This window comes from Isoptericola sp. NPDC060185 (assembly GCF_042728595.1).
Taxonomy (GTDB): domain Bacteria; phylum Actinomycetota; class Actinomycetes; order Actinomycetales; family Cellulomonadaceae; genus Isoptericola.
The window spans coordinates 1-54106 of the sequence record NZ_JBHWYY010000008.1 but is presented as its reverse complement, the minus strand read 5'-3'; the positions used below and the strand labels follow the sequence as shown (position 1 = coordinate 54106).

The 54106-nt window shown below is 75.0% G+C and carries 45 protein-coding genes; 31 read left to right on the top strand and 14 right to left on the bottom strand.

Annotation, left to right across the window (positions count from 1 at the left end):
* On the bottom strand, nucleotides 1-294 hold a 294-nt coding region (locus ACFWDO_RS05125), incomplete at its 3' end, for a DJ-1/PfpI family protein (protein WP_380346824.1).
* A 125-nt stretch (nucleotides 295-419) separates the two neighbouring features.
* On the opposite strand from ACFWDO_RS05125, the gene ACFWDO_RS05120 reads away from it, so the two are divergent.
* Nucleotides 420-1034, top strand: coding sequence for an isochorismatase family protein (locus tag ACFWDO_RS05120; protein ID WP_380314734.1), 615 nt, complete (start codon nucleotides 420-422; stop codon nucleotides 1032-1034).
* Nucleotides 1035-1053: 19 nt separating this feature from the next.
* On the opposite strand, the gene ACFWDO_RS05115 is transcribed toward ACFWDO_RS05120, so the two are convergent.
* On the bottom strand, nucleotides 1054-2274 hold the full coding sequence (locus ACFWDO_RS05115; RefSeq protein WP_380346822.1) for an amidohydrolase: 1221 nt from the start codon (nucleotides 2272-2274) through the stop codon (nucleotides 1054-1056).
* Between the two features lie 83 nt (nucleotides 2275-2357).
* Between ACFWDO_RS05115 and ACFWDO_RS05110 the strand changes: the two genes are divergently transcribed.
* The 3 genes from ACFWDO_RS05110 (at nucleotide 2358) to ACFWDO_RS05100 (ending at nucleotide 4930) form a co-directional block, all read left to right on the top strand.
* Entirely contained in the window at nucleotides 2358-3002 is a 645-nt protein-coding gene (locus tag ACFWDO_RS05110; protein ID WP_380315884.1) for a GntR family transcriptional regulator, read from the top strand.
* Nucleotides 3003-3119: 117 nt separating this feature from the next.
* Nucleotides 3120-4304 (top strand): sensor histidine kinase, encoded by a 1185-nt coding sequence (locus ACFWDO_RS05105; protein ID WP_380315887.1) that lies wholly within the window; start codon nucleotides 3120-3122, stop codon nucleotides 4302-4304.
* Entirely contained in the window at nucleotides 4301-4930 is a 630-nt protein-coding gene (locus ACFWDO_RS05100) for a response regulator (RefSeq protein ID WP_380315890.1), read from the top strand. Before ACFWDO_RS05105 ends, ACFWDO_RS05100 begins: the two co-directional genes overlap by 4 nt.
* A gap of 16 nt (nucleotides 4931-4946) precedes the next feature.
* Here ACFWDO_RS05100 and ACFWDO_RS05095 read toward each other — a convergent pair whose 3' ends face one another.
* The 4 genes from ACFWDO_RS05095 to ACFWDO_RS05080 all read right to left on the bottom strand — a co-directional run bounded on the left by ACFWDO_RS05095 (nucleotide 4947) and on the right by ACFWDO_RS05080 (nucleotide 10104).
* Nucleotides 4947-7547, bottom strand: a complete 2601-nt coding sequence (locus tag ACFWDO_RS05095) for an ATP-dependent DNA ligase (protein ID WP_380315893.1) — start codon at nucleotides 7545-7547, stop codon at nucleotides 4947-4949.
* A gap of 60 nt (nucleotides 7548-7607) precedes the next feature.
* The gene (locus tag ACFWDO_RS05090) at nucleotides 7608-8981 is read right to left on the bottom strand and encodes a DUF1254 domain-containing protein (RefSeq protein WP_380315896.1); all 1374 of its coding nucleotides are present in this window, start codon (nucleotides 8979-8981) and stop codon (nucleotides 7608-7610) included.
* 84 nt (nucleotides 8982-9065) lie between these two features.
* Nucleotides 9066-9650 carry a DUF402 domain-containing protein gene (locus ACFWDO_RS05085; protein ID WP_380315899.1) on the bottom strand — a complete coding sequence of 195 codons (585 nt, stop codon included), beginning with the start codon at nucleotides 9648-9650 and terminating at the stop codon, nucleotides 9066-9068.
* Nucleotides 9651-9684: 34 nt separating this feature from the next.
* A complete protein-coding gene (locus ACFWDO_RS05080) occupies nucleotides 9685-10104 on the bottom strand; it encodes a VOC family protein (protein ID WP_380315902.1) in 420 nt (139 codons plus the stop codon).
* Nucleotides 10105-10219: 115 nt separating this feature from the next.
* Here ACFWDO_RS05080 and ACFWDO_RS05075 point away from each other — a divergent pair, with 115 nt between their 5' ends.
* From ACFWDO_RS05075 to ACFWDO_RS05050, 6 genes are read left to right on the top strand one after another with little or no spacing between them, the layout of a single operon-like run.
* The gene (locus ACFWDO_RS05075) at nucleotides 10220-11146 is read left to right on the top strand and encodes an ABC transporter ATP-binding protein (RefSeq protein WP_380315905.1); all 927 of its coding nucleotides are present in this window, start codon (nucleotides 10220-10222) and stop codon (nucleotides 11144-11146) included.
* Nucleotides 11146-11919, top strand: coding sequence for a hypothetical protein (locus tag ACFWDO_RS05070; protein WP_380315908.1), 774 nt, complete (start codon nucleotides 11146-11148; stop codon nucleotides 11917-11919). The genes ACFWDO_RS05075 and ACFWDO_RS05070 overlap by 1 nt, the downstream gene beginning before the upstream one ends.
* Nucleotides 11920-11929: 10 nt before the next feature.
* Nucleotides 11930-13129 (top strand): sensor histidine kinase, encoded by a 1200-nt coding sequence (locus tag ACFWDO_RS05065; protein WP_380315911.1) that lies wholly within the window; start codon nucleotides 11930-11932, stop codon nucleotides 13127-13129.
* Between the two features lie 14 nt (nucleotides 13130-13143).
* Nucleotides 13144-13830, top strand: a complete 687-nt coding sequence (locus tag ACFWDO_RS05060) for a response regulator (protein ID WP_380315915.1) — start codon at nucleotides 13144-13146, stop codon at nucleotides 13828-13830.
* Nucleotides 13831-13877: 47 nt separating this feature from the next.
* Entirely contained in the window at nucleotides 13878-14654 is a 777-nt protein-coding gene (locus ACFWDO_RS05055; protein ID WP_380315918.1) for an SDR family NAD(P)-dependent oxidoreductase, read from the top strand.
* Between the two features lie 38 nt (nucleotides 14655-14692).
* Entirely contained in the window at nucleotides 14693-14974 is a 282-nt protein-coding gene (locus ACFWDO_RS05050; protein WP_380315921.1) for a glutaredoxin family protein, read from the top strand.
* 37 nt (nucleotides 14975-15011) lie between these two features.
* Here ACFWDO_RS05050 and ACFWDO_RS05045 read toward each other — a convergent pair whose 3' ends face one another.
* Nucleotides 15012-15725: a hypothetical protein gene (locus ACFWDO_RS05045; protein ID WP_380315924.1), complete on the bottom strand. Its 714-nt coding sequence runs from the start codon at nucleotides 15723-15725 to the stop codon at nucleotides 15012-15014.
* Between the two features lie 144 nt (nucleotides 15726-15869).
* Here ACFWDO_RS05045 and ACFWDO_RS05040 point away from each other — a divergent pair, with 144 nt between their 5' ends.
* Nucleotides 15870-16091: an SCO4848 family membrane protein gene (locus ACFWDO_RS05040; protein WP_380315927.1), complete on the top strand. Its 222-nt coding sequence runs from the start codon at nucleotides 15870-15872 to the stop codon at nucleotides 16089-16091.
* Between the two features lie 120 nt (nucleotides 16092-16211).
* Complete coding sequence (locus ACFWDO_RS05035) at nucleotides 16212-17156, top strand: Ku protein (protein ID WP_380315930.1); 945 nt, start codon at nucleotides 16212-16214, stop codon at nucleotides 17154-17156.
* Nucleotides 17157-17163: 7 nt separating this feature from the next.
* Here ACFWDO_RS05035 and ACFWDO_RS05030 read toward each other — a convergent pair whose 3' ends face one another.
* Complete coding sequence (locus ACFWDO_RS05030) at nucleotides 17164-17715, bottom strand: TetR/AcrR family transcriptional regulator (RefSeq protein ID WP_380315933.1); 552 nt, start codon at nucleotides 17713-17715, stop codon at nucleotides 17164-17166.
* A 103-nt stretch (nucleotides 17716-17818) separates the two neighbouring features.
* Between ACFWDO_RS05030 and ACFWDO_RS05025 the strand changes: the two genes are divergently transcribed.
* The 10 genes from ACFWDO_RS05025 (at nucleotide 17819) to ACFWDO_RS04980 (ending at nucleotide 33361) form a co-directional block, all read left to right on the top strand.
* On the top strand, nucleotides 17819-19387 hold the full coding sequence (locus ACFWDO_RS05025) for an MFS transporter (protein ID WP_380315936.1): 1569 nt from the start codon (nucleotides 17819-17821) through the stop codon (nucleotides 19385-19387).
* 72 nt (nucleotides 19388-19459) lie between these two features.
* Nucleotides 19460-21211, top strand: a complete 1752-nt coding sequence (locus tag ACFWDO_RS05020; protein ID WP_380315939.1) for a metallophosphoesterase family protein — start codon at nucleotides 19460-19462, stop codon at nucleotides 21209-21211.
* Complete coding sequence (locus tag ACFWDO_RS05015) at nucleotides 21208-21819, top strand: tyrosine-protein phosphatase (RefSeq protein ID WP_380315942.1); 612 nt, start codon at nucleotides 21208-21210, stop codon at nucleotides 21817-21819. Before ACFWDO_RS05020 ends, ACFWDO_RS05015 begins: the two co-directional genes overlap by 4 nt.
* A 59-nt stretch (nucleotides 21820-21878) precedes the next feature.
* The gene (locus ACFWDO_RS05010) at nucleotides 21879-22598 is read left to right on the top strand and encodes a metal-dependent transcriptional regulator (RefSeq protein ID WP_380316009.1); all 720 of its coding nucleotides are present in this window, start codon (nucleotides 21879-21881) and stop codon (nucleotides 22596-22598) included.
* A 121-nt stretch (nucleotides 22599-22719) separates the two neighbouring features.
* Nucleotides 22720-23925, top strand: coding sequence for an MFS transporter (locus ACFWDO_RS05005; RefSeq protein ID WP_380315945.1), 1206 nt, complete (start codon nucleotides 22720-22722; stop codon nucleotides 23923-23925).
* A gap of 66 nt (nucleotides 23926-23991) precedes the next feature.
* A complete protein-coding gene (locus ACFWDO_RS05000; RefSeq protein ID WP_380315948.1) occupies nucleotides 23992-24669 on the top strand; it encodes a vitamin K epoxide reductase family protein in 678 nt (225 codons plus the stop codon).
* Nucleotides 24670-24712: 43 nt separating this feature from the next.
* Entirely contained in the window at nucleotides 24713-27649 is a 2937-nt protein-coding gene (gene leuS / locus ACFWDO_RS04995; RefSeq protein ID WP_380315951.1) for a leucine--tRNA ligase, read from the top strand.
* Nucleotides 27650-27651: 2 nt separating this feature from the next.
* A complete protein-coding gene (locus ACFWDO_RS04990; RefSeq protein WP_380315954.1) occupies nucleotides 27652-29223 on the top strand; it encodes a DUF3375 family protein in 1572 nt (523 codons plus the stop codon).
* Nucleotides 29220-29963 (top strand): DUF4194 domain-containing protein, encoded by a 744-nt coding sequence (locus ACFWDO_RS04985; protein ID WP_380315957.1) that lies wholly within the window; start codon nucleotides 29220-29222, stop codon nucleotides 29961-29963. The genes ACFWDO_RS04990 and ACFWDO_RS04985 overlap by 4 nt, the downstream gene beginning before the upstream one ends.
* Entirely contained in the window at nucleotides 29960-33361 is a 3402-nt protein-coding gene (locus tag ACFWDO_RS04980) for an ATP-binding protein (RefSeq protein WP_380315960.1), read from the top strand. Before ACFWDO_RS04985 ends, ACFWDO_RS04980 begins: the two co-directional genes overlap by 4 nt.
* An 18-nt stretch (nucleotides 33362-33379) precedes the next feature.
* On the opposite strand, the gene ACFWDO_RS04975 is transcribed toward ACFWDO_RS04980, so the two are convergent.
* Nucleotides 33380-34021: a TetR/AcrR family transcriptional regulator gene (locus tag ACFWDO_RS04975; protein ID WP_380315963.1), complete on the bottom strand. Its 642-nt coding sequence runs from the start codon at nucleotides 34019-34021 to the stop codon at nucleotides 33380-33382.
* 197 nt (nucleotides 34022-34218) lie between these two features.
* On the opposite strand from ACFWDO_RS04975, the gene ACFWDO_RS04970 reads away from it, so the two are divergent.
* Nucleotides 34219-35727: an MFS transporter gene (locus ACFWDO_RS04970; RefSeq protein WP_380315966.1), complete on the top strand. Its 1509-nt coding sequence runs from the start codon at nucleotides 34219-34221 to the stop codon at nucleotides 35725-35727.
* Between the two features lie 9 nt (nucleotides 35728-35736).
* Nucleotides 35737-38214: a glycogen/starch/alpha-glucan phosphorylase gene (locus ACFWDO_RS04965; protein ID WP_380315969.1), complete on the top strand. Its 2478-nt coding sequence runs from the start codon at nucleotides 35737-35739 to the stop codon at nucleotides 38212-38214.
* Nucleotides 38215-38238: 24 nt separating this feature from the next.
* Here ACFWDO_RS04965 and ACFWDO_RS04960 read toward each other — a convergent pair whose 3' ends face one another.
* Nucleotides 38239-40086, bottom strand: coding sequence for a helicase HerA-like domain-containing protein (locus ACFWDO_RS04960; RefSeq protein WP_380315972.1), 1848 nt, complete (start codon nucleotides 40084-40086; stop codon nucleotides 38239-38241).
* Nucleotides 40087-40276: 190 nt separating this feature from the next.
* Between ACFWDO_RS04960 and aztD the strand changes: the two genes are divergently transcribed.
* From aztD to holA, 5 genes are all read left to right on the top strand, one after another.
* The gene (aztD, locus tag ACFWDO_RS04955) at nucleotides 40277-41611 is read left to right on the top strand and encodes a zinc metallochaperone AztD (protein ID WP_380315975.1); all 1335 of its coding nucleotides are present in this window, start codon (nucleotides 40277-40279) and stop codon (nucleotides 41609-41611) included.
* Nucleotides 41612-41680: 69 nt separating this feature from the next.
* A complete protein-coding gene (locus ACFWDO_RS04950; RefSeq protein ID WP_380315978.1) occupies nucleotides 41681-42559 on the top strand; it encodes a DegV family protein in 879 nt (292 codons plus the stop codon).
* Nucleotides 42560-42641: 82 nt separating this feature from the next.
* Nucleotides 42642-43820, top strand: a complete 1179-nt coding sequence (locus ACFWDO_RS04945) for a ComEA family DNA-binding protein (protein WP_380315981.1) — start codon at nucleotides 42642-42644, stop codon at nucleotides 43818-43820.
* Nucleotides 43817-46585, top strand: a complete 2769-nt coding sequence (locus ACFWDO_RS04940; protein WP_380315984.1) for a ComEC/Rec2 family competence protein — start codon at nucleotides 43817-43819, stop codon at nucleotides 46583-46585. The genes ACFWDO_RS04945 and ACFWDO_RS04940 overlap by 4 nt, the downstream gene beginning before the upstream one ends.
* 96 nt (nucleotides 46586-46681) lie before the next feature.
* The gene (gene holA / locus ACFWDO_RS04935; RefSeq protein ID WP_380315987.1) at nucleotides 46682-47716 is read left to right on the top strand and encodes a DNA polymerase III subunit delta; all 1035 of its coding nucleotides are present in this window, start codon (nucleotides 46682-46684) and stop codon (nucleotides 47714-47716) included.
* Nucleotides 47717-47977: 261 nt separating this feature from the next.
* Here the strand turns inward: holA and rpsT are convergent, their stop codons facing one another.
* The 4 genes from rpsT to ACFWDO_RS04915 all read right to left on the bottom strand — a co-directional run bounded on the left by rpsT (nucleotide 47978) and on the right by ACFWDO_RS04915 (nucleotide 50788).
* Nucleotides 47978-48238: a 30S ribosomal protein S20 gene (gene rpsT, locus ACFWDO_RS04930; RefSeq protein ID WP_380315990.1), complete on the bottom strand. Its 261-nt coding sequence runs from the start codon at nucleotides 48236-48238 to the stop codon at nucleotides 47978-47980.
* 241 nt (nucleotides 48239-48479) lie between these two features.
* Nucleotides 48480-49043 carry a type II toxin-antitoxin system PemK/MazF family toxin gene (locus tag ACFWDO_RS04925; RefSeq protein WP_380315993.1) on the bottom strand — a complete coding sequence of 188 codons (564 nt, stop codon included), beginning with the start codon at nucleotides 49041-49043 and terminating at the stop codon, nucleotides 48480-48482.
* 21 nt (nucleotides 49044-49064) lie between these two features.
* On the bottom strand, nucleotides 49065-49907 hold the full coding sequence (locus ACFWDO_RS04920; protein ID WP_380315996.1) for an alpha/beta fold hydrolase: 843 nt from the start codon (nucleotides 49905-49907) through the stop codon (nucleotides 49065-49067).
* Nucleotides 49908-49969: 62 nt separating this feature from the next.
* Nucleotides 49970-50788, bottom strand: coding sequence for a maleylpyruvate isomerase family mycothiol-dependent enzyme (locus ACFWDO_RS04915; RefSeq protein ID WP_380315999.1), 819 nt, complete (start codon nucleotides 50786-50788; stop codon nucleotides 49970-49972).
* 125 nt (nucleotides 50789-50913) lie between these two features.
* Between ACFWDO_RS04915 and lepA the strand changes: the two genes are divergently transcribed.
* Nucleotides 50914-52788 (top strand): translation elongation factor 4, encoded by a 1875-nt coding sequence (gene lepA / locus ACFWDO_RS04910; protein ID WP_380316002.1) that lies wholly within the window; start codon nucleotides 50914-50916, stop codon nucleotides 52786-52788.
* The gene (gene hemW, locus ACFWDO_RS04905; protein ID WP_380316006.1) at nucleotides 52788-54059 is read left to right on the top strand and encodes a radical SAM family heme chaperone HemW; all 1272 of its coding nucleotides are present in this window, start codon (nucleotides 52788-52790) and stop codon (nucleotides 54057-54059) included. The genes lepA and hemW overlap by 1 nt, the downstream gene beginning before the upstream one ends.
* Nucleotides 54060-54106 lie beyond the last annotated feature (47 nt).

Genomic DNA, 54106 nt, shown 5'->3' with positions numbered 1-54106 from the left:
CCCGGGGGGGGGGCCGCGCCGCCCGCGGGGCGGGGCGCCCCCCCCCCGGGCGCCCCCCCCCCCCACGACGAGGGTGTCGACCCGCCGCCCGGCGAGGTCGTCGAAGGTGGCGTCGGGCAGCACGCGGACGCCCGCGGACGTGCGCACGGGGTCGACGGTCTCGGCGGCGAGCAGCACCTCGTACCCCGTCGGTCCGTCGAGCTCCCGCGCCAGGAGCGCGAAGACCTCGGCCGGCCCGGTGACGTCGAGCAGGTCCACGCCCTCGAACAGGGTGACCACGACGAGCCGCGCCATCACGACGACGCCCCCATCACGATGTCCGGATCTGCAGGTTGTACGACATTGCCGACACGATAGCGGCTTCGTAGCGTGGAGGGGCGGCGCCGCACGGCGCCCCGCCCGCTCGCGAAAGGACCCCCATGACCAGCACGAGCACGACGCTGCGCGACCTCTCCGGCCTGGACCAGACCCCCGCGTCGCTCGCCGGGTCGACCCTGATCCTGGTCGACTACCAGAACACCTACACGCGTGGCGTGCTGGAGCTCGACGGCTGGGAGCCGGCGCTCGACGCCGCCGCCGACCTGCTGGCCCGCGCCCGCGCGGCCGGCGCCACGGTGATCCACGTGCGCCACGACGGCGGCGCCGGGTCGCCCTACGACCTGGACGACGAGCTCGGGCAGATCCACCCGCGCGTCGCACCGGAGCCCGGCGAGGCCGTCGTGACCAAGACCGCGCCGGACTCGTTCGTCCGCACCGAGCTGGGCGACCTCGTCGCCGCGGCCGGCCACGACGACGTCGTGGTGGTCGGTTTCATGACCCACATGTGCGTGACGTTCACCGCCCAGGGCGCGTTCCTGCGCGGGCTGCGGCCCACCGTCGTGGCTGCGGCGTGCGCGACGCGTCCCCTGGCGAGCGCGGCCGGCGAGGCCCGCGCGGCGCAGCTGCACCGGGGGGCTCTCGCCACCGTCGCGGACCTCTACGGGGTGGTCGTGGCCACGGCCGACGACCTCACGGGCGAGGCCGCGGCCGCCTGAGGTCGACCGGCGCCGGGCGTCAGACCAGCACCTCGTCGTGGCGGGCCACCACCCGGCCGCCCGCGACGACGAGGGCGCGCCGCGGCGCGCGGACGACGGCGTCCGGCACGTTCTCGGCGTCGACGAGCACGACGTCGGCGGGCGCGCCCACGACGAGGTCGTGCACCTCGCGGCCCACGAACCGCGCCGCGTCGGCCGAGGCGACGCGCGCGGCGGTGACGAGGTCCTCGTCGTAGCGCAGCCCCGACAGGCGGGCGAGCTGCGTGGTGAGGGCCAGCAGGTCGCCGGTGCCGTACGGGGACCACAGGTCGCGGATGCCGTCGGTGCCGAGACCCACCGGCACGCCCGCGGCGCGCAGCGCCAGCAGCGGCAGGGGCGCGGCGCCGATCGGCGCGACCGTGGTCATGGTGATGCCCGCCTCGCCCATCGCGGCGATCAGGTCCGCCTGGCGCGACCCGGCGAGCTGGCCGACGGCGAAGCCGTGCGCCACGTTGACCCTGCCCTGCAGGCCCGCCCGCAGGGTGCGGTCGATCATCAGCTCGATCTGGAACGCGCCGAGGTCGCCGCCGTCGTGCAGGTGGACGTCGATGCCGACGCCGCGCTTCTCGGCGATCGCGAACAGGCCGTCGAGCTGGCCCACCGGGTCGCGGTCGATCGACGCGGGGTCCAGGCCGCCGATGTGCTCGGCGCCCGCGGCGGCCGCCTCGTCCAGCAGCTCCAGGACGCCCGGGCGGCGCAGCACGCCGTCCTGCGGGAAGGCCACGATCTCCGCGTGCACCGCGCCGCCCAGCGCGGCGACGGCCTCCCGCACCACCTCGATGCCGCGCAGCCCGACGCCGAGGTCGACGTCGACGTGCGTGCGCACCGCCGTCGTGCCCGTGCGCACGGACTCGCGCAGCACGGCCAGCGTGACGTCCACGCCGGGGATGCCGAGCTCGTCGCGGTGCGCCCGCTCGTGCGCGATGCGGCCCTGCGTGCCGCCCTCGCCGCCGTAGCTCACCCACGGCTTGCCCCACCACGACTTGTCGACGTGTGCGTGCGCGTTGACCAGGCCGGGCAGCGCGAGCAGCCCGCCCCCGTCGACCACCCCGTCGGAGCCGGCGGCGCCTGCGGCGGGCGCCGCCGCGTCGTGCGGCGCGACGGCGGTGATCACGCCGTCCGCCACGTGCAGGTCGGAGCGCTCGCCGCCCCAGGGCCGCACGTCGCGCAGCACGGAGACGGTGGTGGGGGAGCTGGTCATCGGGGTTCCTCCTCGGCGGGGCGGCAGGGTCGCCACGGAATGGTATGCCATTTGCCTCCGGGGCGGGCTGGCAGGATGAGCGCATGTCCTCCGAGCACGCCGCGGTCTTCGAGCCCGAGTCCGTCCGGGTGGCGCGGGCCGTCCGCGAGCAGATCGTCGACGGCACGCGGGAGCCGGGCAGCCGGCTCGTCGAGCGCGACCTGGCCGCCGAACTGGGCGTGAGCCGCATCCCGGTGCGCGACGCGCTCCGCACCCTCGTGTCCGAGGGGCTCGTGACCCCGCGGCCGCGGACGTGGGCCGTCGTGCGAGAGTTCACGGACGTCGACGTCGCCCAGCTGCAGGAGGTGCGGGAGGCGACCGAGCCGCTGCAGTTCCGGCTCGCCGCGCGGCGCCGCACCGAGGCGCAGCTCGCCGCGCTCGCCGAGGCGTGGGAGCGCGAGGACGCGGCCGCACGGGCCGGCGACGCGCCCGCCGCGCGGCGGGCGGCGGCCGACTTCCACGAGCGGGTCGTGGACGCCGCGGGCAACCCGGTCCTCGCCGAGCTGCACGTGGTGACGGCCAGCCGCGTGCGCTGGCTGCTCGGTCAGCACACCGACCTCGCGGCCATGGCCGACGAGCACCGCGCCCTCCTGGACGCCGTCCGCGCCGGAGACGAGGAGGCCGCGGCCCGGCTGGCGGCCGAGCACCTGGGCACCAGCCGCAGCGCGGCCACGGAGCGTCGCGCCTGAGGTCATGCGGCCACCCTCGCGGCGGTCGTGTCCGTGGCGCATCGGGCCTCCGGGGCGCGCGGGGTCGTCCGAACGGATGAGGTGCGGACCGCCGCCGCCGGGCTAGCGTGGCTGACCGTGCCCGGATCACTCACCCGCGGGGTGCACCTCGCCTTCGCCGCGCTCGTCGCGACGTCGGCGGCGCGCTACCTCACCAACCACGGCCTGGACGGCCGCTGGTGGCTGGTGGTCGCGCTCCTCCTGGCGGTGGCCGCCGCGTACGCGGCGCTGGTAGTGCTCGCGCGGCGGCCGGCCGCGTGGCGCCTCGTCGTCGACGCCGTGCTGGGCGTGCTGCTGGTGGCCTGGGCCGCGCTGGTGCTCGTCGCGCCGAGCTTTGCCTGGTCGGCGATCCCGCTGTTCTTCGTGTGCCGCAGCCTGGTGCGGGTGCCCGCCGCGCACGTGCTGGTCGGGGGTGTCGCGGTCGTCACCGGCGTCGCGCTCTTCGACCTGTCGGGCCGCAGCGACTGGGCCGCGGCCGTCGCGCCGCTCGTCGTGGCGGTGCTGCTGAGCCTCGCCTACGACGCCATCGTGCGGCAGGCGGGCGAGCGCGTGCGGCTGCAGCGGGAGGTCGCGGTGCTCGCGGAGCGGGAGCGCGTGGCGCGCGAGATCCACGACACGGTGGCGCAGTCGCTGTCCTCCGCGGTGCTGAGGCTGGAGGCCGCCGACCAGCGCTGGGACGTCGACCCCGACGCCGCCCGCGACGACGCGCGGCAGGCCGCCGTCGCCGTGCGGGCCTCCCTCGGCCAGACGCGCGACCTCGTGCACGACCTCGTCGACCCGTCCCCGGCGACCGGCGGGGTCGCGCCCGCGGACGTCGAGGCCGCCATCCGCACGGCCGCGCGGCGCCACGTGCCCGACGCCGAGCTCACCGTGGTGGGTGAGCCCGTGCCCGTCGGGCCGGAGGTGGCGCACGCGCTCGCGCGCATCGCCCAGAGCGCCGTGGCGAACGTGCACCGGCACGCGGGCCCGGCACGGCTCGGGCTGACCCTCACCTACCTGCCCGACGCCGTCGCGCTGGACGTGTTCGACGACGGGTGCGGCTTCGACGTCGACGCCGTGGCCTCGCGCGCGGCCGCCGCGGGATCGGGACGGCAGGGCGGGTTCGGCCTGCGGGCCATGCGCCAGCGGGTGGAGCAGCTCGGTGGCACGATCACCGTGGAGAGCGCGCCCGGCGACGGCACCGTCGTCGGGGTGCAGCTTCCCGCGCCGCGCACGACGTCGGCGGGCCCCCGGACCGGTCCGACGAGCCAGGAGGACGCATGAGCGACCCGATCACCGTGCTGCTCGTCGACGACCACCACGTGGTCCGCGCCGGGCTGCGCGCCCTGCTCGACTCGCAGCCCGACATCAGCGTGGTCGGGGAGGCCGGCACCGCCGATGAGGCGCTCGACGCCGTCGGCCGGCTGAGCCCCGCGGTCGTCGTCATGGACCTCGAGCTCGGCGCGGCCGAGGACGGCGTGGCCGCCACCCGTCGCATCCGCGCCGCCCACCCGGACGTGCCCGTGCTCGTGTTCAGCGCCTACGACACCGACGCGGACGTGGTGCGCGTCGTCGACGCCGGCGCCATCGGCTACGTGCTCAAGGACGCCCCGCCCGCCGAGATCTTCGCGGCCGTGCGCGGCGCCGTCGTCGGGCGCAGCGTGCTGTCCCCGCCCGTCGCGTCCCGCCTGCTGCAGCAGGCCCAGAACCCCGGCAGCGCGCTCACGCCGCGCGAGGCGGAGCTGCTCACGCTCCTGGCCCAGGGGCTGAGCAACCGGGAGCTCGGGCGGCGGCTGTTCATCTCCGAGGCGACCGTCAAGACGCACCTCGCCCACGTGTACGCCAAGCTCGGCGTCGAGTCGCGGGCGGCCGCCGTCGCGCACGCGCTGCGCGGGCAGACGGTGCGCTGAGGCGTCGCCGCCGGGCTCAGCCCTCGACGCGCACGTCCGCGGGCCGCTTGTCGTCGCGCCACCCGCGCCACACGGAGTGCCGCAGCCGCGGGCCTTCGTGGTCGGTCCCGTCGCCGGCCCCGTCGCCAGCCCTGTCGCCCGCCGCGCCCAGGTCCGCCGGGTCGCTCGTCCAGTCGCCGTAGGTCACCTCGGCCACCCGCTCGGGTGCCGCCCAGCGCGCGTGCACCGCCTCGGCGCGGGGCACGCCGTCGAGCGGCGCGTCGTCCACGGCCCGCAGGCGCCGCACGACCTCCCTCCGGTCGGCCTCCTTGAAGCCGGTGCCGACCTTGCCCACGTAGCGGAGCACGCCGTCGTCGCCCGGCACCGCCAGCAGCAGCGACCCTGCCACGCGCGCGTCCTCGCGGCCGGTGCCCGCGTGCAGGGGGCGCCAGCCGACCACGACCACCTCCTGGGTGCGGGCGTGCTTGATCTTGAGCCAGTCGCGCGAGCGGCGGCCCGGCGTGTACGGCGACCGGCGCCGCTTGGCGACCACGCCCTCGAGCCGCATGAGGCGGCTGGTCTCCAGCGCCTCGTCGAGCGTGCCGTCGAGGGCGTCCGGCATGTGCACCGGGCGGCGCGGCGTCACGACGCGCGCCAGCTCCGCGCGCCGCTCGGCGTACGGCCGGTCGGTCATCGCGCGCCCGCCGACGACGAGGACGTCGAACAGGACCAGGTCGACGCCGACCGCGCGGCGCGCCTTCTCGACGTCGCGCGGCCGGGTGAGGTTGGCGCGCTGCTGCAGGCGGCGGAACGACGGGCGCCCGTCCGCGTCGAGGGCGACGATCTCGCCGTCCAGCACCAGGGGCAGGTCGTCGTCGGAGACCATGTCGGCGACCGCCCGCAGCTCGGGGAACGTCACCGTGAGGTCCTGTCCCGAGCGCGACGTCAGCCGCACCGAGCGTCCTTCGTCGTCCGGGCCGGGGAGCACCTCCACGACCGCGCGGAAGCCGTCCCACTTCACCTCGAACGCCCAGTCGTCCGGGTCGAGCCGGGCCAGCTCGCCCGGCGGCGCCGTCGTCGCGAGCATCGGGCGCGGCGCCTCGGCCGGCGCGTCGTGCTCCGCCGGCGCGCCCCTCTCGGCCCGCTCGCTCCGCCCGGCCCGCGGCGCGGGGGCGGTCTCCTCGTTATCCTCGCCGCCCTCCTCGTCGCCCGGCTGGGCCTTGGTGCGGTGGATCAGCCAGGAGTTCTGGTCGTCGCCGCCGCGCCCCCCGGTGCGGATGAGGGCGAGGCGCCGCGAGCCGCGACGGTCGCTGTGCAGGGTGGCGATCACCTCGCCCTCGCGCCACTTCTCCAGGTCGTATGTGCCGGCGTCCCAGATCGTCACCTCGCCGCCGCCGTACTCGCCCGCGGGGATGGTGCCCTCGAACGACCCGTACTCCAGGGGGTGGTCCTCCGTCTGGACCGCGAGGTGGTTCTGCGCCGGGTCGGTGGGCTCACCCTTGGGCAGCGCCCAGCTCACCAGCACGCCCTCGTGCTCGAGGCGGAAGTCCCAGTGCAGGCGGCGCGCGTGGTGCTCCTGGATGACGAACGTCGGGGCGCCCTCGCGCTCGCCCGGCGCCTCGGGCCCGAACGGCTCCGGGGTCCTGTCCGGGTCGCGCTTGGCGCGGTAGGTCTCGAGCCTCTCGGCCGGGGTGCGCTCGAACGTCGCCATGCGCTCCGCCGTGGGCTCGAGCTGGGCGAGGTGCCCGGCGGCCAGTGGTTCCAGGAGGTCGCCGTCGCGCTCCAGCCGCTCCAGCACCTCCGTGAACGACAGCTGGCGCAGGCCCGGGTCGTCGAGCTCGTCCCAGGTGCGCGGAGCGGCGACCGTGGGCTCGTCGCGGCCGCGCAGCGAGTACGGCGCGATCGTCGTCTTGGCCCCGTTGTTCTGCGACCAGTCCACGAGCACCTTGCCCGCGCGCAGCGACTTCTTCATGTCGCTGACCACGAGGTCGGGGTGCTCCGACTCCAGGTGGCGCGCCAGCTCGTGCGCGACGGCGGACACCGCGTCCGTGGTCAGCGAGTCGTCCTGGCCGGTCAGGGCGGCGTACAGGTGGATGCCCTTGGAGCCGCTGGTCACCGGCAGCGGGTCGAGGTCCATGCCGCGCAGGATGTCGCGCGCCAGGCGCGCCACCTCCGCGCACTCGGCCAGGCCCGCGCCGGGCCCCGGGTCGAGGTCGAGCACCAGCCGGTCCGGGGGCATCGGCGCTCCCGTGCGCCCGAACCGCCACTGCGGCACATGGATCTCCAGCGTCGCCGTCTGCCCCAGCCAGGTGAGCGTGGCCAGGTCGTTGACCAGCACGTAGTCGTTGGTCGACGTGCGGTGCCGGATGGCGTGGCGCGGCACCCACGACGGCGTCGACGCGTCCAGGTTCTTCTGGAAGAACATCTGCCCCGCGACGCCGTCCGGCCACCGCTTGCGCGTCGCCGGCCGGTACGCCGCGTGCCGCAGCAGCGCCGGTGCCACCTGCGCCAGGTACGCCAGCACCTCGCCCTTCGTCGTCCCCGTGGCGGGGTAGTACACCTTCTCCAGGTTCGTCAGTTGCAGGCGGCGACCCTCGACGGTGACCGTCTGGGGCTTGCTCGACGACACGCGTGCCATGGCGCCATCGTCGCGCGAGGTCCCGGTGTGCGCGCCTCGGGCGTGGTGCTGCGGCGAACCTCAGGCTCGACGGATCGCCGGCGGGGTCCACGAGCCGTCGCGCACCGGCTCCTGACCGCCGTAGGCGCGGAGGTAGAGCGAGAACGGCCCGTCGGGCGCCGGCAGCCAGTTCGCCTCGTGGTCCCCGCCGGGGCTGGCGGCGCCCACGTACAGGGTGAGCGAGCCGTCGTCGCCGTGCACCAGGCTCTTGTTCTTGGTGCCGAGGGAATATCGGCGCAGGTCGTTGGGGAAGAAAAAGTGCGCGGCGTTGTACAGCGTGAGCGACCAGAATCCGTCCACGGGCGGCAGCTGCCCGGCGGCGAACGTGACCACGTAGGGCTGGGCGCCGTGCAGGTCGCCGCCGTCGGAGTCGGTGTCCGTGTAGAAGTACTGGGTCTCCGGGGGGCGGTTCTCGAACATGTTCGACCGGGCGGTCGCGGCGCGGTTGTAGTAGTCGAGGCCCCACTGCGAGTTGTGCTGCGAACGGTTCCAGCCGTGCGCCTCGGGGGTTCCGTTGTACTCCCAGCGCATGAACCCCTTGATGAGGGTGTCGTCCGCGTCCCGGACCGCGGCGTCGGAGGCCGCGCGCACGTCCTCGTACCGGCCGCGCGCCTCCAGCAGGGCGGTGAACTGTCCGTACAGGGCCTCCTCGCCCGGCAGGGGCGGGATGGTGCTCAGCACCTTCGGCAGCTCGTCGAAGAACGTCTCCGGCCGGACCCACTTGGTCTCCTCGCCGCCGTTGCCCGCGCCGGCGGGGAAGGTCGGGACGTCGGACCAGTCCTTGGTGCGCCACCCGCCCGTGAACTCGGACAGCGGGTAGACCGTCACCTGGTCGACCAGGGGCTGGAGCGCGGCACGGTCCTCGGCGGTGTCGTCCATGAAGATCCGCGGGATGGCGTTCGCGAGGGTGGTGGGGCAGCGGATCACCTCGACGATCCCGTCCGGCACCGACCCGTCCCAGGAGGGCCCGACCAGGAGGTAGTGGCCCGGCGCGCTGCCGTACATCGAGCCGACCTGGCCGAACTGGTCCGTGCGGGCGTCGTAGAACGCGTACACGAAGAAGCGCCCGCCGAAGTCCGGTACCTGCACGACGACGGGCTGCTCGTCGAGGGAGAAGTACCCGAGCCCGTACACGACGTCCTGGTTCGGGCACGCGATGAACGTCTGCCCCGGGTCGATGTAGTCGTTCAGCATGGCGACCTGACCCGTCGGCGACGCGGGCAGCACGCCCCCCAGCCGGCCGGGTTCGGGGGCGGCGCTGAGGCGGTCACGCCGAGCGGCCATGTTGACCATCGGGTACGCCCACACGTAGGCCAGCCGGGAGGTGGTCTCCACCCACTGCGGGTGGGGGTACGTCCTGCCGCTGGCCTGCGCCAACGTCTGCCCGTCTGCCATGACTGCCGCCTCTCGGAGTGTCGCGATGTCGACGTCAGCGACAGTAGCGGCGGCCTCGCCCTGGCGCCTGGTGAGCCCTGGACGTCACGCGGGCCGCAGGTCCCCGGTCTCGGCGGCCGTGGTGGGCCGGTCGACCTGGTCGAGCCGGTCGAGCCACGTGCGGTAGTGGCTGCCGAACGGCTCGACGCCGTCGCGCAGGGCCACGGCCAGCCACGCGGCGGCCGCCTCCGCCTTCTCGATCACGTCGGCCGGGTAGCCGTACCGCACCTGGTGCTCCGCGAACTCGTCCTCGTCGTCGACGAAGACGGACATGTCGCCGCGGACGCGGCACACGTCGAGGTCCAGGTCGACCATGGTCACCTCGTCCGGCGACGCGGCGTGGTGCGTCCACGTCGCCGGCGTCGCGACGTCGCAGTACGCGTCCAGGTGCGCGGGGTCCGCCTGGAACTCGGCGGTCCACCAGGCGTCGCGGGGGACGAGCAGCACCCGGTCGTCCTCGACCGCCAGGACCGCGGTCTCCTGACCCGGCTCGCCCCGGCGGTAGACCGTGCCGGCCGTGGCCCCCAGCCACACGCCGAACTCGTCCTCGCCCAGTCGTGTCATCGGGTGGCGCCAGTGCAGGCCCCCGTCGAACTTGCGCCACACCACACGGACCTCGTCGTCTGCCATCGCCCGAGGCTATCGGCGCCGGGGGCGTCGGCGTCTACCGCTCCTGCAGCAGCCTGACCTGGTGACCCTCGGGATCGAGCACCCACGCATACCGGAGCCGGCCGTCCGGGCCGTCCATCGGCGCCCGCAGCGAGCGCCCGCCGGCGGCGACGGCACGGGAGTGCAGCGCGTCGACGTCCGTCACCCACACGGCGACCTCCTCGGACCGCGACTGCGGGGCCACGACGCCCAGGTCGGCGATCTCGTTCGCGACGTCGAGGGCGTCGAAGCCGACACGGACCCCCGCGCCCTCGACCTCGACCTTCGACGGCGTGCCCGTGGGCGGGTACCGGAAGGCCCGCCGCATCCCGAGCGCCTCGAAGAAGAGCGCGCACCGCTCGACGTCGGAGCAGAAGAGGTTGACCTGGACCCCGGTGATCTCGCCGACCTCGTCGCCGGCCCTGGTGTCGTCCACGGTCCGACCGTAGACGACACCAGGGGCGCACGAGCGGCCCCACGACCGGGGCCGACCGGAGCTCCGTACTTTCGGCGGTACCGGGCGCCCGGGCGGGCTCGTCATCGTGGTGCCCATGCTTCAGTTCGCAGAGATCAGCAAACGCTATGGGCCGGTGACGGCCCTGGACCACGTCTCGTTCGGCGCGGAGGAGGGGACGGTGACGGGGCTGCTCGGGCCCAACGGGGCGGGCAAGTCGACGCTCATGCGGCTGCTGGTAGGCCTCGACCGTCCCTCTGGAGGGTCCGCGACCGTGGCCGGTCACCGCTACCGGGACCTCAGGTGGCCGCTGCGGGTGCTCGGCACCCACCTGGGCGGCCGCCCGGTGCACCGTCGGCGGTCGGCACGGGCCCACCTGACGAGCGTGGCGCAGACCCACGGCATCCCACGGGCGCGGGTCGACGAGGTGCTGGAGCTGACCGGGCTCGCCGACGTCGCGCACCGCGCTGCGGGCGGCTTCTCCCTGGGCATGGGGCAGCGCCTGGGTCTCGCCGGGGCGCTGCTGGGCGATCCGGCGGCCCTCGTCCTGGACGAGCCCGTCAACGGGTTGGACACCGACGGCGTCCGGTGGATCCGGGAGCTGTTGCGGCTGCTCGCCGACCAGGGACGCACCGTGCTGATCTCCAGCCACCTGATGAGCGAGGTCCAGCTGGTGGCGGACCGGGTCGTCGTGCTCGGCGGCGGGCGGCTGCTCGCCGACACGACGGTGGCCGAGCTCGCGGGCCGGGCTCGCGACGAGGTGGTCCTGCGGACGGCGGAGCACGGCGCCGGCGACCGGCTGCGGGCGCTGCTGCCCGACGCCACGATCCGGCCCGTCGACGACCAGGGCGACGACGAGGCGTGGAGGGTCACCGGCGCGACCGAACGGGAGGTGGGGCTCGCGGCCCGCGGCGCCGAGCTCACGGTGCTGCACCTGGCGCGGGAGACGTCGGACCTCGAGGCGGGGTACCTGACGCTGGTCGGCGACCGGGGTCAGCAGGTCGCCAGCGTGGAGGCCTGCTGATGTCCGGGGGGAACGCCACCGTCGAGGTGGGCGCCACGTCGTCGGGCGTGGTCGCCCTGGTCCGCTCGGAATGGGGGAAGGCGTGGTCGGTGCGCGCGCCGGCCGCCTGCCTCGCGGGGGCGGTGCTGCTCGCCGTGGCGACGTCGTTCACCCTGGCGAACGACCAGGTCCGCGCGATGCAGACCGGGGAGATCCCCGCCGGCACCCTGGTGCCCGTCGCGGAGGTCCTGGCGTCGTCCGCCGCGTTCGCGCAGATGGTCGTCGTGCTGGCGGCCCTCCAGCTCGTGACGCCCGAGTACGCCAGCGGTCAGATCGCCACCACGTTCCTGTCCCACCCACGCCGGTGGGTGGTGGTGCTCACCAAGGCCGCCGTCGCGGGGCTCCTCGGCGGGCTCACCGGCCTGCTGACCGGCCCGCTGTGCCTCGCGGCGACGGGGCTCGCCCTGGGCGACGCGCCACGGGCCACGGTCCCGGCGGCGGAGGCGGCTGTCGTGACGGCGGGCGTGTTCGCGTGCGCGGCGATGGTGGCCGTGGCCCTCGGGTTCCTCACGCGGAGCGGGGTGGCCGCGCTGAGCGCGGCCTTCGTGCTGCTGGTCCTCACCCTGGCGGCCCCCGTGGCGACGGGCAAGGTGTTCCCGGGGGTGGCGGGCGGTGCGCTCGTCTCCGGCACCGGTGACCCGTACGCCCGGTGGGCGGCCCTGCTGGTGCTTCTCGCCTGGGTCGTCGCGAGCGTCGGCGCGGCCGTGGTGAGCGTCGAGCGGCGTGACGCCTAACCTCGTCCCCATGGCTCGCTCGGGTGCAGCACGCTGGTGGCCGGTGCTCCTGGTCGCGGCCCAGGTGGTCGTGGGCGCCTTGGCCTGGCAGTCCCGGAGCTGGATCCTGCTCGCGTTCGGCGAGCTCGCCCTGCTGGTGGGCGGGACGGGCCTGTACGTCGTGGTCCGCTACCGCGACCTCCGCGACCGCTACCGGCGCGAGCAGGAGACGGCGCGGCGCGTCGCCGAACGGCGGCAGCTCGCCGACGAGGTGCACGACCTCGTCGGCCACGAGCTGAGCGTGATCGGGATGCGCGCCGCCCTGCTGCAGCTCCGCACCACCGGGGACGAGTCGCTGCTCGCCGGCCAGGTGCGCAGCGACGCCGAGCGCGCGGTCGTGATGCTGCACGAGACGGTGGCCACGCTGCACCGCACGCCCTGGGCCGACCCGGCCGAGGCCGACGTCGCCGCGGTGGTCGAGCGGTTCCGCCGCGCGGGCGCGGACGTGCACCTCGACGGCGACCCGGACGCGCTCGCCCGGGCCTCGGTGTCGACGCGCGTCACCGCGCACCGGGTGGTGCGCGAAGCCCTGACGAACGCCGCGAGGCACGCACCCGGCGATGCGGTGACCGTCGCGGTCCGGGGCGCGGGCGACACGGTGACCCTCGAGGTCCGGACGCACGGCTCCGGCGGTCCCTCGCCCGCCCGCGACGAGCGAGAGGGTCGTGGCCTCGAGTCCCTGCGCCGCCGGGTCGAGGCGATCGGCGGAGCCTGGCAGGTGTCCACGCACGGGGACGGGCACCGCGTCGAGGCGCGGTTGCCGATGCGCGCCACGCTCGAGCCGGAGCCCGCAGCCGCTCCCGAGGCCGTCCGCGCCGGTGCCGGCGCACGCCGGCCCTTCGCGGCGCTGGTCGGTCCGCTCGTGCTTCCCGCGGTCCTGGTGCTGCTGGGCGGGGTCGGCTACTGGGCGTGGGCGTCGCACGACGCCACCGTCGAACCGGTGGACGCGGCCGCCCTCCGGGTCGGCATGCCCGCCGCCGAGGCGGCGGACCGCCTTCCCGTACGGGAGGCCCCGGTCAGGCTCGCCCGCGCGCCGGGACCCGGGCCCGGGTGGGACTGCCGGCAGTACACCGACGGCAACGTGCCCCTCGCGATGGCCACGCTCGAGGTGTGCACGGCCGGTGGGGCCGTCGTGCGCGTGACCGACCTGAGCGAGATGCCGCTCCTGTGACCCCTCTGACTCCTGTGACCGCCGCTGCTGCCGGGGCCCGCGCCGTCCGGGTCGCGATCGTCGACGACGACCCCCGGGTCCGGCAGACCCTGCGCGAGATCCTGGCCAGCGACGCGAGCGTCTCCGTCGTCGGCGAGGCGGGCGACGGCCGAGGGGCGCTGGCGCTGCTCGACCGCTGGGCCGCGGAGGTCGTCGTCCTGGACGTGCGCATGCCGGTCCTGGACGGCATCGCCACCCTCCGCCGGCTCCGGGCCCGACGGGACGGCCCGCGGGTGCTGATCCTGACCAGCTTCGGGGAGTCCGAGTACGTCCGTGACGCCATCGAGCTGGGCGTGGACGGGTTCCTCCTCAAGTCGGGCGACCCCCACGACCTGCTGCGTGCCGTCCACGGACGGTCCGACGGGGAGACCTACCTCTCGCCCGGCGTCGCGCACATGGCTGCCGCCGAGCTCCGGCGTGGCCGGGCGAGGCGCCAGGCCGGCGAGGACGCCGCACGACGGCTCGCCGCCCTGACCCCGCGCGAACGTGACGTCGTCACGGCGCTCGCGGAGGGCGCCACCAACGCGGAGATCGCGCTACGGCTGCACCTGGCGGAGTCCACGGTCAAGGCCTACGTGAGCGCGGCGATCGACCGTGCGGGCGTGCGCAACCGGGTCGAGCTCGCGTGGCTCCTGTGGACGTCGGCCGCGGCGGAGGGCTGAGGCACGGCGTGCGCCGACCCGCGACCAGGGATGGCAGAGTGGCCCGCGTGCCGGACTCCTACCTCGCCTCCCTGTTCTCCCTCGACGGCCGGGTCGCCCTGGTGACCGGCGGCAGCTCCGGCATCGGCCGGGCGATCGCGGGGGCGCTGGCGCGGGCGGGTGCGCAGGTCGTGGTCGTGGCCCGCAGGGAGCCGGAGCTGGACGACACGGTCGCCGAGCTGCGCGCCGACGGCTGCACCGCCGACCGCGTGAGCGCCGACCTGGGCACCCGCGCCGGCGTGCGCGCCGCGGCCGAGGAGGCGGCCGCCGTCTTCGGCGAGCCGGACGTCGTGGTCAGCTCCGCGGGCATCAACCTGCGCCCGCCGCTGGGCGAGACGGACGACGCCACCTGGGACGCGACCATGGCCGTCAACCTCGAGGCGCCCCACCTGCTGGGGCAGCGCTTCGGGCCCGCCATGGCGGAGCGCGGCTTCGGCCGACTGATCCATGTCTCGTCGCAGCAGGCGCACCGCGCGTTCGTGCAGTCGGGCGTCTACGGGGTGTCGAAGGGCGGGCTGGAGTCACTGGCGCGCTCGCAGGCCGAGGCGTGGTCGAGCCGCGGCGTCACCGCGAACACGCTCGTGCCCGGATTCGTCCTCACGCCCCTGAACGCGCGGCTGCAGTCCGACCCGGCGCGGGTCGAGGCGCTCGCGGCACGCACGATGGTGGGGCGCAACGGCCTGGCCGAGGACTTCGCCGGTGCGGCCGTCTTCCTCGCGAGCGGCGCGTCCGCGTACGTGACGGGGCAGTCGATCCACGTCGACGGCGGATTCTCGGTGCACTGACACCCGAGCACTAACCCCGTGGGGGTATCGTGTGCGCCATGACGGACACCACCACGACCGACGACCTGCGCCGCCCCGCGACCCTCACGATGTACGGGGCGCAGTGGTGCGGCGACTGCCGCCGCGCCAAGCGCGTGCTCGACACCCGCGGCGTGGAGTACGTGAACGTCGACCTCGTCGCGGACCCCACGCGGGCCGACGACGCCGAGGCGATCAGCGGCCGCAAGAACATCCCCGTCGTGGTGTTCCCCGACGGCGAGTTCTTCGTCGAGCCCACCGACGCCGAGCTCAGCGCGAAGCTCGACGCCGTCGGGCTCTGACCGGTCCGGAGGCCCGTCCCGCCGGGGCTGGTGTTCGTCAGTAGACGACGAAGGTGAACTCCGCGTTGATGTAGCTCGCGCTGACGTAGGTGATGACCTCGAACTCGTCCGGCGCGCAGTAGGCGCCGCCAGGGCGCCAGAGGTTGTTGTACTCGCCGGCGCGCGTGTTGACCGTGATGAGCGAGGTGGCTGCGTCCACGCCGGGGATGTCGAGGCAGTAGAACCCGGTCGCCGGGTGCTCCACCTCGATCGTCGACGGTCGCACCAGGAGCTCGGCACCTTGCTCGCTGACGCGCCCGACGGCCTTCGGTCGGATCACCGAGCCGGCGAGGTCGCTCGCCCCGATGCTGCCGTTCCTGACGTCGGTCCCGGTGAGGGACCCGTTCTTGACGTCCGCCCCGGTGAGCGAGCCGTTCGCGACCTTGCGGCTGATCACCGCGCCGTCGTGCAGCTTGGGCGTGGTCACGGCGCCGTTGCGGATCTTCGACGTCGTGATGGAGCCGGCCGCCACGGAGGGCGCGATCCTCGTCGAGGCCTGGCCGCCGGTCCCGCCGCCGGTCCCGCCGCCGGTCCCGCCGTCGGAGCCGTCGGCGAGGGCCGGTGCGACGTTCGCCGTGGTCGCCAGGGCGACGACGGCGCCCAGCACGAGCCAGTGCTGGCGTCGTCCGCGCTGCTGCGTGCGGTCCAGGTCGCGCCTGAGCTCGCCGACGTGCCTCTCGAGCTGCTCCACCCTGCTGTTCTCGCCGTCCATGACGTCCTCCCGAGGTGTGGTGCCTGGGACATCGGCACATGGCGATCAGCACATCCCTCGGCGGCGGACGCTGAATCGGGGAACTCCCCTGCCGGGGTCCGGGACGCGGCAGTTTCACCCGCCGCGATGCCGGATACTCGTCGGGTGGATCTCCCCGTCGTCTGGTCGCTCGTCCTGCTCGTCGCCGCCGTGTGGAACCTCCTGGTGTGGCCCTCGTTCTGGCGGCGGGTGACCAAGGACCCGCGGGCCCGCGACGACGCCGGCCGCCCCACCCGCTTCTTCACCGTGCACGCCGTGCTGGTGGGCGTCTCGATGCTGCTCGCCGTGCTGGTCGGCGTCGTGGGGGTGCTCGGCCTGGTCGGCTGACGTCGGTCGGCGTCGTCGTCGCGGCGCTCGAGCGTGTCGACGGAGGCGCGCCCCCCGGCACCCGCGGGCCTGCGACGGCGCGCCCTGGCGCGGTCCGCCCGCTCGCGTGACGATGGTCACATGAGGGCGATCTGGAAGGGTGCGGTGACCTTCGGCCTGGTCAACGTGCCGGTCAAGCTGTACAGCGCGACCGAGGACCACGACGTGCCGCTGCACCAGGTGCACGACGCGGACGGCGGGCGCATCCGCTACCGGCGCGTGTGCGAGCTGGACGGCGAGGAGGTGGCCTACCAGCACATCGACCGCGCCTACGACGACGGCGAGCGCACGGTGGTGCTCACCAAGCAGGATCTCGGGGCGCTGCCGGCGGAGGCGAACCGCGAGATCGAGGTGGTCGAGTTCGTCCCGAGCGACCAGATCGACCCGATCATGCTGGACCGCACCTACTACCTCGAGCCGGACTCGAAGAGCCCGAAGGCGTACGTGCTGCTGCGCCGCACGCTCGAGGAGACGGACCGCACCGCCATCGTGAAGTTCGCGCTGCGCCAGCGCACCCGGCTCGCCGCGATGCGGGTGCGCGACGAGGTGCTGGTGATCCAGACGCTGCTGTGGGCCGACGAGGTGCGTGAGGCGGCGTTCCCGTCGCTCGACGGGTCCGTGACCGTCTCGGACAAGGAGCTGGCGATGTCGGGCCAGCTCGTGCAGAGCTACGAGGCCGACTTCGCTCCGGAGGACTACGAGGACGAGTACCAGGTGCAGCTGCGCCAGCTCATCGACGCCAAGATCGAGCAGGGCGAGGCGCTCGACACCTCCGAGACCTTCGGCGAGCAGCCGGAGAAGGAGGACGCCGACGTCATCGACCTCATGGAGGCCCTGCGCCGGAGCGTCTCCGGCACGAAGGGCGGGAAGGCGTCGAAGGACGAGGCGCCGGCGAAGAAGGCTCCCGCGAAGAAGGCCCCGGCGAAGAAGCCGGCGGCGAAGCGGGCCGCCGCGACGAAGGCCCCGGCGAAGAAGAGCCCGGCGAAGAAGCCGGCGGCGAAGACGGCGGAGCGGAAGACGGGCTGAGCCCGGCTCAGGTCCTGTCGTCCGCGCCGCGCGCGGCGGCGACCTCGCGCACGAGAGTCAGCAGGTCGTCGATCTCCTGGTCGGTGGGGCCGCTCGCGCCGACCGACGCCAGGGCGTACAGGCCCTCGCCCATGAGGGAGACGGCCTGGGCGAGCACGGGGTCGCCGAGCTCGTCGCGGACGGCCGCCGTCCAGGCGGCCTGGGCGTCGTCGAGGACGGCGCGGGCGCGGGGCGAGGCGCCCTGCGCCACGCGCGAGGCCGCGAGGTAGACGACCTCGAACTCGCCGCCGATGACGGTCGAGGTGCGCAGCAGGTAGTCCGAGGCGCCCTCGGGCGCGGTGCGCATGGCCTCGACGTCGGCGGCCGTGAGGACGCCCAGGTGGTCGAGGAGGCCGTCGACGAGCGCGTCCTTGGAGGGGAAGTGGTAGAGCAGGCCGCCCTTGGAGACGCCGGCCCGCTCGGCGACGGCCTCGAGGGTCGCGGACCGCTCCCCGGACTCGACGAGGAGCTCGGCGAACGCGCGCAGGACCTTGGCTCGGGCGGCGGGGGGAGGCGGCATGTCGACAGCCTAGTGGCGGGGTGTTACTGTACCGGCTGGACGGTACGGAAGTTCGGCATCACCATGTCGCCCCGGCCGTCCCGCAGTGTGTGAAAGGCACCTCATGGTCTCCACCCAGGTGACGACGCACCGCGCCCCTTCCGCCGCGCGACGCCCCACCCTCCCCGCGCGCCCCCACGGTCTGCAGACCGCCGGGCGACGCTGGGCGGCCCTCGCCGTGCTGATGCTGCCGGTGCTCCTCGTCTCGATCGACAACACGGTCCTCAGCTTCGCCCTCCCGCAGATCTCGGAGGCCCTGGCCCCCGGCGGCACGCAGCTGCTGTGGATCGTCGACGTGTACCCCCTCGTCCTCGCCGGCCTGCTCGTGCCGATGGGGTCGGTCGCGGACCGCGTCGGCCGCCGCCGGCTGCTCCTCATCGGGGCCGTCGGCTTCGCCGCCGTGTCCGCGGTCGCGGCGTTCGCGCCCACCGCGGGCGCGCTGATCGCCGCCCGCGCCGGCCTCGGCTTCTTCGGCGCGATGCTCATGCCGTCCACGCTGTCGCTGCTGCGCAACGTCTTCACCGACCGCGACGAGCGCCGCCTCGCCATCGCGATCTGGGCCGCCGGCTTCGCCGCGGGCTCGGCCGTGGGCCCGATCGTCGGCGGCCTGCTGCTCGAGCATTTCTGGTGGGGCTCCGTGTTCCTCCTCGCGGTGCCCGTGCTGGCGCTGCTGCTCGTGCTCGCGCCGATCTTCGTGCCCGAGTCGCGCGACCCCGCCCCAGGTCGCCTCGACCCGGTCTCGATCGTCCTCGTGATGGCCGCCATGACCCCGGTCGTGTTCGGCATCAAGACCCTCGCCAAGGGCGGGCTGCCCTCGCTGGGCCTCGCGGCGATCGCCGTCGGCCTGCTCATGGGCGTGCTGTTCGTGCGCCGCCAGCTGCGGCGCCCGGACCCCATGCTCGACGTGCGGCTGTTCGCCGTCCCGGCGTTCACCGGCAGCGTGCTGGTCAACCTGCTGTCGGTGTTCTCGCTGGTCGGCTTCCTGTTCTTCGTCTCGCAGGACCTGCAGCTCGTCATCGGCCTGTCGCCGGTGCAGGCGGGCATGGTGCTGCTGCCGGGCACCGTCGCGATGGTCGTCGCGGGCCTCGCCGTGGTGAAGGTCGTGCGCCGGGTGCGCCCGTCGCACGTGGTCGCCGCCGGCCTCGCGATGTCGGCCGTGGGCTACCTGGTCACGGCGCTCGTCGCCGGGCGCGGCGAGTCGGTCTGGCTCGGTCTCGCGTTCGTCGTCCTCGCGATCGGCGTCGGCTCGGCCGAGACCGTGTCGAACGACCTCATCGTCTCGACCGTGCCCGCGGCGAAGGCGGGCGCGGCCTCGGCCATCTCCGAGACGGCGTACGAGGTCGGCGCCGTGCTGGGCACCGCCGTCCTCGGCGGGATCCTCACCGGGTCGTACCACTCCCACGTCGTGGTGCCGGCGGGCTTGCCCGCGGCCGACGCCGCGGCGGCGGCCGAGACCCTCGGCGGTGCCACGAGCGTCGCGGCCGACCTGCCCGCCGGGCAGGCGCAGGCCCTGCTCGACTCCGCCCACGCGGCGTTCGGCAGCGGCGTGGTCGTCACGTCCGTGATCGGCTTCGTCGCGGTCCTCGTCGCGGCGGGGATCGCCCTGACCACGCTGCGCGACGAGCGGTCCTGACCTGCGGGCACGACGGCGTCACCCTGCGAGCAGGGTGGCGCCGTCGCCGGTGTTCCGCGAAGGTGGGACGCGATGAGCGACCAGCACGACGAGACGCCCGACCCTGACGCCCCCGCCCGCCCTACCGCCTCGTCCGGCCCGTCCGGCCCGTCCGGCCCGTCCGGCCCGTCCGGCCCGTCCGGCCCGGCAGGCCCTGCCCGGCGCACGCCGCCGCGGTGGGTGCGGTGGACCCTCGTCTCGGTGGCGGCCGCGCTGGCCTGCCTCGTCTTCGGCGTCACGACGGCGCAGGCCGAGCTGAGCCTCGGCCCGCACGAGGCCGTGTACGCGGTCGACACCGACGGCCTGGTCGTGGCCGACCTCGGTCCCCTGGGCACGCTCGAGATCGACTCGCCGCTGCCTCTCGGGCTGGGGCTCGACGTCGTGGTCAAGGAGATCCCGGCGGACCTGTCCGCCGTCGACCAGGCGGGCACGCTCGACATGCTCTCCGGCGACCTGCAGAACTATCTGCAGTTCTTCTCCAGCCCCCAGGAGACGGTGAGCACGGTCGCGCGGGCCCTGCTCTGGGACGCCGGGTGGCGCACCCTCGTCGCCGCGAACGTCGTCGTCGCCGCCGGCGTCGGCCTGCAGCTGCTGCTCGGCGCCGCCCGGCGCCGCGAGCTGTCCGCCCGCCTCGCCCCGCGCACCTGGGAGATCACCGCGGGCGTGGCCGTGACGAGCCTCGTCGTCGTGACGGTGGTGTCCGGGGGAGTGGCGCGGCCGGACACCCAGGGCCGCCCCGCGTCGCCCGTGTTCGCGGGCACCGCGCTCGAGGGCGCCACGATCACCGGCCGGCTCGCCGGGGTGGTGGACACCTACGGCGGGCAGCTCGTGAACCTCTACCGCCAGAACGAGGAGTTCTACGCCGCCGCGAACGACGACCTCGTCGCCGCGTGGGACGCGTGGGACGCCACCCACCCCGACCCGGCGGACGCCTCCGGCTCGCCCTCGGCGTCCCCGCCCTCGGGGACGTCCACGCCGTCCACGCCGTCCACGCCGTCCACGCCGTCGACGCCGGACGAGGACCTCGTGACCCTGCTCGTCGTGTCCGACCTGCACTGCAACATGGGCATGACGCCGCTGATCCGCACCACCGCGGAGCGCGCGGGCGTCGACGTCGTCCTCAACGCCGGCGACACCACCACGAACGGCACGTCCGTGGAGAAGGTCTGCGTCGACTCGTTCGCGACGGCGCCGCCCCGTGGCGTCCCGATGGTCGTGGCGGACGGCAACCACGACTCGCAGCTCACCTCCGCCCAGGAGGCCGCGCGCGGCCAGACGGTGCTCGACGGCAACGTCGTCGAGGTCAAGGGCATGCGCATCCTCGGGGACCGGGACGCCCTCGAGACCCGCGTCGGCGGCGGCACCAGCGTGGCGCGCGAGCGCACCCCGGAGGAGCAGGCGGCCGACCTCGCCGCCACCGCCTGCGACGACGGCGACGTGGACCTGCTGCTGGTCCACACGCCGGCCGTGGGGCTCGACGCCCTCGACACCGGCTGCGTGCCGTTCCAGGTGTCCGGGCACACGCACAAGCGGTCCGGGCCCGAGCAGGTGGGCCAGGGCATCCGGTACGTCAACGGCTCCACCGCCGGCGCCGCGCCGAACCAGCCCACCGTCGGGCCGTTGCACGGCACCGCGCAGATGACCGTGCTGCGCTTCGACCCAGAGTCGCGCCGCATGGTGGACGTGCAGGTGGTGAGCGTCACGCCCGACGGCGACGCCACGGTCGGCGAGCGCGAGCCGGTGCCCGCGATCGTGCCCCCGTCGGACGACGCGCTGCCGTCGTGATCGTCGACTGGTCCGGCTGCCGCAACGCGCGTGATCTCGGCGGTCTTCCCACGGCCGACGGGCGTCGCGTCCGCGAGGGCGCGCTGTTCCGGTCCGGCAGCCACGAACGCCTGACGGCGACCACGGTGGCCGCAGTCCGCCGTGGCGGGGTGGGCCGCGTCGTCGACCTGAGGGGACGGACCGAGTGCGGGGAGCAGCCGAGCCCGTTCGTCGGTGAGTCCGTCTACCAAAACGTCCCGATGGTCGCCGAGGTGCTGGCCTACGTGCCCCCTCCGGACACCTACGCGCCGATGCTGGACGGGCATCGCCGGCGGATCGGTGCCGCCTTCCGGGCCGTCGTGGAGGCACCGCCGGGGACGGTCGTCGTGCACTGCCAGGCCGGGCGGGACCGCACCGGGGTCCTCGTGGCGCTCCTGCTGAGCGTCGCCGGGGTGGCGCCCGAGCGGGTCGCCGACGAGTACGCGCGGACCGAGGGGTGCGACCCCGGCACGATGCTGAACACGGTGGCCCACCTGGAGGACCGCTACGGCGGGGTCGCCGCGTACCTCACGGGGTCTGGCGTCGCCCCGGCGCAGCTCGAGGAGGTCCGCCGCAGGCTCGTCGGGTGAGCCGACGTCGGACGGCGTCCGAACGCGCCGGATAGGCTCGGGACGTGCCCGAACCTGCCCTGCCCGCCCGTGCCGAAGACCCCGCCGTCGACCCTGCCGTCGACCCTGACGAGCTGACCCCCGTCGCCCAGGACTACCTCAAGGCGGTGTGGTCGGCCCAGGAGTGGTCCGACGAGAAGGTGACCACCGGGCTGCTGGCGGACCGGCTGGGCGTGGGCCCGTCGACGGTGTCGGAGACGGTGCGCCGCCTCACGACGCAGGGCCTGCTGGGCCACGAGCCGTACGGCGGCGTGTGGCTGACGGAGCTGGGCCGCCGCTACGCGCTGGTCATGGTGCGGCGCCACCGCCTGCTGGAGACGTGGCTGGTGCGCGACCTCGGGTACGGCTGGGACGAGGTGCACGACGAGGCCGAGGTGCTGGAGCACGCGGTGTCCGAGCGGCTGGTCGAGCGGATCTCGGCGCGCCTGGGGCACCCGGAGCGGGACCCGCACGGCGACCCGATCCCGTTCGCCGACGGCCGCGTGGTGCGGCCGGCGGCGGTGCCGCTGGTCGACCTCGAGGCGGGCGCCGGGGGAGTGGTCGCGCGGATCTCGGACGCCGACCCGGAGGCCCTGCGTTACCTGGCGGACCTGGGCATCGACCTGGACCTCCCGGTGCGGCTGACGTCCCGACGGGAGTTCGCCGGGACCGTGGGCGTGGCGTGGGAGGCGGACGGCCGCGAGAGGGCCGTGGACCTCGGCCTGCTGGCGGCCTCGCGCATCTGGGTGGTGCCCGCGTAGGCTGACCCGGTTCCCCGACGACGTGCGCACGGCTCCTCCGTGCCGCGTCGTCGAATCGTTTCGGGCCGCGCATGCCGAGCTGCGCGTGGCTCGGTAACCGCGCGTCGAGAGCGAGAGCACCGTGACCCAGACGACCGTTCCCCGGGGGGCGACCACCCGCGCGCCCCGCCCGGAGCACGTCGGGGCGGCGCTGTTCGCGCTCGCCGTCGGCGGATTCACCATCGGCACCACCGAGTTCGCCACCATGGGGCTGCTGCCCCAGATCGGCGCGAGCCTGGGCGTCAGCGACCCCGTGGTCGGCCATGCCATCACCGCGTACGCGGTCGGCGTCGTGGTCGGGGCGCCGCTGCTGACGGTGGCGGCCGCGCGGATGTCCCGCAAGCGGCTGCTGCTGTGCCTCATGGGGTTCTACACCGTGGCGAACGTGCTGTCGGCCGCCGCGCCGTCGATCGAGTGGTTGGTCGCGGGGCGCTTCCTCGCCGGGCTGCCGCACGGCGCGTTCTTCGGCGTCGGCGCGGCCGTCGGGGCGGCCGTGGCCGGGCCGGGCCGCCGCGGACACGCGGTGTCCATGATGATGACGGGCCTGACGGTCGCGAACGTCGTGGGCGTGCCCTTGTCCACCGCGGTCGGCCAGAGCCTGGGGTGGCGGGCCGCGTTCGTCGTCATCGGCGTGCTCGGGGCCGTGACCCTGCTCGGCATCTGGCGCTTCGTCCCGGAGCGGGGCCCGGTCGACTCCAGCGTGCGCCAGGAGCTCGCGACGCTGCGCAACGGGCCGCTGTGGATCTCGTTCGCCGCCGGCGCGATCGGCTTCGGCGGGCTGTTCGCGGTCTACACGTACGTGGCGCCCACCGTCACGCGCGTGGCCGGCATGTCCGAGAGCGCGGTCCCGTGGGTGCTCGCGGTGTTCGGCGTCGGCATGACGGTGGGCACGCTGCTCGGCGGGCGCCTCGTGGATCGCAACGTGCTCCGCACGGTGGTCGGGGGGTTCGTCGCGACCGCCCTGTCGCTCGTCCTCTTCGCCCTCACGGCCACGTCGCCGGTGCCCGCCGTCGTCGGGCTGTTCCTGCTCGCCGTCGCGTCCCAGGTGCTGGGCCTGGCGATGCAGACGCGACTCATGGACCTCTCGCCGCGGGCCCAGTCGCTCGGCGCCGCGCTGTGCCACTCCGCCCTCAACATCGGCAACGCGAGCGGCGCCTTCTTCGGCGGTCTCGTCATCGCCGCCGGGTACGGGTACCTCGCGCCCGCGTGGGTGGGCCTCGCGCTCACGATCGTCGGCCTGGCGATGGTGCTCGCCTTCGGCCGGCAGCGGGTCGCGCACGCGGGCTGACCTGCCCGAGGGGCGGGCCGCGGGCGCCGCGCGCGGCCCCCAGGAACGTGCGGTACGGTCGCGCCCGTGAGCCCGAGCGTGCGCGACGCGACCCAGGACGACCTCCCCGACGACGCCCCCGACGACGTGGCCGAGGCCGCGCCCGCGGCGGGCCCCCGCGGCCTGACGGCCCGCACCTACGGGGTGCTGCTGACGGTGCTGGGCGCGATCGGCTTCGGCGCCGCGTCGTGGCTCGCCATCGAGGAGTACCTCAAGCTGCTGGACCCGAACCGGGTCACGAGCTGCAGCTTCAACGTCTTCCTCGACTGCGGCGTCGCGATGATGTCCTGGCAGGGCACGCTGCTCGGCTTCCCCAACCCCTACCTCGGCGTCGCCGCGTTCCCCGTGGTGGTCACGACCGGCGTCGTCCTCCTCGCGGGCGCACGGCTGCCGCGGTGGTACCACCTGTCGCTGCTCGCCGTGACCGCGGTGGCGCAGCTGCTGATCTTCTTCCTCATGTGGACGAGCTTCTACGCGCTGGTCCGCCTGTGCCCCGCCTGCATGGTGGTGTGGACCATCCTCTGGCCGCTGCTGTGGTTCCAGGTGGTGCACGCGGTGCAGGAGCGCCACCTGCCCGTGGGCGACGGCCTGCGCCGCGCCGTCGTGCGCAACCGGGGCCTCGTGCTGATCATCGGCTACGTCGTCGCCGTGGGCTGGCTCCTGCTCGCTGTCGGCGGCCCGCTGTTCGAGTCGTTCGGGGTGTGAAAAACCGGCCGGGGGCGACAGTCCCGGCCGGTAGACTCGCCGGGTGAGCACGCCCGACACCGCACCCGCCCGATCCGAGGCTCCGACCGAGCCCACCCACCGCTACACGCCCGCCCTCGCCCAGCAGATCGAGGAGCGCTGGCAGGACCTGTGGGAGGAGCGCGGCACCTTCTGGGCGGCCAACCCGGCCGGCGCGCTCACGGACGGCGACGGCGAGCACGGCTCGGGCAGGCCGTTCTTCATCATGGACATGTTCCCGTACCCGTCGGGGGCGGGGCTGCACGTCGGGCACCCGCTGGGCTTCATCGCGACGGACGTCGTGGGCCGGTTCCGCATGATGAGCGGCGACAACGTGCTGCACGCGCTGGGCTACGACGCGTTCGGGCTGCCCGCCGAGCAGTACGCGGTGCAGACCGGCCAGCACCCGCGCATCACCACCGAGCAGAACATTGTCACCATGAAGCGCCAGATGCGGCGCCTGGGCGTCGCGCACGACGAGCGCCGCACGTTCGCCACGATCGACCCCGAGTACGTCCGCTGGACGCAGTGGATCTTCCTGCAGATCTTCGACTCCTGGTACGACGCCGCAGCGGACGGCGGCAAGGGCCGCGCCCGGCGCATCGCCGAGCTGGAGGCGGAGTACGCCTCGGGTGCCCGCGCACTGCCCGACGGCCGCGCCTGGTCCGACCTGAGCGACCTGGAGCGCCGGGACGTCGTGGACGCCCAGCGCCTGGCGTACGTCGACGAGTCCGTCGTGAACTGGTGCCCGGGCCTGGGCACGGTGCTGGCCAACGAGGAGGTCACGGCCGACGGCCGCTCCGAGCGCGGCAACTTCCCCGTCTTCCAGCGCGAGCTGCGCCAGTGGAAGATGCGGATCACGGCGTACGCCGACCGCCTGACCGACGACCTGGAGCTGATCGACTGGCCCGAGAAGGTCAAGTCGATGCAGCGCAACTGGATCGGCCGCTCCACGGGCGCGAACGTCCGGTTCGACGTCGTCGGCACCGCCGACCACGACGCGGCCGGCGCGGGCGCGCAGGTCGAGGTCTTCACCACCCGCCCGGACACGCTGTTCGGCGCGACGTTCATGGTCGTGGCGCCCGAGCACCCGCTGCTCGACGAGGTGCCCGCGGCCTGGCCCGACGGCACGCGCAGCGTCTGGACCGGCGGGCACGCCACCCCGGTCGAGGCCGTGGCCGCGTACCGCCGCGAGGCGGCGTCGAAGACCGCCGTCGAGCGGCAGGCCGACGCCGGCAAGAAGACCGGCGTCTTCACCGGGCACCTGGCCGTGAACCCCGTCAACGGCGCCACCGTGCCGGTGTTCACCGCCGACTACGTGCTGATGGGCTACGGCACCGGCGCGATCATGGCGGTGCCGGGCGGCGACCAGCGCGACTTCGACTTCGCCGAGGCGTTCGAGCTGCCCGTGATCCGCACCGTGGAGCCCGCCGGCGGCCTGCCGGACGACTTCGCGGGCGCGTACACGGGCGACGGCGTGACCGTGAACTCCGCCAACGACGAGATCAGCCTGGACGGGCTGGGCGTGGCCGAGGCCAAGGAGCGGGTCGTCGCGTGGCTGCAGGCCCGCGGCGCCGGCGAGGGCACCACCACGTACCGCCTGCGCGACTGGCTGTTCAGCCGTCAGCGCTACTGGGGCGAGCCGTTCCCCATCCTGTGGGACGACCAGGACCGCCCGGTCGCGATCCCGTCCCACCTGCTGCCCGTCGACCTGCCCGAGGTGCCGGACTTCGCGCCGCGCACCTTCGACCCGCAGGACGCCGACTCGAACCCCGAGGCGCCGCTGGGTCGCAACGAGGAGTGGGTGCACGTCACCCTGGACCTGGGCGACGGGCCGAAGACCTACCGCCGCGACACCAACACCATGCCCAACTGGGCCGGGTCGTGCTGGTACTACCTGCGCTACCTGGACCCGACGGACTCCACCGACGGGCCGTCGGAGGGCACCGCCGTCGTCGACCCCGCGCTGGAGTCGTACTGGATGGGCCCGCGCCACAACGCGACCTCCGGCCCTGCCGGCGGCGTCGACCTCTACGTCGGCGGCGTCGAGCACGCCGTGCTGCACCTGCTGTACGCGCGCTTCTGGCACAAGGTGCTGCTGGACCTGGGCTACGTCTCCTCGGTGGAGCCGTTCGGCAAGCTGTTCAACCAGGGGTACATCCAGGCGTACGCGTACACCGACTCCCGCGGCTTCTACGTGCCCGCCGGCGAGGTCGAGGGCGACGAGCAGACCGGCTTCACGTACCGGGGCGAGACCGTCAACCGTGAGTACGGGAAGATGGGCAAGTCCCTGAAGAACGTCGTCACGCCGGACGAGATGTACGAGCAGTACGGCGCCGACACGTTCCGCGTGTACGAGATGTCGATGGGTCCCCTGGACCTGTCGCGACCGTGGGAGACGCGCGCCGTCGTCGGCTCGCAGCGCTTCCTGCAGCGGCTGTGGCGCAACGTCGTGGACGAGGAGACGGGCGCCGTCGTCGTCACCGACGACGAGCCGGACACCGCCACCCTGCGGGCGATGCACCGGGCGATCGCGGACGTCCGCGTCGAGATGGAGCACATGCGGCCCAACACGGCGATCGCCAAGCTCATCACGTACAACAACCACCTGACGTCGCTGGACCGCGTGCCGCGCGCCGCCGTCGAGCCCCTGGTGCTGATGGTCGCGCCCATCGCCCCGCACATCGCGGAGGAGCTGTGGTCCCGGCTCGGGCACGACGGGTCGCTGGCCCGCCGGCCCTTCCCCGCCGCCGACGAGCAGTACCTGGTCGAGGACACCGTGACCTGCGTCGTGCAGGTCAAGGGCAAGGTGCGCGGCCGCCTCGAGGTGCCGCCGTCCATCTCGGACGCCGACCTGGAGGCCGCGGCCCTCGCCGAGCCGAACGTGGTCCGCGCGATCGACGGTGCCCCCGTGCGCAAGGTGATCGTGCGCGCGCCGAAGCTCGTCAACATCGTCGTCTGAGCTTGTCGACGCCACCCGCGAGGTCCCGGCAGGAGGGCTCTCGCCTCGAGGGCGCCCTGGCCCGCAGCCAGGGCGCCTTCGGCACGCCCGCGCTCGCCCTGCTGCACCGCAAGGAGGGGCCGCTGGTCGTCGCCCTCCTCTCCCTGATCTTCACTCCGGGGCGCGCCACGGTGCCCACCGAGCAGATGCACGTGGAGGTCGAGGACCTGCTCGCCGAGGCCCGCGCGGTCGGCCACGACGTGCCCGACGACGCCGCCCGGGCCCTCTGCTCGCGCTGGGTCGCCGGCCGGTGGCTCGTCCGCGCGCTCGACGACGACGGCGTCGAGCAGTACCAGGTGAGCTCGCACGCGGCCGAGGCGCTGGCGTTCGTCGACCGCACCCAGGGGGCGCGCGCCCTGGTGAGCGAGTCGCGCATCCGCACGCTGCTCGTCGCCCTGGACGGGCTCGCGCGCGACGCCCGCCCCGACCGTGCCTCCCAGCAGCGCGCGCTGCGCGAGCAGGTGGCCCGCGCCCGCGACGAGATCGCCGCGGCGGAGGCCGAGCTCGCGCGGCTCGAGGCGGGCGGCGAGGTCGTGCAGGCGCCCGCCGAGCGGCTGGTCGAGCAGTTCGACAACGTCGCCGCCCTCGTGCGCGAGCTGCCGGCCGACTTCGCCCGCGTCGCCGAGTCGATCGCGGAGCTCCAGCGCAGCATCGTCACGGGCCTGCGCCAGGACGAGCGGCCCACGGGCGAGGTGCTGGGCGCCTACCTCGAGGCGTCCGACTCGCTCATGGAGCGCACGCCCGAGGGGCGCGCGTTCTCCGGGGCGATGGAGCTGCTGCGCGACCCGCAGCTGCTGGGTCAGGTGGACGAGCGGGTCCGGGCCGTGCTCGCGCACCCGTTCGCGGCGGACCTGCCCGCCGACCGGCGCGAGGCGGTGCGTGCGCTGTACTCCCAGCTCCTCGCCTCCGTCGACGGCGTCCTCGACGCCCAGGCGCGCGCGTCGCGCACCATCACGCAGCAGCTCACCGTGCACAACCCGCTGCGCGACCGCGAGCTCGACGCCGCCCTGCGGGAGGCGACCGCCGCGATGGCGGAGTGGTTCCCCGAGTCCGGCCGCGCCGCTCGCGTCGAGCCGCTGCGCTGGCTGGAGCGCGCGCGCCTCGGGCGGTTCCGCGCCCAGCTGCACGACCTGCGCCCCGAGACCCTCCCGGACGCCCTGGCCGACCTCGACGACCCCGGCCACGACGCGGGCGGAGAGCCCGGGGAGGTCCTGGGCGGCCTGCGGGGCATGGGCGGGCCCCGCTACGAGGAGACCACCGCGCACGCCGCGCGCGTCCTGCGAGAGCGGGGGAGCGCGACCGCCGACGAGGTGTTCGCGGCGGCGCCCGCCGAGCTGCGCCGCCCGGTCGAGCTGCTGGGCTATCTGGAGCTCGCCGCGCCGGGGGCGCTCGACGACGCGCTCGTGGACGGCGACGTGCCCGCCGCCCGCCTGCGCCGTGTCACGACCGTGCGCGCCGACGGCACCACCCGCGAGCTGGTGGTGCCGCTGGTGCAGATCGAGGTGCCGGGCACCCACGACGAGGAGGACGCGTGACCGAGACGACCACCGCGACGGACACCGGCGCGACGGCGACCGAGGCGGCGCCGGGGGCGGCGCCGTTCGTCGAGGCCCTGGCGATGGCGGACGACGACGCGGCGCTGTTCGCCGGCGACACGGGCGTGCTGCCGTACGAGGCGCGCCGCGCGCTGGCGCTGGTGCTGCAGCGCCGCTATCTGTCCGCGGCCGCGCACCCGGCGGAGTGGAAGGCGCTGCTCGCGCACCAGAACGTGCTCGCGTCGCGCTGCCACGACCTCTTCGTGGAGCTCGTCGTGGACCGCGACTACGAGATCGCCTACAAGCGGCAGGTGCGCGAGGCGGGCCTCAGCATCCCCGTGCTGCTCAAGGACGAGCCGTACAAGCGGGTCGAGACGCTGCTCATGCTGTTCGCGCGCAACCGGTTCCGCCAGGAGCAGGGCGCCGGGGAGCGGGCCGCGCACGTCGACGCGGAGGAGCTGGTCGACTACGCGCTCGGCTTCCTCGCCGCGGACGAGACCAACCTGGCCGCGCGGCGCCGCGAGATCGACAACGCCGTCGCGACGCTCGTGCGCGAGCACGTGCTCGACGAGGTCGCCGAGGGTCGCTACCGGGTGCAGCCCGTCGTGGAGATCCTGCTCCCGGTGGAGCGGCTGCGGGAGCTGACCTCGTGGCTGCGGGGCGCCGCCGTCGTGCCGCCCGAGGAGCCGGAGGACGACGAGCCCGACGAGGTCGACGAGGACGAGGAGTTCCGCGCGTGACGATCACCAGCGACCCCGCGGAGCAGACCGCGGCACCGCGCATGCAGCAGTCGCTGTTCGGGCTGATCCCGACGGCGTCGGACGGGCGGCAGTGGACGGCCCGCTCCATGCAGCTGGTCAGCTGGGGCGGCTACCACGGGTACCACGAGGTGCGGTTCGCGGGCACGACGACGCTGCTCACGGGCGCGTCCGGGTCCGGGAAGTCGACGCTGCTCGACGCGTACATCGCGCTGATGATGAGCCACACGACGCCGTTCAACGGAGCGTCGAACACGGCGACCAGCGGCCGGGCGCGCGGGCTGGAGCAGCGCAACGTCGTCTCGTACGCCCGCGGCAAGCTGGACGAGGAGCGCTCCGCCGGCTCGGCGCGCGCCAAGGACCGCGTGCTGCGCGGAGAGACGTCCGACACCTGGTCGGCGATCGCGATGACCTGGTCCTCGCAGTCGGGGGAGCGGTTCACGGCGCTGCGCGCCTGGTACGTGCCCCGCGGGGCGCAGCGCACCGACGAGACGGTCGCGGTGCGCGCCGTGGTCGACGCCGACTTCAGCCTGCGTGCGCTGGAGCCGCTGGTCGCGCAGCGGTTCGCCAAGCCCGGGCTGACGGCGCTGGGCCTGGCCACGTTCGACACCGACAAGGCGTTCGCCACCCGCCTGCACGCCGCGCTCGGCATCGGCGCCGCCGGCGACGGCGAGAAGGCGATGCAGCTGCTGGGCCGCATCCAGGCGGGCCAGCAGATCACCACGGTCGACTCGCTCTACAAGGCCATGGTGCTCGAGGAGCCGGAGACCATCCGCGTGGCCGAGCGCGCCGTCGAGCACTTCGACGAGCTCAGCGAGGTGCGCGCCGAGATGACCACGGCGCAGCGCCAGGTGGACGTGCTGCGGCCCATGCTCGGGCACCGTGCCGCGATCGACGAGGCCGCCGCCGCGGCGCGCCTGGTCGAGGCGCTCGGCCCCGACGGCGGCCCTGGCGGCGAGGTCACGCCCTTCACCGCCTGGCGCGACCGCACCCAGCTCGACCTGCTGCGGGCGGCCGAGGCGGAGAACCGCGCCCAGCACAAGGCGGCGGCCGAGCGGGTCGCCGTCGCCGACGAGCGCCTGGGCGCTGCCGACGCCGAGCTGGAGCAGGTGCGCGCGGACCAGCGCCGCAACGGCGGCGACGCCATCGAGGCGGCGGAGCGCGACGTGCGCACGGCCGAGCAGCGGCTCGCCGAGGTGCGTCGTGCCCGCGCGGAGCTCGAGGGCCACCTGGCGCCGCTGGAGCGGGAGGTGGGCACGCGCCGCGAGCTGGACGCGCTGCACGCCGACGCCCGCCGTTACCTCGAGGCCCGCGACGAGCACACCGACGCGCTGTCGGAGGCCGTGGTCGAGGCGTCCGCGCGCGAGAAGGACGCGATGCGGGCGCTGGCCGACCTCGAACGCGAGGAGGCCTCCCTCAAGGCGCGTCGCGGCAACGTGCCCCGCGAGCTGCACGAGGCGCGCGAGGCCCTGGCCCGCGCCGCCGGGATGCGCGCCGAGGACGTGCCGTTCGTCGGCGAGCTCCTCGAGGTCCGGGGCGAGTACGAGCCGTGGCGCGACGCGATCGGCCTCGCCCTCGGGGGCTTCGCCGTGACGATCCTGGTCGACGACGACCGGCTCGACGCCTTCCGCGCCGCGATCGACGCCGTGCGCTCGCCGGTCCGGGTCCGCTTCGAGGGCGTGCCCACGGGCATGCCGTTGCACGAGGAGGCCGACCGCACCCTGCTGCCCGGCCGTCTCGAGGTCAAGGCGGGGCCGTTCGGCGGCTGGCTCGCCGGCCGGCTCGCCGAGCGGTTCGCGTACGTCTGCGTGGACGACCCGGCCGAGCTGCACCGCCACGACCTGGCGCTCACACGCTCCGGGCAGACGTCCGAGGGACGGCGCGGCGCGCACGGCGGCCAGGGCCGGTCGTCCGTGCTGGGCTTCAGCAACCACCGGCGCCTCGAGCAGCTCGCCGAGCAGATCGGCGCGGCGCACGCCGAGCTGCGGCAGGCCGCCGAGTCCCTCGCGGGCGCCCGGCTGCGGCAGAAGGGCGAGGCCGACCACTTCGTCGCACACAGCCAGGCCCTGCGCGCCGACTGGGACGACGTCGACGTGCGGGGCGCCGAGGAGCGCCTCGCCGAGCGGCGCGACCGGCTCGAGGCGCTCGTCGCGGGCTCCGACGTGCTGCGCGCGCTCAAGGCCGACGAGGAGGCTCTGCGGGCGCGGGTCGCCGAGCTGCACCGCGAGCGTGCGGAGGCCCAGCACCGCGTCACCGAGCTGGGGTCGGCGTGGGAGCAGATCAGCGACCAGGTGGACCAGGTGGCGGACGCCGTCGAGCGCGCCGACGCCGACGGGGTCGAGCTCACGGCGGAGCAGGAACGGCGGCTCACCGACCTCATGACGCAGGTCGGCTGGTCGGGCGTCGCCGGGGGTCCGGGCGGCGGGCTCGCCGACCTCACCACCGCGGTGGCCGCCGTCGTGCGCGAGCTGCACCACGAGCGGGAGACGGCGCGCGAGACCGAGCGGGCCGCCCGCGCCGCCCTGCAGGCGCTGTTCGAGCGGTTCGACGACACGTGGCCGGACCCGAACCGCACCGCCGACCCGGACGCCGCCTACGCGGACTTCCTGCGCATCTTCGAGGAGCTGGAGTACCAGCAGCTCTACCGGCTGCGCGACCGCTGGTCGGCGCACCTGCGCCAGATGTCCGGCGACCAGCTCACCCGGCTCAACAACGGGATCGCGCAGGCGGTGGCGGAGATCCGCGACCGCATGGAGCCCGTCAACGCCATCCTCGCCACGCTGCCGTTCCGGGACGACGAGCACCGACTGCGGATCACGGCCACGCCCGTCGAGGCGGGCGACGTCGCGTCCTTCCGGCGCCAGCTGCGCGAGCTGGCGACCACCCCGGCCGGGGACGTGCCGCTCGCCGAGCACGAACGCCGCTATGCCCGCATGACCAGGCTCATCGACCGCATCCGCCCGGACAGCCCCGAGCGGCGCCGCTTGGTGGACGTGCGCGACCACGTGCGCGTCAGCGCCGAGTGCGTGGACCTCGAGGGCAACCACGTGAGCGTGTACGACCACATCGCCGGCAAGTCCGGCGGCGAGTCGCAGGAGCTGGTCGCGTTCATCGTCGGGGCGGCGCTGCGCTACCAGCTCGGCGACGCCGGCGCGGAGCGGCCCCGGTACGCGCCGGTCTTCCTGGACGAGGCGTTCATCAAGGCCGACGCCCGGTTCGCCGGCCGCGCCGTCGGCGCCTGGCGCGGGCTCGGCTTCCAGCTCGTCGTCGGCGCCCCGCTCGACAAGGTGAGCGCGCTGGAGCCGCACGCCGACGTCGTGCTGCAGGCGATCAAGGACGCGACCGGTCGGTCGCGGCTCGTGACGCTCGTGGGGGAGTAGGCCCCGCCGGCGCGGAGGTCAGCGGGTCGAGGGGGCCGTCGCCAGGGGGATGAGGACCTCGCGCAGGAGGCGCTCCACGTACGCGGGGGTCAGCTCGGCGCCCTCGACCACCTTGCGGTAGGAGATGAGCGCCGGCACCACCGCGCTCACGAGGTCGAGGTCGCGGTCGGCCGGCACCTCGCCGCGGTCGCGGGCACGCTCGAGGACCGTGCGCATCTGCTGGACCTTCGGCCGCACGAAGCTCGTGTGGAACTGGCGCGCGAGCTCGGGGTCGGAGCGGACCTCCGCCATCAGGCCGGGGATGAGACGGTCGGTACCCGCCGTCTTGCGCGCGCGCCGGAGCTTCTCCAACGCCAGCAGGTCGCCCTCGAGCGAGCCGGTGTCGGGGATGTCGGCGGGGTCGAGGTCGTGGCCCAGGCCGCAGGTGATCGCCTCGACGGCGAGGTCCGACTTCGTGGTCCAGCGGCGGTACAGCGTGGCCTTGCTGGCACCGGCACGCCCGGCGACGGCGTCCATCGTCATGCCGCCGTACCCGACCTCGGCGAGGAGCTCGCGGGCGGCGTCGAGGATCGCGACGTCGCGGGAGGCGTCGCGGGGACGCCCGCCGCGCGCGGCGGGGGAGGCGGGTGCGTCGTCGACGACGTCGTCGGCGGCCTTCATGATGGTCCTTCCGTCCGTGCGTCCGAGGGTGGGACGAGCATGTCACCCCGGCGGCCGTGTTCGCCGTCGGTGAACACGACGTTAATTCCGGTACTCATGGGTTTCGAAACCGACGAGTACCGCATACGGTCGATGGTACCCGCGCCCGGCACGTCCCGGGGCGCGTTGCCCTCCTCCTCTCCTCGGGAGCATCCTCCATGACCACACCTCCGGCGCCGTCGCGCGCCTCGGACCTCCGCCGCTGGCTGGTCCTGGCGACCGTCGCCATCGCCCAGCTCATGGTCGTGCTCGACGCGACCATCGTGAACATCGCCCTCCCGTCGGCCCAGGCCGAGCTGGGCTTCAGCGACAACGACCGCCAGTGGGTCGTCACCGCCTACGCGCTCGCCTTCGGCAGCCTCCTGCTGCTCGGCGGCCGCATGTCCGACCTGCTCGGCCGCCGCCGCACGTTCCTCGTCGGCCTCGTCGGCTTCGCCCTGGCGTCCGCCCTCGGCGGCGCGGCGCAGAGCTTCGAGATGCTCGTGGCGGCCCGCGCGCTGCAGGGCGTCTTCGCCGCGGTGCTCGCACCGTCGGCGCTCTCGGTGCTGACCACCACCTTCACCGAGCCGTCCGAGCGCGGCCGCGCGTTCGGCGTCTTCGGCGCGATCGCCGGGGTGGGCGGCGCTGTCGGCCTCCTCCTCGGAGGGTTCCTCACGCAGAACTTCGACTGGCGCTGGAACCTCTACGTCAACCTCGTGTTCGCGGCGGTCGCCGTGGTCGCCGGGCTCGTGCTGCTGCCCCGCGGCGAGCAGCGTCGCCGGCACCGGCTCGACGTGCCCGGCGTCGCGCTGGGCTCGGGCGGGCTGTTCCTCCTGGTGTACGGCTTCTCGCAGGCGGAGCCCCAGGGGTGGGGCTCGCCGTGGACCTGGGGCCCGCTCGTGGCGTCCGTCGTCCTGCTCGTGGCCTTCGTCCGGTGGCAGGCCCGCGCCGCGCAGCCGCTCCTGCCGCTGTCGATCGTGCGCGACCGTGACCGCGCGGGCTCGTACGTCGCGATCTTCGTGGCCGGCGTCGGCATGTTCGGCGTCTCCCTGTTCCTCACCTACTACCTACAGGCGACGATGGGCTACGACCCGATGCGCACGGGCGTGGCGTTCCTGCCGATGGTGCTCGCCCTCGTCGCCACGGCGCAGGTGTCCAACAACGTCACGCTGCCGCGCCTCGGCGCGAAGGTCCTGGTCCCGGTCGGGCTGGCGATCTGCGCCGTGGCGATGCTGTGGCTCTCGCGGCTCGACGTCGACAGCACCTACGCCACCGGCGTCCTGCCCGCGCTCGTGCTCCTCGGGATCGGCTTCGGTAGCGTGATGCCGCCGTCGATCCAGACGGCGACCGTCGGCGTGCAGGGGCCGTACGCGGGCGTCGCGTCGGCGATGGTCTCCACCTCCCAGCAGGTGGGCGGCGCGATCGGGACGGCCGTGCTCAACACGCTCGCCGCGACCGCCGCGACGTCCTGGGTCACGGGCCACCTGCCCGCGACGCCGGCCGTCGCCGCGCAGGCCGCGGTGCACAGCTACGACGTCGCCTTCACGTGGTCCGCGGGAATCTTCGTGGTCGGCGCGCTCCTCGCCGCCGCCCTGTTCCGGACCAGGGGCGCGCGCGAGCACCGGGCGACGACCCTCGCCGCCCCGGCCGTCGCGCACGCAGGGACGGCGGCCGCGGCCCGTGTGTAGTGTCGGGACGTGACCGAGACCGAGACCACGCCTCTGATCACCAGCCCGGAGCCGACCGTCGAGGGTTTCGTGCGCGAGTACCTGCACGAGCTCAACTTCACCCAGGGCACGATCCTGGAGCGGGCCACGGCCAACGACCGGTACCTCGCGCTCGCGCGCACCGTGCGGACCTACCTCATGTCCCGGTGGATGCAGACGACCGTGAGCCAGTACCGCACGCAGGCCAAGGCGGTGGCGTACCTGTCGGCGGAGTACCTGCTGGGCCGCCAGCTCGACAACGCGCTCATCGCGACGGGCCTCGAGGAGGTCGCGGCCGAGGCGCTGGCCAGCCTCGGGATCGACCTCGGCGAGCTGCGGGCCGTCGAGGTCGAGCCCGGGCTGGGCAACGGCGGGCTGGGGCGGCTCGCGGCCTGCTTCGTCGACTCGCTGGCGACGATGAGCGTGCCGGCGATCGGGTACGGCATCCGGTACGAGTACGGCATCTTCCGGCAGAGGTTCGAGGCGGGCCGGCAGGTCGAGGAGCCGGACACCTGGCTGGACAACGGGGCGCCGTGGGAGTTCGCGCACCCCGAGCACGAGGTGACCGTCGGGTTCGGCGGGCACACGGAGAAGTACACGGACGACGACGGCCGCGAGCGCTCGCGCTGGGTGCCCGGCTGGCAGGTGCTCGGCGTCCCGTACAACTACATGGTGCCGGGCTACCGCAACGGCCGGGTCAACACGCTGCGGCTGTGGAGCGCGCGGGCCACCCACGCCTTCGACCTCAAGATCTTCAACTACGGCGACTACGCCGAGGCCGTCAGGGCGCAGACGTTCGCGGAGAACATCTCCAAGGTGCTCTATCCGGAGGACTCCACCCCGCAGGGCAAGGAGCTGCGGCTCCAGCAGCAGTACTTCTTCGTGGCGTGCTCGATCCGCGACTTCCTGGACCAGCTGCTGACGCCGGGGTTCGACCTGCACGACCTGCCCGACCGCATCGTCTTCCAGCTCAACGACACCCACCCGGTCATCGCGATCCCCGAACTCATGCGCATCCTCGTGGACGAGCGCGGCTTCGAGTGGGACGACGCGTGGCAGGTCACCCAGCGCTGCTTCGCGTACACGTGCCACACGCTGCTGCCGGAGGCGCTGGAGGTCTGGCCGGTCGAGCTGGTCGGGCGCCTCCTGCCGCGCCACCTGGAGATCATCTACCGCATCAACGACGAGTTCCTGGCGCAGGTGCGCGAGCGCTCGTGCGGGGACGAGCTGCTGGTGCGGCGCATGTCGATCATCGCGGAGCACCCCGAGCGGTCGGTCCGGATGGCCTACCTCGCGACCGTGGGCGGCTCGAAGGTCAACGGCGTGGCCGAGCTGCACTCGCAGCTGCTGCGCGACAAGGTGCTCGCCGACTTCGCCGCCTTCTGGCCGGAGAAGTTCACGAACGTCACCAACGGCGTCACGCCGCGACGCTTCGTCAAGCTCGCCAACCCGGGGCTGTCGGGCCTGATCACCGAGGCGATCGGCGACGGGTGGGTCACCGACCTCGACCGGCTGCGCGAGCTCGAGCCGCTCGCCGACGACGCCGAGTTCCGTCGCCGGTTCCGCGAGGTCAAGGCCGCGAACAAGGACCGCCTGGTGTCGCTGCTGGCCGCCCGGGACGGCATCGCCATCGACCCGGCCACGATGCTCGACGTCATGGTCAAGCGCCTGCACGAGTACAAGCGCCAGCTCCTCAAGCTGCTGCACGTCGTGACGCTGTACGACCGCATGACCTCCGGCGAGCTGGAGATCGGCGACGTCACGCCCCGCACCGTCGTCTTCGGCGCGAAGGCGGCGCCGGGCTACGTGATGGCGAAGGAGATCATCGCGCTGATCAACCACGTCGGCGCCGTCGTCAACGCCCACCCGGACATCTCGCGCGTGCTGCGCGTCGCGTTCCCCGCCAACTACAACGTGACCGTCGCGGAGACGCTGATCCCGGCCGCCGACCTGTCCGAGCAGATCTCGCTGGCCGGCAAGGAGGCGTCCGGCACCGGCAACATGAAGTTCGCGCTCAACGGCGCGCTGACCATCGGCACGGACGACGGCGCGAACGTCGAGATCCGCCAGCTCGTGGGCGACGACAACTTCTTCCTCTTCGGGCTCACGGAGCCCGAGGCGAGCGCCATCGCCGAGGCGGGGTACCGGCCCTCGACGTACTACGAGGAGAACCCGTCGCTGCGCCGCGCGCTGGACCTGGTCGCGCGCGGCACGTTCTCCGGGGGCGACGCGTCCGTCTTCGAGCCGATCGTGTCCAACCTGCTCAGCGAGGACCGGTTCATGGTGCTCGCGGACTACCAGGCGTACCTCGACGCCCAGGAGCGGGTGGAGCGCGCGTACGCCGACCCGGACGCGTGGAGCCGGTCGGCCGTGCTCAACGTGGCACGCTCGGGCTTCTTCTCCTCCGACCGCTCGATGCGCGACTACCTCGACCGCATCTGGCACGCGGCGCCGCTCACGGCCGGCTGACGGGGGTCGGGGCCCGGGGTCGTCTCAGCGCCGGCGGCGCGTGCCGAAGACGCTGCGGGTGATCTCGCGCGCCAGCGTGGTGCCGACGGTCGTGAGGATGGCGTCCATCGGGTTCCGCGAGCCGCTGCGCGACGTCGAGCCGGACGGCCGCGAGGTCTTCTGCGCCCTGCGGGCGTCGGCGTCCGCCTGCTTGCGCGCCTGCGCCGCCTCCTTCTCCAGCTCGGCGGCGCGCTCGGCCGCCTCCCGGGTGGCGGCGTCCTGCGCGGCGCGCGCCTGGAGCAGTTCGTAGGCGGACTCCCGGTCGACGGCGGCGCCGTAGCGCGCCTGCCCGGGCGACGCGGCGACCGCCGCGTCCAGCACCTGCTGCGGCGCGGGGTCCATCGAGGCCTGCGGGGCACGCACCCGCGTCCACGCGACGGGGGTCGGCGCGCCCTTCTCGTCCAGCAGGGTGACGACGGCCTCGCCCGTGCCCAGCGACTGCAGCAGGCGCTCGAGGTCGTAGGGCGACGTCGGAAAGGTGCGCGCGGCCGCCCGCAGCGCCGTGGCGTCGTCGGGGGTGAAGGCGCGCAGCGCGTGCTGCACGCGGTTGCCGAGCTGGGCCAGCACGTCGGCGGGCACGTCCTTGGGGGACTGGGTCACGAAGAAGACGCCCACGCCCTTGCTGCGGATCAGGCGCACCGTCTGGACCACCTGCTGCAGGAACTCCTTCGACGCCCCCGTGAACAGCAGGTGCGCCTCGTCGAAGAAGAACACGAGCCGGGGCTTGTCGGGGTCGCCCACCTCCGGGAGCTCCTGGAACAGCTCGGCCAGCAGCCACATGAGGAACGTGGAGAACAGCGCGGGTCGGTCCTGCACCCCCGGCAGCTCGAGCGCGGAGATCAGCCCGCGCCCGTCCGGGGCGGTGCGCAGCAGGTCGGACGTCTCGAACGCGGGCTCGCCGAAGAACACGTCGCCGCCCTGCGCCTGCAGCCCCACGATCTCGCGCAGGATGACGCCCGCCGTCGCCGCGGACACGCCGCCGATGCCCTTGAGCTGCGCCTTGCCCTCGTCGGAGGTGAGGTACGCGATCGTCGACTGCAGGTCCTTGAGGTCGAGCAGCGCCAGCTGCTGCGCGTCGGCCCAGTGGAAGATCAGCTCGAGGCTGGAGGACTGCGTGGCGTTGAGCCCGAGCACCTTGCTCAGCAGCAGCGGCCCGAAGTCGGTGACGGTCGTGCGGATCGGGACGCCCGTGCCCAGGCCGCCGAGCGAGTAGAACTCGACCGGGTACGACGTCGGGGACCACTCCTGCCCGACGCTCGCGGCCCGCGCCGCGACCTTCGGGTCGTCCGGGCCGGCGACGGCCAGGCCCGACAGGTCGCCCTTGACGTCGGCGAGGAACACCGGGACGCCCTGGGCCGACAGGCCCTCGGCCATGCCCTGCAGCGTCTTCGTCTTGCCGGTGCCCGTCGCGCCCGCGACCAGGCCGTGCCGGTTGAGCGTCGCGAGGGGGAAACCCACCTGGACCGTGGGGTCGGGGGTGGGGTCGCCGCCGAGCGGGCCAGAGAGGAGAGCGCCCAGCGGCAGGGTGGGGCCGTCGGACGCGTAGCCGGCGCGCACCTCGTCCGCGTACGACGCCGGTGCCGCGGCCTCGCTGTCGGGCGTCGCCGGTGTGGCCGTGGCCGGCGAAGGTGTGGCTGCGCGCGTGGTCGCGGCGGTGGGCGTGGGCTCCGCGGCGGGTGCCGGCGCCGTCGTCCGGCTCGCGGCCTCCGCCGCCTCGAGGGCAGCCTGCGCGGCGGCGGCCCTGGCCTCGGCTGCCTCCGCCGCGGCCTGGGCCGCGGCTGCCCGCAGCGCGGCGAGCCCGGCGTCGTCGGTGCGCGGTGTCCCCTCGGCCATGCGCCGCACGCTAGCGCGCGGCGGGGCGGCCTGCGCGACGAGCGGGCCTCTCCGGGCAGGGCGCCGAGGCGGGTGCGTCGAGCGCGAGGGCGTCCGGGAGTTGAGAACGATTCTCACATCTGCTTCACTGATCGCGCACTTGAGAAGCGTTCTCAGTTGCGTCCTCGACCGCCCGACCCTGGAGACACCTATGCCTTCGCCTACCCGTCACCGCCTGCGTGCCCGCCGCCTGCCGGCGCTCGGGCTCGCCCTGTCCGTCCCTGCGGTGCTCGCCGGCTGCGCCTCCGCCGACCCGGCCGCCGACCCCGCCGGATCCCCGGAGACGACGCCGGCGCAGGCGTCCGCGACCGAGGCACCCGCGCCCACGCCGCGCCTCGCGCTCACGTACGAGGGCGGAGTCGTCGTCCTCGACGCGCAGACGCTGGAGCAGGTCGCCGACCTGCCGCTCGACGGCTTCACCCGGCTCAACCCCGCCGGTGACGGGCGTCATCTGCTCGCCTCGACCACCGGCGGATTCCGCGCCCTCGACCTCGGCGCCTGGGGCGAGGCGCACGGCGACCACCACCACTACTGGCGCGCCGAGCCGCGCCTCACCGACGTCATCTACGGCGCCCAGGAGCCGGGGCACGTCGTCGTGCACGACGGCCGCACGGCCCTGTTCGACGACGGGACCGGCCAGGTGACCGTGCTGGACGCCGCGCACGTCGCCGAGGGGGAGGCGCCGGTGCGCGAGCTCACCACGCCGTCCGCCCACCACGGCGTGGCCGTGGCGCTCGCCGACGACACGCTGGTCGTCACGGAGGGCACCGAGGAGTCGCGCTCCGGCGTGCGGGTGCTGGACGCCGACGACCACGAGGTGGCGGCGAGCGACGCGTGCCCGGGCGTCCACGGGGAGGCGGTCGCGGCCGACGAGGCCGTCGTGCTCGGCTGCGAGGACGGCGTCCTCGTCTGGGCGGGCGGCGAGCTGACCAAGGTCGACGCCCCCGACGCCTACGGCCGCATCGGCAATCAGGCCGGTTCCGCGGCCTCCCCGGTCGTGCTCGGCGACTACAAGGTGGACCCGGACGCGGAGCTCGAGCGGCCCACGCGGGTGTCCCTGGTCGACACGCGCACGGCGGCGCTGTCGCTGGTCGACCTGCCCGCCAGCTACACGTTCCGCTCGCTCGCGCGCGGCGACGAGGGCGAGGCGCTGGTGCTCGGCACGGACGGCGCGCTGCACGTCATCGACCCGGACAGCGGCGAGCTGGAGGCGTCCATCCCGGTCATCGACGCCTGGGAGGAGCCCGCCGAGTGGCAGGAGCCGCGGCCCGCCGTGCTCGCCCTCGACGGCTCGGTCTACGTGACCGACCCCGCCACGCGGTCCGTGCACGCCGTCGACGTCGAGACCCGCTCGGTGTGGAAGTCCACCACGCTGGACGTCGTGCCGAACGAGATCTCCGGCGTGCCGGGCGCGGCAGAGGAGCCGGGCCACGACGACGACGCGCACGACGCGCACGACGCGCACGACGCGCACGACCGGGACTGACCCTCCGTCGCCCCCGGGCGTCCGGGTGCTCCCCGGCGCGCCCGGGCGGCGTCGGTAGACTCCCCGCCGATGCTCACCGACCCGCCCGCCGTCCGCGTCGTCACCGACTCGACCGCCTGCCTGCCCGCGGGCGTGGTCGGCGCCGACACTCCCGTCGTCGTCCCGCTCCGGGTGGTGGCGGGGGAGGAGTCGTGGCGCGAGGGCGTCGACATCACGCCCGAGGAGGTCGCCGCACGGATCGCCGCGGGCGAGCGCCTGAGCACGTCGCAGCCGGCGCCGGCGGAGTTCGCCGCCGTGTACCGGGACCTGGCCGCCGACGGCGCGCGGGCCGTGGTGGGGGTGCACCTGTCGGGGGACCTGTCCGGCACGGTCCGGGTGGCGGCGAGCGCCGGGCAGCGCAGCATGATCCCGGTGCAGGCGATCGACTCCCGCACGGTGGCGATGGCGCTCGGGTTCGCCGCCCGGGAGGCCGCGCGGTGCGCCGCCGCCGGCCACGACGCCGCGACCGTCGCTGCCCGGGCGCGCCAGGTGGCGGCGTCGAGCACCACGATCTTCCTCGTCGACTCCCTCGACCACCTGCGCCGCGGAGGCCGCCTGTCCGCGCCCGCGGCGGCGCTCGGCACGGCGCTCGGGGTGCGGCCCATCCTCGCCGTCCGCGACGGGCGCCTGGAGATGGCCCAGCGGGTGCGGACGCGCCGGGCCGCGACGGACCGGCTGGTCGAGCTGGCGCTGCGCCGCGCGGAGACGTGCGAGGAGCCCGGCGTCGCCGTGCACCACCTGGGCGTGCCGGACCGGGCCGCCGAGCTCGCCGCGCGGCTCCGGGACGGCTGCGGCGCGGAGCCGGTCGTCACACCCGTGAGCGCGGTGCTCGGCGCGCACGCCGGACCCGGGGCGCTCGCCGTCGTCGTCACCGAGCTTTCAGGTCACGGCGGCGGCCTCGCGGGCTGAGGAGCCTGCCCCCAGCTCGGCGTCGTCCACAGGTGTGCTGCCGACCGGTCGACGGGAAGCGGCGCGGACCTAGCGTCACCGCGTGACCTCGACTCTTCCGTACCACCCCGCGGGCACCGGCGCCGCGCCCCTCGGCCCGCACGACAGCGATGGTGATCTGCCCGACGGCGACCTCTCCGGCGGCGACGTGCCCGACGAGGGCCTGCGCCGCGAAGCTCTCGGCGGGGAGCCGTCGGCCCTGGACGAGGCGGCGGCGCGGCTGGCCGCCTGGCACGCGGTCCGAGGGGCGGCCGCGGCCGGCGCCGGTGAGGGGCGGGACGCCGTCGACGGGGACCCCGTGCCGGGTCGGGACGTCCCGCCACCGTCCGGGCCCGACGAGGACGACGAGCTTGCCACGCGGCTGCGCGCCCGCCGGTCGGCGCGGCACGTGGCCGCCGCGTACGCCGCCGCGCACGGACACGTGCAGCTCGACGATGCCGACCTTGCCGACCGTGCCGACCATGCCGACGACTCCGACCGCGCCGGGCCTGGCCGCAGCCGGAGACGTTGGTCCCTGGGCCTGCGTGCCGCCGTGGTGGCGTCGGTGGCGGTGCTCCTCGTCGCCGTCGTCGTCGCGGTGGTGGCGACGCTGCGCCCGGACGACGTGATCACCCTCGTGGGGGCCGACGACCCGACGGCCTCCGGGGTGGCAGCAGAGGGACCGGCGGGTTCTGCCCCGGCCTCGAGCCCGCCGTCGTCCGCAGGCCCCGCAGGGTCGAGTGCGCCGGCGCCGGGAGCCGACGGCGTCGCGGGCGACGGGGCGGCCCCGGGGACGGTCGTCGTGCACGTCGTGGGCGAGGTGCGCGAGCCCGGCCTCGTGACCGTGCCGGTCGGGGCCCGCGTGGCGGACGCGGTGGCCGCCGCCGGAGGGACCACGAAGCGTGCGGACACCGCCGCGCTCAACCTCGCCCGCGCGGTCGTCGACGGCGAGCAGATCCGGGTGCCTCGCCCGGGCGAGGGGCCCGCGGTGGGTGGCGCCGACGACGGCACGGGGGCGGACACCGGCGCCGGCACGGGTGCGGCCGCCGGCGGGCTCGTGCCGCTCAACTCCACCGGTGCCGCGGAGCTCGAGGAGCTTCCCGGCATCGGGCCCGCGCTCGCCGGGCGGATCATCCAGTGGCGCGACCAGCACGGACCGTTCACGAGCGTCGACGAGCTGGACGAGGTGTCGGGCATCGGCCCGTCGGTGCTGGGGCAGGTCCGCGACCTGGTCCGGCTGTGACCGTGGTCCGACCGGTGGTGCCCGTCGGCGGCCCCGCGCCGGGCGGTGTGATCCGCGCGGGCGGCGTCGTCGCGGCCGGCGCGGGGGAGGTCGCCGCGGGCGGGGACGGCGCTCAGGTGGGGGGCGAGATGCGGGAGGGGGACGTCGTGCCGGCCGGCGGGGCCGAGGTCCCCCGTGCGGGTGCGCCGGCCCGGCGGGTGGACCTGCGCCTGGTTCCCGCCGCCCTGGCCACCTGGGCGGCGGCCTGGGCGCTCACGGGCCCCGCCACGGGGTGGGCGCGCGGGGTCGTGCTCGCTGCCGTACTCGCGGCGAGCCTCGTCGCGGTGCTTGCCATGGTGCGTGCCGCTGTGGCCGCTGCAGCGCCGGCCGGCGTGCCCGCCCCGCCCGGCGCGGGGGCCGGGGCCGAACGGAGGGAGGCCGGATGGAGGACAGCGGGGCGGGCCAGGACGGGTGTCGGCCGGTGGGGCGGAGCGCAGGCCGTCCTGGTGCTGGTGTGCATCGCCGCCGTGGGGCTCGGCACCCACGCGCAGACGGCCCGCCAGGCCCCGTTGCGCGAGCTGGCCGCGCAGGGCGCTCGCACCGAGCTGGTCGGCCGGGTCGCGTCCGAGGCCCGGCCCGCGGTGTTCGGCACCGGGTATCGGTGGGTGGTCTCCGTCCACGAGGCGGCCGGCCGGGGCACGGCGTCCAGCGCCGCGGGGCTCGTGGAGGTCACCGCGGACGGCCCTGCCCCGCGATTCGGGTCCACTGTGGTGGTGACGGGGGTGCTGCGCCCGGTGGCCGGCGGCGACGGGCCGTTGGCTCGGCTCACCGCCGCCAGGCCTGTCGCCGAGCGCGCGCCGCCGTCCGCCGTGCTCCGCGCGACCCACACGCTGCGGGCATCGCTGCTCGACGTCACAGCGCCACTGTCCCCCCAGGCGCGCGGCCTGGTGCCCGGCGTCGCGGTCGGCGACACGAGCCGCCTGCCGGACGACGTCGACCAGGCGATGCGCGCCACGAGCCTCACCCACATCACGGCCGTCTCGGGCGGGCACTTCGCGGTCGTCGTCGCGACGTTGACCGCACTGTGCGCGCTGGTGCGGGCGCCGCGTGGCGTGCGGGTGGCCCTGGTGGTGCTCGCGGCCACCGCGTTCGTGCTGCTCGTGCGGCCGGAGCCCAGCGTGCTGCGGGCGGCGTGGACGTGCGCGGCGGCGTTGCTCGGGCTCGCGCTCGGACGACCGTCGTCGGGCGCACCTGCGCTGGCGGCCGCGGCGACGGCGCTGCTCGTCGTGGACCCGTGGCTGTCCCGGTCCTACGGGTTCGTCCTGTCGTGCGCGGCCACCGCCGGGCTCGTGCTGCTGGCCGCGCCGCTGGCGCGGCGGCTCGCGCCGTGGACGGGCCGCCCCCTGGCGTTCGCGCTCGCGGTGCCCTGGGCGGCGCAGGCGGCATGCGGGCCCGTCCTGCTCCTCCTCGACCCGCACGTGCCCCTCATGTCGGTGCCGGCCAACCTGCTGGCGACGCCCGCGCTGGTGCCCGCCACCGTGCTCGGGCTCGTGGCCACGCTGCTCGCGCCGCGGGCTCCGGGGCTGGCGTTCCCCGTGGCATGGCTCGCGGGCGGCGCGACGGCGTGGATCGCGGCTGTCGCCCAGGCGTTCGCGGCGGTGCCCGGCGCCCGGCTGCCGTGGTCCGGCGGGCTCCTGGGCGCCGCTGCCCTCGCGCTCCTGACGGCCGCCGGGCTGCTCCTCGTGCTCCGCCGCCCGCCGGGGGAGGGCTGGCGACGGGAGTGGCGCGATGCCGGGCCCCGCGCGGTCCGGCAGGTGCGACGGCGAGTCCGGCGGGCGGCCGCGCGGCACGGCCGCCGACGGACCGCGGCCGTCGCCGGCCTCGCCGGCCTGGCGGGGGCCGCCCTCGTCGCCGCGTTGGTGCTCGCGGTCCCGCGGCTCGTGGCGGCGGGGCACCGGGCGCCGCCGGACTGGCAGGTCACCGCGTGCGACGTCGGGCAGGGGGACTCGCTCGTGGTGCGCACCGGGCCGGCATCGGCGGTGGTCGTCGACGTGGGTCCGGACTCGAGCGACGCGGGGACCTGCCTGGACCGGCTCGGCGTCACGCGGATCGACCTGCTCGTGCTGACCCACTTCCACGCCGACCACGTGGGCGGGCTGGCCCCCGTCCTGCGGGGCCGGACGGTGACGTCCGCGCTGGTCTCGCCGCTCGACGACCCCGCCGCGCAGGCCGCGGCGGTGCGGGCGCAGCTCGCAGAGGCGGGCGTGCCCGTGCGCGACGCCGCGCGGGGCGACTCCGGGACGGCGGGCTCGGTCGCGTGGCAGGTGCTCGCCGCCGCGGGCGACGCGGGCGGTGGGGACGGGGCTGGTGGCGGGTCGGACGGCGGCTCTGGTGGGTCGGGCGACGAGGCCGGCGGAGCGAACGAGGGGAGCGTCGCGCTCGAGCTGTGGACGTCGGGCGGGCTGGACCTGGTCGCCCTCGGTGACCTGGAGGGGCCCGGACAGGACGCCCTGGCCGCCGACCTCGTGGCGTTCGGGCGGGCGGCGGACGTGGACGTCGTCAAGATGGCCCACCACGGCTCACGGTCCCAGTCGGCGGCCCTGGCCCGGCACCTGTCTCCGCGGGTGACGCTGGTCAGCGTGGGCGCGGGCAACACCTACGGGCACCCCACCGACGACGCGCTGGAGCTGTACGCGTCGGTCGGGTCCGCCCTCGTCCGCACCGACGAGTGCGGCACCGCCGCCCTGGTGCCGCAGGGCGAGGAGATCGGCCTGGCCTGCGGGTAGGGAGCGCGGGCGGTCTGTACGGGGAGGCGTGCGGGCGGGGAGTGCGGGGCTGTGCGGGAGGCCGGGCGCGTCGGTCGTTCGTGGCAGGCTGGGGGCGTGCCCGCCGCCCCCGCCTCCCGCCAGTCCCGTTCCCCCCGCCGAGGCAGCCGGTCCGCGGCGGCGAACAGCCGCCCCTGGGACGACCCGACGCTGGCGCCCGTGCTGCTGGTGCGCGGCCCGGAGGGTCTGCTCGCCGAGCGCGCGGTGGACGGCATCGTCGGCCTGGCACGCGAGCGCGACGCGGCCACCGAGAAGGCCGAGCTCGAGGGCGGCGCGTACGCGGCCGGCCAGCTCGCGGTCGCGGCCAGCCCGTCGCTCTTCGGCGAGCCCAGCGTGGTCGTCGTGCGGGGCGCGGAGGCGGCCACCGAGGACCTGGTGGCGGACGTCGTCGCGTACGTCGCGGCCCCCGACCCGGAGACGGTGGTCGTGGTCGTGCACGGCGGCGGGCAGCGCGGCAAGAAGATGCTCGACGCGATCGTCGCCAGCGGGGCCCCGGTGCTCGAGTGCGACCCGATCACGAAGGACGCCGACAAGGTCCAGTTCGTCACGGCCGAGTTCCGGGCGGCGCGCCGCCGGGCCGACGCCGCGGCCGTCCGCGCGCTCGTCGACGCCCTCAGCACGGACCTGCGGGAGCTCGCGTCCGCCTGCTCCCAGCTCGTGGCGGACACGGCGGGCACGATCAGCGAGGCCGTCGTGGACCGGTACTACGGCGGGCGCGTCGAGGCCACGGGCTTCAAGGTGGCGGACGCCGCGGTCGCGGGCGACGCCGGGGGGGCCGTCGCGCTCCTGCGGCACGCCCTGGCCACCGGCGCGGACCCGGTCCCGATCGTCGCCGCCCTCGCCCTGCGGCTGCGCACGCTGGCCCGCGTTGCGGCGATCCGCGGCGGCGCCGTCACCGCGCGCGAGCTCGGTCTGCAGGACTGGCAGGTGCGCAACGCGCAGCGCGACCTGTCGCGCTGGACGCCCGAGGGGCTCGCCATCGCCATCGGCGCCGTCGCGCAGGCGGACGCCGACGTCAAGGGCGGCGGGCGCGACCCCGTCTACGCCGTCGAGAAGGCCGTGCTGACCATCGCCCGGTCCCGCCGTGGTTGACGTCGGTCGTCGTGGCCGAGCCCGCGAGGTAGTCCGGATCCCGCCGAGGTAGTCGACTACCTCGACAAGGTTCGGACTACCTCGACAAGGTTCGGACTACCTCGGCAAGGTTCGGACTACCTCGGCAGATCTCGGACGACGTCGCCGAGCTTGAACGAGGTGCGGTGTGGCCCCGGGGACGCGCGAAGGGCGCCGCACCCTGAGGTGCGACGCCCTTCGAAGTCTTGCCTGCCCGCCGTCAGGCGGACGGAGCGCGACGACTCAGAGAGCCTCGACCGACTTCGCGATGGCCGACTTGCGGTTCGCGGCCTGGTTGGCGTGGATGACGCCCTTCGAGACAGCCTTGTCGAGCTTGCGCGACGCAGCGGTCAGCGCGGTGGTCGCGGCCTCCTTGTCGCCGGCGGCGACGGCCTCGCGCACCTTGCGCACGTACGTCTTCAGCTCAGACTTGACGGCCTTGTTGCGCAGGCGCGCCTTCTCGTTCGTCTTGATGCGCTTGATCTGGGACTTGATGTTTGCCACGTGTGGACTTCCTGGTGTGTTCGCCTGCCGGCGAGCGGATAGGTCGTAGAGGGCGGCCACAGCTCCGGGACTGGGGTGGGGAACCCGTGGAGAGGAACTGCGGCGGTGCCCGCCGACCTGGGCGGACACGCAAACATCAACGATAGCAGAGGCGCCCTCGCCCACAGAACCGCCGCCGGCTGTGGCGTACCGCACCGCAACAGCGCCCGGTCCGGGCACCGGTCCGGGGCTGGTGCGCAGGTCAGCGCCGCGCCTGGTGCATCGCGGCGACCACGGCGTCGAACGTCCTCCGGTCGAGCACCGCGCCCTCGCGGCGGACCTTCGCGGGGTCGACGCGGATGATCCGGTTGAGCCGGACCTCGCTCGGCCGACCCTGCGAGTCCCACGCTCCCGTGCCGATGTCCATCCAGAGGCGGCCCCAGTGGGCCTCCTGCGCCGCATCCCGGTCGTGGTCCTTGCTCGTGAGCTGGAGCGCCAGGAGCCAGGGACCGTCCCGACCGATCAGGAGGACGGGGCGGTCCTTGCCACGCGGGTCCCTCTTGTCCGAGTCCTCCTCGAACGGCACCCAGGTCCACACGACCTCGCCCGGGTCCGGTGCACCGTCGAGCCGCGGCGAGTACACGGGCTTCACGGTGCCCGTGTAGTCGCCGGGGTAGCCGGCGCCGGTCCCCGCCGGGGTCCGTCCGGGCGACGACGACCGCCCGCGGGGCCGGGTCGTGGTGGTCGGGCGGGAGGTGCCGCGCGACGACGGTCGCGTCGCCGACCGCAGCACGTCCACCAGCAGGGTCAGCCATCGGTTCGCCACGGCCGACAGCCTACGGGCGCCTCAGCGGAGCACGAACCGCGCCAGGCGGGCCGCCATCGCCTCCGGGTCCCACGAGTGCTCGGCGCCTGCCAGGGTCTCGGCCGTGCCGTCCGGGACGGCGTCCGCCAGCCGGGCGGCCGCCTCGGGCATCCCGGGGAACGTGTCGACGCCCGTGAGGGCGAGCAGCGGCACCTCGACCCGGGCCAGCCCGCCGTCGGCGAGGGCACGGGCGGCCCAGGTGAGGGCCTGCGCGTCGGCGCGCTGCGAAACGACGGACGCTGCGATCGCGGGCCAGCCCGCCGACGCCTTCGCCCCGGCCAGCCACTCCGGAGGCATGTCCCTCATGAAGTGCTCGGTGGCGCCCTCGAGGTCGCCGGCGTCCATGCGGCGCTCGATCTCCGCCGCCCAGGCGCGGGTCTCCTCGGCGCCGAGCTCCAGGGGCGCTTCCCACAGCGCCAGCCCGGTCACGGGCAGGCCCCGGTCCACCGCGCGCAGCGAGATCGCGCAGCCCGACGAGTGCCCGCACAGCACCGCCGGCCCGCCCGCGAGGTCGATCGCCGCGGCGACGGCGGCCAGCTCGCGGTCCAGGTCGAGGCGGCCGGAGGCGGGGGAGTCGCCGCGGCCGAGGCGGTCGAAGACGACGGTCGCGACGCCGGCGTCGGCGAGGAGCTCCGCCGTCCGGGTGGTGACGGGGTCGACGGCGCGGAACGGCCCGACGCCGGCGACGAACACCACCGCGGGGCCGGTGCCGCGCACGTCGCCGGTGATGACGTCGCCGACCGCCGTCGTGGCGGTGGTCGTGGACACGGGCGTGGGTGTGGACGTGGGCGCGGCGGTCGTGTCGCCGGTCGTGTCGTGGGTCATGGCGGGTGGACCGGGCGGTCCCAGCGGACTCATCGGTCGCGCGCCCCTGGACGGGCGCGAGGTCAGGGGACGAGCGGCGCGTCCAGCACGCGACGCGCGGCGGCCGCATCGCCCTCGACGACGGCGCCCGCCTCCGCGAGGGTCAGGCGCCCCCACAGCAGCAGGGCGAGCCCGCGCGCCGGCGCGCGGACGACGGCGTCGGGTGCTGCACCCGCAGAACCCGCACCCACCGTCCACGACCAGCCGAGGTCGCTCGCCTCCAGGCGCAGGGCGTCGGCGAGCGGGGTCATCCGCCCCAGGCGTACCTGCCGGGGCTGGACCATCGTCACGACCTCGTCCACGGCGTCGCCCCACACGCCGGGCTCGACGTCGACCGCGCCCAGGGCGGCCGGCCCGGAGCCGGCGCGCGCGGCGTGCAGGTCGTGCAGGTGCACGAGGGTCTCGTGGCCCTGCCGTCGCCACCAGAACGACGCCGGGCCGTCCCCGACGAGCGTCAGCGCCGCGCCGTCCGGCCCGGCGTCCTCGAGCGCGGCGAGCAGCGCGGCCGCGTGGTGGCGGTACAGGGCGGCGAGCGCGGCGGCGCCTCCGTCGGGTCCCGCGAGGTCCGGCGCGGTCAGGTCCTCCGAGCGGGACGGGTCGCCCACGGCCATCCCGGCCGCCCAGTGGTGGACGCCGGCAAGGTGCACGACGAGCTCGCGCGCCCGCCAGTCGCCGCACGCCGGGACGAGGGCGTCCGGATCGACGGCGACCACGGCCGCGGCGAACTCGCTCTGCAGCCCGCCGAGGAGCGCGAGGCGGTCGGGCTCGGGCCCGCCGTCCGTGCGCCGTCCGGTGCGTGGGTCGACCTCGGGGCGGGGGGTCGGAGCGGCGGTCTCACGCATGGCGCCGAGGCTAGCGGGGCGGCGAGCGTCGCGGGAGGTCCGGGCGGCGGCGGGCATGGGACAATGGCCGGGCCTCGCCACCACCGACGGCACCCACCCAGCGACCCTGACGGAGCGAGATCGCGTTGCCCATCCCCGGACCCGCGCTCAGCGCGCGCATCGAGCCGAACGCCACTGCGCCGGAGCTCATCCGCAACTTCTGCATCATCGCGCACATCGACCACGGCAAGTCGACGCTCGCCGACCGCATGCTGCAGCTCACCGGCGTGGTCGAGCCGCGGGCCATGCGGGCGCAGTACCTCGACCGGATGGACATCGAGCGCGAGCGCGGCATCACCATCAAGTCGCAGGCCGTGCGCATGCCGTGGCAGCTGGGCGAGCAGGCCCACGCGCTCAACATGATCGACACCCCCGGGCACGTCGACTTCACGTACGAGGTCTCCCGCTCGCTCGCGGCCTGCGAGGGCGCCGTCCTGCTGGTCGACGCGGCGCAGGGCATCGAGGCGCAGACGCTCGCCAACCTGTACCTGGCGATGGAGAACGACCTCGAGATCATCCCGGTCCTCAACAAGATCGACCTGCCCGCCGCGCAGCCGGAGAAGTACGCCGAGGAACTCGCGAACCTCGTCGGCGGGGACCCCGAGGACGTGCTCAAGGTCTCCGGCAAGACCGGCGCCGGCGTCGAGGCGCTGCTCGACCGCATCGTCGAGCGGATCCCGGCCCCGGTCGGCGACCCCGACGCCCCGGCCCGCGCCATGATCTTCGACTCGGTCTACGACACCTACCGCGGCGTCGTCACCTACGTGCGGGTCGTGGACGGCAACCTCAACCCGCGCGAGCGCATCGCGATGATGTCGACGCGCGCCACGCACGAGCTGCTCGAGATCGGCGTCATCTCGCCCGAGGCCATCCCCACCAAGGGGCTCGGTGTCGGCGAGGTCGGCTACCTCATCACGGGCGTGAAGGACGTGCGCCAGTCGAAGGTCGGCGACACGGTCACCAACATGGCCAAGCCGGCCGACGAGGCGCTCGGTGGCTACAGCGACCCGAAGCCGATGGTGTTCTCCGGCCTGTACCCGGTGGACGGCACGGACTACCCGGCGCTGCGCGACGCCCTCGACAAGCTCAAGCTCAACGACGCCGCGCTCAACTACGAGCCGGAGACGTCGGTGGCGCTGGGCTTCGGCTTCCGCGTGGGCTTCCTGGGGCTGCTGCACCTGGAGATCGTGCGCGAGCGGCTCGAGCGCGAGTTCGACCTCGACCTCATCTCCACGGCGCCGAACGTGGTCTACGACGTCACGCTCGACGACGGCACCGAGGTGAAGGTCACGAACCCGTCGGAGTTCCCCGGCGGCAAGATCAAGGAGGTCCGCGAGCCCGTCGTGCGCGCGACCATCCTCGCGCCGAGCGAGTTCGTGGGCACCGTCATGGGGCTGTGCAACGACCGCCGCGGCCAGATGCTCGGCATGGACTACCTGTCGGAGGACCGCGTCGAGCTGCGCTTCACGCTGCCGCTCGCGGAGATCGTGTTCGACTTCTTCGACCACCTCAAGTCCCGCACCCGCGGCTACGCGTCGCTGGACTACGAGCCCTCGGGCGACCAGTCGGCCGACCTCGTCAAGGTCGACATCCTGCTGCAGGGCGAGCAGGTGGACGCGTTCAGCGCCATCGTGCACAAGGACAAGGCGTACGACTACGGCGTCATGATGACGGCGAAGCTCAAGGAGATCATCCCGCGCCAGCAGTTCGAGGTGCCGATCCAGGCCGCCGTCGGCGCGCGCGTGATCGCCCGCGAGACGGTGCGCGCGATGCGCAAGGACGTCCTCGCCAAGTGCTACGGCGGCGACATCAGCCGCAAGCGCAAGCTGCTGGAGAAGCAGAAGGAGGGCAAGAAGCGCATGAAGAACATCGGGTCCGTCGAGGTCCCGAAGGACGCCTTCATCGCCGCGCTCTCCTCCGACGGCGGTGGCGGCAAGGACGCCAAGGACAAGAAGAAGTAGTGCCCGCGCTGCCTGACGGGGTCCCCGTCCCGGCGGACGGCGCGCTGCCGGGCTGGGTGCGGCCGGCCGAGGGGAGCGCGGCGGCCCGACCGTTCGGCGTGTACGTGCACGTGCCGTTCTGCTCGGTGCGCTGCGGGTACTGCGACTTCAACACCTACACGGCGTCGGAGCTGGGGGGCGGCGCGAACCAGGCGGCGTACGCGACGACGGCGCTGCGCGAGGTCGAGCTGGCCGCCCGGGTGCTCGACGACGCGGGCCTGGGCGGCCGCCCCGTGGCCACCGTGTTCTTCGGCGGCGGCACGCCCACGATGCTGCCCGCCGCCGACCTGGCGCGGGTGCTGCGCGGCGTCGACGACGCGTGGGGGCTGGCCGACGACGCGGAGGTGACCACCGAGGCCAACCCGGACTCGGTGACGCCCGAGTCGCTGCGCGTGCTCGCCGACGCCGGGTTCACCCGGGTCTCGTTCGGGATGCAGTCCGCGGTGCCGCACGTGCTGGCCACGCTGGAGCGCACCCACGACCCGCGGCGTGTGCCCGACGCCGTGGCCTGGGCGCGCGACGCCGGCCTCGACGTCTCCCTCGACCTCATCTACGGGACGCCGGGGGAGTCCCTCGACGACTGGCGGGCGTCCCTGGAGGCCGTGCTGGACACCGGCGTCGACCACGTGTCGGCGTACGCCCTCGTCGTCGAGCCGGGCACCAAGATGCACGCCCAGGTGCGTCGCGGCGCGCTGGCTCTGCCCGACGAGGACGACCAGGCAGCGAAGTACGAGCTCGCCGACGACCTCCTCACCGCCGCCGGCCTCGGCTGGTACGAGGTGAGCAACTGGGCTCGCGGGCCCGAGCACGCCTGCCGGCACAACCGGGCGTACTGGCGCGGCGACGACTGGTGGGGCGTCGGGCCCGGCGCGCACTCCTACGTCGCGGGGGCGGGCGGTCCCGGCGCGGGCGACGGCGCGCACGCCGGCGTGCGCTGGTGGAACGTCAAGCACCCCCGGCGCTACGCGGCGCTGCTCGAGGAGGGCTCCTCGCCGGGCGCCGGCCGGGAGCTGCTCACGCCCGCCGAGGCGCAGCTCGAGCGCGTGCTGCTCGGCGTGCGGGTGCGCGAGGGCCTCGACGTCGACGCCCTGGACCCCTCGCGCCGCGCGGCGGTGGCGGGGCTCGTGGCGCGCGGCCTGCTCGACGGCGTCGCCGCGGTGCGCGGCCGCGTCGTGCTCACGCGCCAGGGCCGCCTGCTCGCCGACTCCGTGGTCCGCGAGCTCACCCCCTGACGTGCTGTGAGCGGGCGTTGGGCCCTGTCTCGGGACCGAGACAGGGC

Bases quoted from the DNA above. Each gene is read 5' to 3' on its own strand.
- ACFWDO_RS05120 (WP_380314734.1), top strand. From the start codon at position 420: ATGACCAGCACGAGCACGACGCTGCGCGACCTCTCCGGCCTGGACCAG.
- ACFWDO_RS05115 (WP_380346822.1), bottom strand. From the start codon at position 2,274: ATGACCAGCTCCCCCACCACCGTCTCCGTGCTGCGCGACGTGCGGCCC.
- ACFWDO_RS05110 (WP_380315884.1), top strand. From the start codon at position 2,358: ATGTCCTCCGAGCACGCCGCGGTCTTCGAGCCCGAGTCCGTCCGGGTG.
- ACFWDO_RS05100 (WP_380315890.1), top strand. From the start codon at position 4,301: ATGAGCGACCCGATCACCGTGCTGCTCGTCGACGACCACCACGTGGTC.
- ACFWDO_RS05095 (WP_380315893.1), bottom strand. From the start codon at position 7,547: ATGGCACGCGTGTCGTCGAGCAAGCCCCAGACGGTCACCGTCGAGGGT.
- ACFWDO_RS05090 (WP_380315896.1), bottom strand. From the start codon at position 8,981: ATGGCAGACGGGCAGACGTTGGCGCAGGCCAGCGGCAGGACGTACCCC.
- ACFWDO_RS05085 (WP_380315899.1), bottom strand. From the start codon at position 9,650: ATGGCAGACGACGAGGTCCGTGTGGTGTGGCGCAAGTTCGACGGGGGC.
- ACFWDO_RS05075 (WP_380315905.1), top strand. From the start codon at position 10,220: ATGCTTCAGTTCGCAGAGATCAGCAAACGCTATGGGCCGGTGACGGCC.
- ACFWDO_RS05070 (WP_380315908.1), top strand. From the start codon at position 11,146: ATGTCCGGGGGGAACGCCACCGTCGAGGTGGGCGCCACGTCGTCGGGC.
- ACFWDO_RS05065 (WP_380315911.1), top strand. From the start codon at position 11,930: ATGGCTCGCTCGGGTGCAGCACGCTGGTGGCCGGTGCTCCTGGTCGCG.
- ACFWDO_RS05050 (WP_380315921.1), top strand. From the start codon at position 14,693: ATGACGGACACCACCACGACCGACGACCTGCGCCGCCCCGCGACCCTC.
- ACFWDO_RS05045 (WP_380315924.1), bottom strand. From the start codon at position 15,725: ATGGACGGCGAGAACAGCAGGGTGGAGCAGCTCGAGAGGCACGTCGGC.
- ACFWDO_RS05035 (WP_380315930.1), top strand. From the start codon at position 16,212: ATGAGGGCGATCTGGAAGGGTGCGGTGACCTTCGGCCTGGTCAACGTG.
- ACFWDO_RS05030 (WP_380315933.1), bottom strand. From the start codon at position 17,715: ATGCCGCCTCCCCCCGCCGCCCGAGCCAAGGTCCTGCGCGCGTTCGCC.
- ACFWDO_RS05025 (WP_380315936.1), top strand. From the start codon at position 17,819: ATGGTCTCCACCCAGGTGACGACGCACCGCGCCCCTTCCGCCGCGCGA.
- ACFWDO_RS05020 (WP_380315939.1), top strand. From the start codon at position 19,460: ATGAGCGACCAGCACGACGAGACGCCCGACCCTGACGCCCCCGCCCGC.
- ACFWDO_RS04975 (WP_380315963.1), bottom strand. From the start codon at position 34,021: ATGAAGGCCGCCGACGACGTCGTCGACGACGCACCCGCCTCCCCCGCC.
- ACFWDO_RS04970 (WP_380315966.1), top strand. From the start codon at position 34,219: ATGACCACACCTCCGGCGCCGTCGCGCGCCTCGGACCTCCGCCGCTGG.
- ACFWDO_RS04960 (WP_380315972.1), bottom strand. From the start codon at position 40,086: ATGGCCGAGGGGACACCGCGCACCGACGACGCCGGGCTCGCCGCGCTG.
- aztD (WP_380315975.1), top strand. From the start codon at position 40,277: ATGCCTTCGCCTACCCGTCACCGCCTGCGTGCCCGCCGCCTGCCGGCG.
- ACFWDO_RS04950 (WP_380315978.1), top strand. From the start codon at position 41,681: ATGCTCACCGACCCGCCCGCCGTCCGCGTCGTCACCGACTCGACCGCC.
- ACFWDO_RS04920 (WP_380315996.1), bottom strand. From the start codon at position 49,907: ATGACCCACGACACGACCGGCGACACGACCGCCGCGCCCACGTCCACA.
- ACFWDO_RS04915 (WP_380315999.1), bottom strand. From the start codon at position 50,788: ATGCGTGAGACCGCCGCTCCGACCCCCCGCCCCGAGGTCGACCCACGC.